At 71.6% G+C, this 57,671-nt stretch carries 49 protein-coding genes, 1 tRNA gene and 1 pseudogene; 37 read left to right on the top strand and 14 right to left on the bottom strand.

Annotated features, from left to right (window positions below):
* The first annotated feature begins 12 nt into the window (after positions 1-12).
* The 15 genes and pseudogenes from secY (at position 13) to ACZ4W9_RS01910 (ending at position 13,128) form a co-directional block, all read left to right on the top strand.
* Entirely contained in the window at positions 13-1,326 is a 1,314-nt protein-coding gene (gene secY / locus ACZ4W9_RS01980) for a preprotein translocase subunit SecY (RefSeq protein ID WP_467932533.1), read from the top strand.
* On the top strand, positions 1,326-1,988 hold the full coding sequence (locus tag ACZ4W9_RS01975) for an adenylate kinase (protein WP_467932532.1): 663 nt from the start codon (positions 1,326-1,328) through the stop codon (positions 1,986-1,988). Before secY ends, ACZ4W9_RS01975 begins: the two co-directional genes overlap by 1 nt.
* 100 nt (positions 1,989-2,088) lie before the next feature.
* On the top strand, positions 2,089-2,925 hold the full coding sequence (gene map, locus ACZ4W9_RS01970) for a type I methionyl aminopeptidase (RefSeq protein ID WP_467932763.1): 837 nt from the start codon (positions 2,089-2,091) through the stop codon (positions 2,923-2,925).
* A 104-nt stretch (positions 2,926-3,029) separates the two neighbouring features.
* Positions 3,030-3,191 (top strand): annotated as a pseudogene (locus ACZ4W9_RS01965) (type I methionyl aminopeptidase); the annotation flags it as partial.
* A 168-nt stretch (positions 3,192-3,359) separates the two neighbouring features.
* A complete protein-coding gene (gene infA, locus ACZ4W9_RS01960) occupies positions 3,360-3,581 on the top strand; it encodes a translation initiation factor IF-1 (protein ID WP_004927214.1) in 222 nt (73 codons plus the stop codon).
* 60 nt (positions 3,582-3,641) lie between these two features.
* Positions 3,642-3,755 (top strand): 50S ribosomal protein L36, encoded by a 114-nt coding sequence (gene rpmJ / locus ACZ4W9_RS01955; RefSeq protein WP_003998809.1) that lies wholly within the window; start codon positions 3,642-3,644, stop codon positions 3,753-3,755.
* Between the two features lie 192 nt (positions 3,756-3,947).
* The gene (gene rpsM / locus ACZ4W9_RS01950) at positions 3,948-4,328 is read left to right on the top strand and encodes a 30S ribosomal protein S13 (RefSeq protein ID WP_067240336.1); all 381 of its coding nucleotides are present in this window, start codon (positions 3,948-3,950) and stop codon (positions 4,326-4,328) included.
* Positions 4,329-4,393: 65 nt separating this feature from the next.
* On the top strand, positions 4,394-4,798 hold the full coding sequence (gene rpsK / locus ACZ4W9_RS01945) for a 30S ribosomal protein S11 (protein WP_003956432.1): 405 nt from the start codon (positions 4,394-4,396) through the stop codon (positions 4,796-4,798).
* Positions 4,799-4,950: 152 nt separating this feature from the next.
* A complete protein-coding gene (locus ACZ4W9_RS01940; RefSeq protein ID WP_003966937.1) occupies positions 4,951-5,973 on the top strand; it encodes a DNA-directed RNA polymerase subunit alpha in 1,023 nt (340 codons plus the stop codon).
* A gap of 115 nt (positions 5,974-6,088) precedes the next feature.
* The gene (gene rplQ, locus ACZ4W9_RS01935) at positions 6,089-6,580 is read left to right on the top strand and encodes a 50S ribosomal protein L17 (protein ID WP_467932531.1); all 492 of its coding nucleotides are present in this window, start codon (positions 6,089-6,091) and stop codon (positions 6,578-6,580) included.
* A 74-nt stretch (positions 6,581-6,654) separates the two neighbouring features.
* On the top strand, positions 6,655-7,518 hold the full coding sequence (gene truA, locus ACZ4W9_RS01930; protein ID WP_467932529.1) for a tRNA pseudouridine(38-40) synthase TruA: 864 nt from the start codon (positions 6,655-6,657) through the stop codon (positions 7,516-7,518).
* A 381-nt stretch (positions 7,519-7,899) separates the two neighbouring features.
* A complete protein-coding gene (locus tag ACZ4W9_RS01925; RefSeq protein ID WP_467932761.1) occupies positions 7,900-9,318 on the top strand; it encodes a glycosyltransferase family 2 protein in 1,419 nt (472 codons plus the stop codon).
* A 23-nt stretch (positions 9,319-9,341) separates the two neighbouring features.
* Complete coding sequence (locus tag ACZ4W9_RS01920) at positions 9,342-10,337, top strand: glycoside hydrolase family 26 protein (protein ID WP_467932527.1); 996 nt, start codon at positions 9,342-9,344, stop codon at positions 10,335-10,337.
* Complete coding sequence (locus ACZ4W9_RS01915; RefSeq protein WP_467932526.1) at positions 10,337-12,355, top strand: glycosyltransferase family 39 protein; 2,019 nt, start codon at positions 10,337-10,339, stop codon at positions 12,353-12,355. Before ACZ4W9_RS01920 ends, ACZ4W9_RS01915 begins: the two co-directional genes overlap by 1 nt.
* 29 nt (positions 12,356-12,384) lie before the next feature.
* Positions 12,385-13,128 (top strand): polyprenol monophosphomannose synthase, encoded by a 744-nt coding sequence (locus tag ACZ4W9_RS01910; RefSeq protein ID WP_467932524.1) that lies wholly within the window; start codon positions 12,385-12,387, stop codon positions 13,126-13,128.
* 13 nt (positions 13,129-13,141) lie between these two features.
* On the opposite strand, the gene ACZ4W9_RS01905 is transcribed toward ACZ4W9_RS01910, so the two are convergent.
* Positions 13,142-14,011 (bottom strand): hypothetical protein, encoded by an 870-nt coding sequence (locus ACZ4W9_RS01905; RefSeq protein WP_467932523.1) that lies wholly within the window; start codon positions 14,009-14,011, stop codon positions 13,142-13,144.
* Between the two features lie 268 nt (positions 14,012-14,279).
* On the opposite strand from ACZ4W9_RS01905, the gene rplM reads away from it, so the two are divergent.
* The 3 genes from rplM to glmM all read left to right on the top strand — a co-directional run bounded on the left by rplM (position 14,280) and on the right by glmM (position 16,854).
* Positions 14,280-14,723: a 50S ribosomal protein L13 gene (gene rplM / locus ACZ4W9_RS01900; RefSeq protein WP_014674395.1), complete on the top strand. Its 444-nt coding sequence runs from the start codon at positions 14,280-14,282 to the stop codon at positions 14,721-14,723.
* A 42-nt stretch (positions 14,724-14,765) separates the two neighbouring features.
* Positions 14,766-15,278: a 30S ribosomal protein S9 gene (gene rpsI, locus ACZ4W9_RS01895; RefSeq protein WP_003998795.1), complete on the top strand. Its 513-nt coding sequence runs from the start codon at positions 14,766-14,768 to the stop codon at positions 15,276-15,278.
* A gap of 217 nt (positions 15,279-15,495) precedes the next feature.
* Positions 15,496-16,854: a phosphoglucosamine mutase gene (gene glmM, locus ACZ4W9_RS01890; protein WP_467932522.1), complete on the top strand. Its 1,359-nt coding sequence runs from the start codon at positions 15,496-15,498 to the stop codon at positions 16,852-16,854.
* A gap of 37 nt (positions 16,855-16,891) precedes the next feature.
* Here the strand turns inward: glmM and ACZ4W9_RS01885 are convergent, their stop codons facing one another.
* The 5 genes from ACZ4W9_RS01885 to ACZ4W9_RS01865 all read right to left on the bottom strand — a co-directional run bounded on the left by ACZ4W9_RS01885 (position 16,892) and on the right by ACZ4W9_RS01865 (position 25,427).
* On the bottom strand, positions 16,892-17,821 hold the full coding sequence (locus ACZ4W9_RS01885; RefSeq protein WP_467932520.1) for a DUF389 domain-containing protein: 930 nt from the start codon (positions 17,819-17,821) through the stop codon (positions 16,892-16,894).
* A 21-nt stretch (positions 17,822-17,842) separates the two neighbouring features.
* Positions 17,843-18,811, bottom strand: a complete 969-nt coding sequence (gene coaA, locus ACZ4W9_RS01880; RefSeq protein ID WP_467932760.1) for a type I pantothenate kinase — start codon at positions 18,809-18,811, stop codon at positions 17,843-17,845.
* A gap of 161 nt (positions 18,812-18,972) precedes the next feature.
* Positions 18,973-20,319, bottom strand: coding sequence for a hypothetical protein (locus ACZ4W9_RS01875; protein ID WP_467932519.1), 1,347 nt, complete (start codon positions 20,317-20,319; stop codon positions 18,973-18,975).
* Between the two features lie 116 nt (positions 20,320-20,435).
* Positions 20,436-24,725, bottom strand: a complete 4,290-nt coding sequence (locus ACZ4W9_RS01870; RefSeq protein ID WP_467932518.1) for an RICIN domain-containing protein — start codon at positions 24,723-24,725, stop codon at positions 20,436-20,438.
* On the bottom strand, positions 24,726-25,427 hold the full coding sequence (locus ACZ4W9_RS01865) for a hypothetical protein (RefSeq protein WP_467932516.1): 702 nt from the start codon (positions 25,425-25,427) through the stop codon (positions 24,726-24,728). It abuts the gene before it with no gap.
* 557 nt (positions 25,428-25,984) lie between these two features.
* Between ACZ4W9_RS01865 and glmS the strand changes: the two genes are divergently transcribed.
* Positions 25,985-27,832, top strand: a complete 1,848-nt coding sequence (gene glmS / locus ACZ4W9_RS01860; protein WP_467932514.1) for a glutamine--fructose-6-phosphate transaminase (isomerizing) — start codon at positions 25,985-25,987, stop codon at positions 27,830-27,832.
* A gap of 78 nt (positions 27,833-27,910) precedes the next feature.
* On the opposite strand, the gene ACZ4W9_RS01855 is transcribed toward glmS, so the two are convergent.
* Positions 27,911-28,261 (bottom strand): hypothetical protein, encoded by a 351-nt coding sequence (locus ACZ4W9_RS01855; protein ID WP_467932513.1) that lies wholly within the window; start codon positions 28,259-28,261, stop codon positions 27,911-27,913.
* Between the two features lie 116 nt (positions 28,262-28,377).
* Positions 28,378-29,160: an SDR family NAD(P)-dependent oxidoreductase gene (locus tag ACZ4W9_RS01850; protein WP_467932512.1), complete on the bottom strand. Its 783-nt coding sequence runs from the start codon at positions 29,158-29,160 to the stop codon at positions 28,378-28,380.
* A gap of 64 nt (positions 29,161-29,224) precedes the next feature.
* Between ACZ4W9_RS01850 and ACZ4W9_RS01845 the strand changes: the two genes are divergently transcribed.
* The 5 genes from ACZ4W9_RS01845 (at position 29,225) to tsaE (ending at position 34,455) form a co-directional block, all read left to right on the top strand.
* The gene (locus tag ACZ4W9_RS01845) at positions 29,225-29,596 is read left to right on the top strand and encodes a holo-ACP synthase (RefSeq protein ID WP_467932510.1); all 372 of its coding nucleotides are present in this window, start codon (positions 29,225-29,227) and stop codon (positions 29,594-29,596) included.
* 53 nt (positions 29,597-29,649) lie between these two features.
* Positions 29,650-31,083, top strand: coding sequence for an NAD(P)H-hydrate dehydratase (locus tag ACZ4W9_RS01840; RefSeq protein WP_467932509.1), 1,434 nt, complete (start codon positions 29,650-29,652; stop codon positions 31,081-31,083).
* A 336-nt stretch (positions 31,084-31,419) separates the two neighbouring features.
* Positions 31,420-32,589 carry an alanine racemase gene (gene alr, locus ACZ4W9_RS01835; protein ID WP_467932508.1) on the top strand — a complete coding sequence of 390 codons (1,170 nt, stop codon included), beginning with the start codon at positions 31,420-31,422 and terminating at the stop codon, positions 32,587-32,589.
* 122 nt (positions 32,590-32,711) lie between these two features.
* A complete protein-coding gene (locus ACZ4W9_RS01830) occupies positions 32,712-33,977 on the top strand; it encodes an alpha/beta fold hydrolase (RefSeq protein ID WP_467932507.1) in 1,266 nt (421 codons plus the stop codon).
* Positions 33,937-34,455 carry a tRNA (adenosine(37)-N6)-threonylcarbamoyltransferase complex ATPase subunit type 1 TsaE gene (gene tsaE, locus ACZ4W9_RS01825; RefSeq protein ID WP_467932506.1) on the top strand — a complete coding sequence of 173 codons (519 nt, stop codon included), beginning with the start codon at positions 33,937-33,939 and terminating at the stop codon, positions 34,453-34,455. Before ACZ4W9_RS01830 ends, tsaE begins: the two co-directional genes overlap by 41 nt.
* Positions 34,456-34,532: 77 nt before the next feature.
* Here tsaE and ACZ4W9_RS01820 read toward each other — a convergent pair whose 3' ends face one another.
* Positions 34,533-35,090 (bottom strand): hypothetical protein, encoded by a 558-nt coding sequence (locus ACZ4W9_RS01820; RefSeq protein ID WP_467932504.1) that lies wholly within the window; start codon positions 35,088-35,090, stop codon positions 34,533-34,535.
* 123 nt (positions 35,091-35,213) lie between these two features.
* Here ACZ4W9_RS01820 and tsaB point away from each other — a divergent pair, with 123 nt between their 5' ends.
* From tsaB to ACZ4W9_RS01775, 9 genes are all read left to right on the top strand, one after another.
* A complete protein-coding gene (gene tsaB / locus ACZ4W9_RS01815) occupies positions 35,214-35,870 on the top strand; it encodes a tRNA (adenosine(37)-N6)-threonylcarbamoyltransferase complex dimerization subunit type 1 TsaB (RefSeq protein ID WP_467932503.1) in 657 nt (218 codons plus the stop codon).
* Between the two features lie 29 nt (positions 35,871-35,899).
* Positions 35,900-36,403 carry a ribosomal protein S18-alanine N-acetyltransferase gene (rimI, locus tag ACZ4W9_RS01810; protein ID WP_467932758.1) on the top strand — a complete coding sequence of 168 codons (504 nt, stop codon included), beginning with the start codon at positions 35,900-35,902 and terminating at the stop codon, positions 36,401-36,403.
* Positions 36,396-37,502 carry a tRNA (adenosine(37)-N6)-threonylcarbamoyltransferase complex transferase subunit TsaD gene (tsaD, locus tag ACZ4W9_RS01805; protein ID WP_467932502.1) on the top strand — a complete coding sequence of 369 codons (1,107 nt, stop codon included), beginning with the start codon at positions 36,396-36,398 and terminating at the stop codon, positions 37,500-37,502. The genes rimI and tsaD overlap by 8 nt, the downstream gene beginning before the upstream one ends.
* Positions 37,499-37,756, top strand: coding sequence for a hypothetical protein (locus tag ACZ4W9_RS01800; RefSeq protein ID WP_467932500.1), 258 nt, complete (start codon positions 37,499-37,501; stop codon positions 37,754-37,756). The genes tsaD and ACZ4W9_RS01800 overlap by 4 nt, the downstream gene beginning before the upstream one ends.
* Before the next feature lie 95 nt (positions 37,757-37,851).
* Positions 37,852-37,924 (top strand) — tRNA-Gly (locus ACZ4W9_RS01795).
* Between the two features lie 160 nt (positions 37,925-38,084).
* Positions 38,085-39,122 carry a LacI family DNA-binding transcriptional regulator gene (locus ACZ4W9_RS01790; RefSeq protein ID WP_467932499.1) on the top strand — a complete coding sequence of 346 codons (1,038 nt, stop codon included), beginning with the start codon at positions 38,085-38,087 and terminating at the stop codon, positions 39,120-39,122.
* 138 nt (positions 39,123-39,260) lie between these two features.
* Positions 39,261-40,316: an LCP family protein gene (locus ACZ4W9_RS01785; protein WP_467932498.1), complete on the top strand. Its 1,056-nt coding sequence runs from the start codon at positions 39,261-39,263 to the stop codon at positions 40,314-40,316.
* Positions 40,317-40,438: 122 nt separating this feature from the next.
* Positions 40,439-40,795: a YciI family protein gene (locus tag ACZ4W9_RS01780; RefSeq protein ID WP_467932496.1), complete on the top strand. Its 357-nt coding sequence runs from the start codon at positions 40,439-40,441 to the stop codon at positions 40,793-40,795.
* 32 nt (positions 40,796-40,827) lie between these two features.
* Positions 40,828-42,108, top strand: coding sequence for an RNA polymerase sigma factor (locus ACZ4W9_RS01775; protein WP_467932495.1), 1,281 nt, complete (start codon positions 40,828-40,830; stop codon positions 42,106-42,108).
* Here the strand turns inward: ACZ4W9_RS01775 and ACZ4W9_RS01770 are convergent.
* Positions 42,093-43,259 carry a THUMP-like domain-containing protein gene (locus ACZ4W9_RS01770; protein ID WP_467932493.1) on the bottom strand — a complete coding sequence of 389 codons (1,167 nt, stop codon included), beginning with the start codon at positions 43,257-43,259 and terminating at the stop codon, positions 42,093-42,095. The genes ACZ4W9_RS01775 and ACZ4W9_RS01770 overlap by 16 nt on opposite strands.
* Positions 43,260-43,349: 90 nt before the next feature.
* On the opposite strand from ACZ4W9_RS01770, the gene ACZ4W9_RS01765 reads away from it, so the two are divergent.
* The 4 genes from ACZ4W9_RS01765 (at position 43,350) to groL (ending at position 47,357) form a co-directional block, all read left to right on the top strand.
* Entirely contained in the window at positions 43,350-44,282 is a 933-nt protein-coding gene (locus ACZ4W9_RS01765; protein ID WP_467932492.1) for a polysaccharide deacetylase family protein, read from the top strand.
* Positions 44,279-45,058 (top strand): polysaccharide deacetylase family protein, encoded by a 780-nt coding sequence (locus ACZ4W9_RS01760; protein WP_467932491.1) that lies wholly within the window; start codon positions 44,279-44,281, stop codon positions 45,056-45,058. Before ACZ4W9_RS01765 ends, ACZ4W9_RS01760 begins: the two co-directional genes overlap by 4 nt.
* A gap of 247 nt (positions 45,059-45,305) precedes the next feature.
* Positions 45,306-45,614, top strand: coding sequence for a co-chaperone GroES (groES, locus tag ACZ4W9_RS01755; RefSeq protein WP_004955293.1), 309 nt, complete (start codon positions 45,306-45,308; stop codon positions 45,612-45,614).
* A gap of 117 nt (positions 45,615-45,731) precedes the next feature.
* Complete coding sequence (groL, locus tag ACZ4W9_RS01750) at positions 45,732-47,357, top strand: chaperonin GroEL (protein WP_467932489.1); 1,626 nt, start codon at positions 45,732-45,734, stop codon at positions 47,355-47,357.
* A 114-nt stretch (positions 47,358-47,471) separates the two neighbouring features.
* On the opposite strand, the gene ACZ4W9_RS01745 is transcribed toward groL, so the two are convergent.
* The 4 genes from ACZ4W9_RS01745 to ACZ4W9_RS01730 are packed head-to-tail and all read right to left on the bottom strand — an operon-like array spanning position 47,472 to position 57,581.
* Positions 47,472-49,616, bottom strand: coding sequence for a DEAD/DEAH box helicase (locus ACZ4W9_RS01745; RefSeq protein WP_467932488.1), 2,145 nt, complete (start codon positions 49,614-49,616; stop codon positions 47,472-47,474).
* Positions 49,613-50,962: a BREX system ATP-binding protein BrxD gene (brxD, locus tag ACZ4W9_RS01740; RefSeq protein ID WP_467932487.1), complete on the bottom strand. Its 1,350-nt coding sequence runs from the start codon at positions 50,960-50,962 to the stop codon at positions 49,613-49,615. The genes ACZ4W9_RS01745 and brxD overlap by 4 nt, the downstream gene beginning before the upstream one ends.
* Entirely contained in the window at positions 50,959-53,691 is a 2,733-nt protein-coding gene (pglZ, locus tag ACZ4W9_RS01735) for a BREX-2 system phosphatase PglZ (RefSeq protein ID WP_467932485.1), read from the bottom strand. The genes brxD and pglZ overlap by 4 nt, the downstream gene beginning before the upstream one ends.
* A complete protein-coding gene (locus ACZ4W9_RS01730) occupies positions 53,691-57,581 on the bottom strand; it encodes a BREX-2 system ATPase PglY family protein (protein ID WP_467932484.1) in 3,891 nt (1,296 codons plus the stop codon). The genes pglZ and ACZ4W9_RS01730 overlap by 1 nt, the downstream gene beginning before the upstream one ends.
* Positions 57,582-57,671: the final 90 nt, after the last annotated feature.

Genomic DNA, 57,671 nt, shown 5'->3' with positions numbered 1-57,671 from the left:
GCAGGAGGCACCGTGCTCACCGCGTTCGCCCGGGCGTTCAGGACGCCCGACCTGCGCAAGAAGCTGCTCTTCACGCTGGGCATCATCGTGGTCTACCGGGTCGGTACCCACATCCCGATCCCCAACGTCAACTACAAGGCCGTCCAGCAGTGTGTGACCGAGGCGCAGGGCAACCAGGGCCTGTTCGGCCTCGTGAACATGTTCAGTGGCGGCGCGCTGCTCCAGATCACGGTCTTCGCGCTCGGCATCATGCCGTACATCACCGCCAGCATCATCCTTCAGCTGCTGACCGTGGTGATCCCGCGTCTGGAGGCCCTGAAGAAGGAGGGCCAGGCCGGCACGGCGAAGATCACGCAGTACACCCGGTACCTCACGGTGGCCCTGGCCATCCTGCAGGGCACCGGCCTGGTCGCCACCGCCCGCAGCGGCGCCCTGTTCAACGGCTGCTCGGTCGCCACGAGCATCGTCCCCGACCAGGGCATCTTCACGACCATCACGATGGTCGTCACCATGACCGCCGGTACGGCCGTCGTCATGTGGCTCGGTGAGCTGATCACCGACCGCGGCATCGGCAACGGCATGTCGATCCTGATGTTCATCTCGATCGCCGCGACCTTCCCGTCCGCGCTGTGGGCCATCAAGAAGCAGGGCTCGCTGGCCGGCGGCTGGATCGAGTTCGGCACCGTCATCGCGGTCGGCCTGGTCATGGTCGGGCTCGTCGTCTTCGTCGAGCAGGCCCAGCGCCGCATCCCGGTGCAGTACGCGAAGCGGATGATCGGGCGCCGGTCCTACGGCGGTACGTCCACGTACATCCCGCTCAAGGTGAACCAGGCGGGTGTGATTCCCGTCATCTTCGCCTCGTCGCTGCTCTACATCCCGGCGCTCGTGGCGCAGTTCGCCGGGGGCCAGTCGGGGTGGAAGACCTGGATCGAGCAGAACCTCACCAAGGGCGACCACCCGATTTACATCACTTCGTACTTCTTGCTCATCGTTTTCTTCGCGTTCTTCTACGTCGCTATCTCCTTCAACCCCGAGGAAGTAGCCGACAACATGAAGAAGTATGGTGGCTTCATCCCGGGCATCCGGGCTGGCCGACCGACCGCTGAGTACCTGAGCTACGTTCTCAACCGGATCACCTGGCCGGGTTCGCTGTATCTGGGTCTGATCGCTCTCGTACCGACAATGGCGTTGGTGGGCTTTGGGGCAAGCCAGAACTTCCCCTTCGGCGGGACCAGCATCCTCATCATCGTGGGTGTCGGCCTCGAGACGGTGAAGCAGATCGAGAGCCAGCTCCAGCAGCGCAATTACGAAGGGTTCCTCCGCTGATGCGTATCGTCCTCGTCGGGCCGCCGGGTGCCGGTAAGGGAACGCAGGCCGTCCGGCTCGCAGAGAAGCTGGTCATCCCGCACATCTCCACGGGCGACCTGTTCCGCGCCAACATCAGCCGGCAGACGGAGCTGGGCAAGCTCGCGAAGTCCTACATGGACGCCGGCAACCTCGTCCCCGACGAGGTGACCATCGCGATGGCCAAGGACCGCATGGAGCAGCCGGACGCGGAGAAGGGCTTCCTGCTGGACGGCTTCCCGCGCAACGTCTCGCAGGCCGAGGCGCTGGACCAGCTGCTGCGCACCGAGGGCATCACGCTGGACGCCGTGCTCGACCTGGAGGTCCCCGAGGACGAGGTCGTCAAGCGCATCGCCGGCCGGCGCATCTGCCGCAACGACTCCTCGCACGTCTTCCACGTCACCTACAGCCCGCCGAAGCAGGAGGGCGTCTGCGACGTGTGCGGCGGCGAGCTGTACCAGCGCGACGACGACTCCGAGGACACCGTCCGCAAGCGGCTGGAGGTCTACCACACGCAGACCGAGCCGATCATCGACTACTACAAGGCGCAGGGGTTGGTCGTGACGATCTCCTCCCTGGGCCCGGTCGAGGAGATCACGCAGCGGGCGCTGGAGGCCCTCAAGCGCGAGAAGGCCGAGAAGTAGATCCCGGCCCTTCCGGCCGCGGTGCCCTCCCCGGGCGCCGCGGCCGTACTGTTGTACAGGTACCCCAGTCGACGTGAGTGACGGAGAGCGCAGGCCCCCCATGGTGCAGATCAAGACCCCCGAGCAGATCGCGAAGATGCGGGCGGCGGGCCTGGTCGTAGCCGCCATCCACGCGGCCACGCGCGAGGCCGCGGTGCCCGGCGCGACCACCCGGGACCTGGACGAGGTGGCCCGCAAGGTCCTCGCCGAACACGGCGCGAAGTCGAACTTCCTCGGCTACGGCGGCTTCCCGGCCACCATCTGCACCTCCGTGAACGACGTGGTCGTCCACGGCATCCCCTCCGACGACGTCGTCCTGAAGGACGGCGACATCATCTCCATCGACTGCGGCGCGATCGTCGACGGCTGGCACGGCGACGCGGCCTACACCGCCTTCGTCGGCTCCGGTCACGCCCCGGAGCTGGTCGAGCTCTCCCGGGTGACCGAGGAGTCGATGTGGGCCGGCATCGCGGCCATGAAGCAGGGCAACCGCCTGGTCGACATCTCCCGGGCGGTCGAGACGTACATCCGCCGCCAGCCCAAGCCGGGCGGCGGCCGGTACGGGATCATCGAGGACTACGGCGGCCACGGCATCGGCACCGAGATGCACATGGACCCGCACCTGCTGAACTACGTCGACCGCCGCCGCGGCAAGGGCCCCAAGCTGGTCCCCGGCTTCTGCCTGGCGATCGAGCCGATGGTCTCCCTCGGCACCCCGAAGACCGAGGTCCTCTCCGACGACTGGACGGTCATCACCACGGACGGCACCTGGTCGTCCCACTGGGAGCACTCGGTGGCGCTCACCGAGCAGGGCCCCCTGGTCCTGACGGCCGTCGACGGCGGCAAGGCCAAGCTCGCGGAGTACGGTGTGGCGGCGGCCCCGGACCCGCTGGCCTGAGGCGGGGCCGAGCCGAGACCGCCGGTCGGAGACCGGCGCAGCCGCTCGAAGCTTGTGAGGCGCGCCAGGCGCCGAGCCCGCGAGAGCGGCATCCAGAAGTGGGGTCCGAGGTCCTCTCCGACGACTGGACGGTCATCACCACGGACGGCACCTGGTCGTCCCACTGGGAGCACTCGGTGGCGCTCACCGAGCAGGGCCCCCTGGTCCTGACGGCCGTCGACGGCGGCAAGGCCAAGCTCGCGGAGTACGGCATCACCGCGTGCCCGTCCTCCCGACCCCGTGGCGTAGGGATCACTCCCATGGGGCAGAATTTCTCGATTCGCCTTTCCGGGAGCGGCGACGTAGACTGACTCGTCGGCTCTTGTGCACCCTCATGCCTGAAAACCTGAGGCTGTGACGGAGCCGATCAAGGTAGTCGATTCGAAGGGCGAAGCGTGGCCAAGAAGCAAGGTGCCATCGAGATCGAGGGCACTGTCGTCGAGTCTCTGCCGAACGCCATGTTCAGGGTCGAGCTCCAGAACGGCCACCAGGTCCTGGCACACATCAGCGGCAAGATGCGTATGCACTACATCCGCATCCTCCCTGACGACCGGGTCGTGGTGGAGCTGTCTCCGTACGACCTGACGCGTGGCCGGATCGTCTACCGGTACAAGTAGATCTTGCCCGCGCCCCGGGCCCGCCCGGTGCGATGGCACTGACCCGGAGAACCTCACCCCATGAAGGTCAAGCCGAGCGTCAAGAAGATCTGCGACAAGTGCAGGGTGATCCGCCGTCACGGCCGGGTCATGGTCATCTGCGAGAACCCGCGCCACAAGCAGCGCCAGGGCTGACGCACGACCGTATCCCTCTGCACCTCTATCGCAGAGTTTCGCGCGACGCGAGCTGAATATGTTCATACGCAGAACCCGAGCCATCCAGCTCGACACCCCCGGTTCGGAGGCCGGGGACCCGGTTCGTACCTGGTACGGCGGCCGGGAGCCGGTTCTGTGGAAGACCTCCGAAGAATCACCAGGAGCCATTGAATGGCACGCGTTTCCGGTGTCGACATCCCGCGCGAAAAGCGCGTGGAGATCGCGCTCACCTACGTGTTCGGCATCGGCCGGACCCTCTCGAAGGAGACGCTGGCTGCGACCGGCGTCGACCCGAACACCCGCGTCCGCGACCTGACGGAAGAGCAGCTCGTCGCGATCCGCGAGTACGTCGACAACAACATCAAGACCGAGGGTGACCTCCGTCGCGAGATCCAGGCCGACATCCGCCGCAAGGTCGAGATCGGTACCTACCAGGGTCTCCGTCACCGTCGCGGTCTGCCCGTCCGCGGTCAGCGCACCAGCACCAACGCCCGTACCCGCAAGGGCCCGCGTCGCGCCATCGCCGGCAAGAAGAAGCCGGGCAAGAAGTAGTCCGCAGCGGACGCCTGTCCACGGTCTTCGCTGTAGGACCGACCACCTCCCGTAGGAGTTTATAGATGCCCCCCAAGGGTCGTCAGGGCGCTGCCAAGAAGGTGCGCCGCAAGGAAAAGAAGAACGTCGCTCACGGCCACGCGCACATCAAGAGCACGTTCAACAACACGATCGTCTCGATCACGGACCCGTCCGGCAACGTGATCTCCTGGGCCTCCGCCGGCCACGTCGGCTTCAAGGGTTCCCGGAAGTCCACGCCGTTCGCCGCGCAGATGGCCGCCGAGTCGGCCGCCCGCCGCGCCCAGGAGCACGGCATGCGCAAGGTCGACGTGTTCGTGAAGGGCCCGGGTTCCGGTCGCGAGACCGCGATCCGCTCCCTCCAGGCCACCGGCCTCGAGGTCGGCTCCATCCAGGACGTCACCCCGACCCCGCACAACGGCTGCCGCCCGCCGAAGCGCCGTCGCGTCTGACGCACGGCTGCCTCGCGCAGGCTCGGGTCGCGGGCGGTACGGCTCCGCGGAGCCGTACCGCCCGTACCCTTGCAGTACCCGCGCTGCACAGGGCGCGGTTTCCGTCGGACGTCAAATAGCGGGCGTCCACGAAAGAAGGATCTGATCCACACATGCTGATCGCTCAGCGTCCCTCGTTGACCGAAGAGGTCGTCGACGAGTTCCGCTCCCGGTTCGTGATCGAGCCGCTGGAGCCGGGCTTCGGTTACACCCTCGGCAACTCCCTGCGCCGTACGCTCCTCTCCTCGATCCCGGGTGCCGCCGTCACCTCGATCCGGATCGACGGTGTCCTGCACGAGTTCACCACCGTGCCGGGCGTCAAGGAGGACGTCACCGACCTGATCCTCAACATCAAGCAGCTGGTCGTCTCCTCGGAGCACGACGAGCCGGTCGTGATGTACCTGCGCAAGCAGGGCCCGGGTCTGGTCACCGCCGCCGACATCGCGCCCCCGGCCGGTGTCGAGGTGCACAACCCCGACCTCGTCCTCGCCACGCTCAACGGCAAGGGCAAGCTGGAGATGGAGCTGACCGTCGAGCGCGGTCGCGGCTACGTCTCCGCCGTGCAGAACAAGCAGGTGGGCCAGGAGATCGGCCGGATCCCGGTCGACTCGATCTACTCGCCGGTGCTGAAGGTCACGTACAAGGTCGAGGCCACGCGTGTCGAGCAGCGCACCGACTTCGACAAGCTGATCGTCGACGTCGAGACCAAGCAGGCGATGCGTCCGCGTGACGCCATGGCCTCCGCCGGCAAGACCCTGGTCGAGCTGTTCGGTCTCGCCCGCGAGCTGAACATCGACGCCGAGGGCATCGACATGGGTCCGTCCCCGACGGACGCCGCGCTGGCCGCCGACCTGGCGCTGCCGATCGAGGAGCTGGAGCTCACCGTTCGGTCGTACAACTGCCTCAAGCGCGAGGGCATCCACTCCGTGGGTGAGCTCGTGGCGCGTTCCGAGGCCGACCTGCTCGACATCCGCAACTTCGGTGCGAAGTCGATCGACGAGGTCAAGGCGAAGCTGGCCGGCATGGGCCTGGCCCTCAAGGACAGCCCGCCCGGATTCGACCCCACGGCCGCCGCGGACGCCTTCGGCGCCGACGACGACGCGGACGCGGGTTTCGTGGAGACCGAGCAGTACTGAGTCTCCGCTTCCGGGGTCCGTGTCAGCGGACCCCGGATCTCCGACAGGCGACCGCCTGCTCGGATACTGACCCCGGTACCTGATACGGCCGGGGCAGACACCTAGGAGAAGAACCATGCCGAAGCCCACCAAGGGTGCCCGTCTGGGCGGCAGTGCCGCGCACGAGAAGCTGCTCCTCGCGAACCTGGCGAAGAGCCTCTTCGAGCACGGCCGCATCACCACCACCGAGGCGAAGGCCCGCCGCCTGCGCCCGTACGCCGAGCGTCTGATCACCAAGGCGAAGAAGGGTGACCTTCACAACCGCCGTCAGGTGCTCCAGGTCATCACGGACAAGAGCATCGTCCACACGCTCTTCACCGAGATCGGCCCGCGCTACGAGAACCGTCCGGGTGGTTACACCCGCATCACCAAGATCGGTAACCGCCGTGGCGACAACGCGCCCATGGCCGTCATCGAGCTGGTCGAGGCGCTGACGGTGCAGCAGAACGCCGTGGGCGAGGCCGAGGCCGCGACCAAGCGCGCGGTCAAGGAGTCCGAGGAGGCCAAGGCCGAGGAGACCAAGGCCGAGGAGACCGAGGCTCCGGCCGAGGAGTCCAAGGACGCCTGAGGCTCTGCCTGAACGCGGGAAGCGGGTCCGCCCTGAGGGGCGGGCCCGCTCCTGTGTTTTGAGAGGATTCCCACGTGAGTGACGAAGTGCAGCCCGGTTACGTCCGTGTCCGTCTCGATCTGTCGTACGACGGCACCGCCTTCCACGGCTGGGCCAAGCAGGCCGGCGGCCGGCGGACCGTACAGGGGGAGATCGAGGACGCCCTGCGGACGGTCACGCGGTCGAAGGAGACGTACGAGCTGACCGTGGCCGGGCGGACCGACGCCGGCGTGCACGCCCGGGGCCAGGTGGCGCACGTCGACCTGCCCGGGGAGCTGTGGCGCGAGCACCACCAGAAGCTGCTCAAGCGGCTGGCCGGCCGGCTGCCGAAGGACGTCCGGGTGTGGGCGCTGCGCGAGGCGCCGAGCGGGTTCAACGCGCGGTTCTCGGCGGTGTGGCGGCGGTACGCCTACCGGGTCACCGACAACCCCGGGGGAGTGGACCCCCTGCTGCGGGGCCACGTGCTGTGGCACGACTGGCCGCTCGACGTGGACGCCATGAACGAGGCCGCCCGGGCGCTGCTCGGGGAGCACGACTTCGCCGCCTACTGCAAGAAGCGCGAGGGCGCGACCACGATCCGGACGCTCCAGGAGCTGAGCCTGGTCCGGGGCGAGGACGGGATCATCACCGCGACCGTGCGGGCGGACGCCTTCTGCCACAACATGGTGCGCTCGCTGATCGGCGCGCTGCTGTTCGTCGGCGACGGGCACCGGGGGCCCGAGTGGCCGGGGAAGGTGCTGGCCGCGGGCGTGCGGGACTCCGCCGTGCACGTCGTACGGCCGCACGGGCTGACGCTGGAGGAGGTCGGCTACCCGGCCGACGAGCTGCTGGCGGCCCGCAGCAGGGAGGCCCGGAACAAGCGGTCGCTGCCCGGACTTCCGGGATGCGAAACCTGTTAGCTACGTTGCATTTCGCGTCACTTACCCCTCATGTCCGGACTTAACGGTCATAACTGCCCGTAATGACTCTTACGCGTTTCATACCTCTCGGATACAGTTGCGCGTCTCGGCCAGAAGTTCGATGGGGAACCGGGGTTGGCCGGGGGGTCGACGGGTCGCCTGGGCCCGGGGTTGGACAACGGAATGACTTCAGTGGGTCCCGTGCGGGCCGGGGGGCGACGCGCGGTACGGCAGAGCGGAGGGCGGCGACGGGCCGGGCGGGGCGGGAACGCCGCGCTGGGACTGCTGCCGCTCCCGCCGACGGACAAGGAGAAGTACTCCTACGCGCGCCGGCGCCTGTGGATCCTGACGATCAGCTCGCTGGTCAGCTTCTGCTGCCTGGTGCTGAGCCAGTTCAAGCTGGCGGCGTCCACCCCGGTGCTGTGGATCTACACACCGCTGCTCGCGTTCACGGTGATCTACTACCTCGTGTCGTTGCGGGTGAACGGCTTCACCCGGGACTTCGACATCGCCCACCACCGGCGGCTGGTGCAGAACTGGCGGCCCGAGGCGTATCCGGCCGTGGACGTGTTCCTGCCGGTGTGCGGTGAGCCCATCGAGGTGCTGCACAACACCTGGCGGCACGTGCGGGCGATGGCCGACCGCTACCCCGGGGTCTGTGTGCCGTTCGTGCTCGACGACGGCGCGAGCCCCGAGCTGGCGGCCATGGCCCGGGACTTCGGCTTCCGCTACGGCACCCGGGAGAACCGGGGCTGGTTCAAGAAGGCCGGCAATCTGCACTTCGGCTTCGCCCAGTCCGACGGCGAGTACATCCTCATCCTGGACGCCGACTTCACCCCGCGCGCCGATCTGCTGGAGGAACTGCTGCCGTACCTGGACGACGACCCGCGGATCGGTATCGTCCAGTCCCCGCAGTACTTCCGGGTGCTCGACTCGCAGAACTGGATCGAGCGCGGCGCGGGCGCGGTGCAGGAGCTGTTCTACCGCTCCGTACAGGTGTCCCGGCAGGGCAGCGACGGCGCCATCTGCGTCGGTTCCTGCGCGATCTACCGGCGGGCGGCGCTGGAGACCAACGGCGGCACCACGCTGATCGAGCACTCCGAGGACGTGCACACCGGGTTCGATCTGCGCGGGCTCGGCTGGGACCTGAGGTACGTCCCGGTCGCGGTGTCCACCGGGGTCTGCCCGGACAGCGCCGGCGCCTTCTTCAACCAGCAGTACCGCTGGTGCTCGGGCTCGATGAGCCTGCTCGGCAGCCGCAAGTTCTGGCAGGCGAGGATCAGGCTCTCCAGCCGGCTGTGCTACATGTCCGGGTTCTTCTACTACATCCACACCGCGCTGTTCACTTTCGCGGCCCCGGTCATCCCCATCGTGCTGCTGCTGGTGATGCCGGACAAGCTGAAGGTCGAGCACCTGCTGCTGGTGCTGCCCAGCATCCTCTACACCACGATCGTCTTCCCGATGTGGCACAGGGCGCCGTACCGGCTGGAGGCATGGGCGGCCCGGATGATGTACGGCTGGGCGCACGTCTTCGCCATCTGGGACATCCTGCGCAAGAACCGCATGGGCTGGCAGCCGACCGGCTCCTCCGGAGCCAAGAAGAACAAGACCCGGCGGTTCTGGATCGGCATGTGGGCGTGGAGCGGCGGCACGGCGCTGGTGTGGGTCACCGCCGCGGTGTACCGGACGTTCACCATGAACGCCCCGGACTTCGCCCTGATCCTGTCCTCCGGGCTGTTCTACGCGCTGGTCGTCGGCCGTGTGCTGGTGCAGCCGCGGTCGGGGGCGGAGGCCGTCTGATGCCACAGAAGGAACGATTCCGCATGGCCCGGGGGGCCCTGGCCTGTGCCGTGGCCGGCGTCCTCGCGCTCGGCGGCTGCTCGCTGTTCCGCGACGACTCCGACGACTCGGCGCGCTCCGGGGGCACGGCGGCCCCGCACTCCTCGGCGAGCCCCCGGGACATCCCCTACGACGTCACCCCGCTGATCAAACCGGCGAAGAAGTACCTCGGGGTGGCCGTGGCGGGCGCGCCGACCTCCATGAAGAGCGTCCACGCGTACACGGAGAAGACCGGCAAGCAGCCGAACCTGGTCGAGTACTACGCGGCCTGGGGGGACGGCTTCGACGCCACCGGCGTGCGCAACGCCTGGGCCGAGGGCGCCCTGACGCTGATGTCCTGGGAGCCCTTCGACACCCCGCTCGCCGACATCGCGGCAGGCAGGTCGGACGCGTACATCAAGGAGTACGCGGCCGCGGTACGCAGGCTGAACCTGCCCGTGGTGATGGACTTCGCCGACGAGTTCAACGGCCACTGGGAGAAGTGGGGCACGGACGACGTGACCCCGGCCCAGTACGTGGCCGCCTGGCGCCACATCCACCAGACCTTCGCCGGCGCCGGCGCCACCAACGTCATCTGGGCGTGGGCGCCCAACATCGTCAACCCGGTCAAGAACGTGGATCTGCGGCAGTACTACCCGGGCGACGCCTACGTGGACTGGATCGGTCTGATCGGCTACTTCACGCTCGGCGACGACAACGCCTTCGACAGCGTCTTCGGGCCGACCCGCGACCGGATCCGCTCCTTCACCAAGAAGCCGATGCTGCTGCTGGAGACCGCGGCCATGCCCGGCGAGCGGCGGCGGGCCGACGTCCGCAACCTGTTCGCGGGCGTCGCGGCCGACGACGACATGCTCGGTTTCGTCTGGTTCAACTACAAAAAGCGCGCCGACTGGCGGCTGGAGGCGAGCCCGCTGGCGCTGACGGAGTTCAAGCGCCTGGCCGCCGACGACCGTTTCGGCTTCGACGTACGGAAGCCGTGATGACCTCTCGACCCGAGTACTACACCCCGCAGCCCTTCGACCCGTACGCGGAGGAGGAGCAGCAGGGGGGCTGGTTCAACTCCGACGGCTACGTCCCGCGCCAGCCGCACGGCTACGACCTCGCGCAGGGCTACGCGGTCCCGCAGGGGTACGACACCCCGCAGGGCCACGAGGTACCCCACGGGTACGACACTCCCCAGGGATATGACGTCCCGCAGGGGTACGACGTCCCGCAGGGGTACGACGTCCCGCAGGGGTACGACGTCCCGCAGGGGTATGACGTCCCGCAGGGGTACGACGTCCCCCAGGGGTACGACACCTCGCAGGGGTACGACGTCCCCCAGGGCTACGACGCCCCGCAGGCGTACGGCCACGACCCCGGGGTCCACGCGTACCAGCAGCCGGCCGGTCAGCCGGCGTACGCCCCGCAGCCGGTGGAGGAGGAGGAGCCGGCCGCGCCGGACGCCCCGGCCGGGCCCGCGTACCACGTGCCCGAGACGGCCGAGGTCGGCTGGGACATGGCCGCCAGCCGGCGGCGCGCCTGGGTCAGCCGGGCCGTGCTGCTGTGCGTGCTGGCCGTCCAGGCGGTGCTCTCGCTGCGCCTGGCCAACACCGCGTTCCAGGACGAGGCCCTCTACCTCGCGGCCGGCCACGCCGAGCTCCAGCACCTGCTGCACGGCACCCCGCTGCCCGTCGACTACGCGGCCTACTTCTCGGGCTCGCCGCAGCTGTACCCGGTGCTCGCCGCCGCCGTGGACGACGTCTTCGGACTGACCGGGGCGCGCCTGCTGAGCCTGGCGTTCATGCTGGGCACCACCGGGCTGCTGTACTCCTTCACCCGGCGGCTGTTCAACGAGCGGGCCGCGCTGGCCGGCGCCGCGCTGTTCGCCGTGGTGCAGTCCACGGTCGTCATGGGCTACTTCGCCACCTACGACGCCGCCGCGCTGTTCCTGCTGGCCCTGGCCACCTGGATCGTCGTCCGCACCGACCGGGCACCGGTGGCCGCCGTGCTGCTCGCCGCGCCCGTCGCCGTCCTCGCCGTCGGCGTGAAGTACGCGGCCGGCCTGTACCTGCCGACCATCGTCGTGCTCGCGCTGCTCACCGGCTGGCCGCACCGGGGCCGCAAGGCGTTCGGCCGGATGCTGCTGCTCGCGCTCGGCATCGGTGCCCTGGTGGTGGTGGGCATGTACACCACCGACCTGATGGACGGTGTCCGGCAGACCACGACCGACCGGGACCACGGCTCCGACAGCACCGCCTTCCTGTTCCAGCGCTCGGCGCAGTGGGGCGGGCTGATGTTCCTCACCGCCGTCGGCGGCGCGGTCTCCTATGTGCGGCGCAGCCGCATGAACGAGTCCCCGGCCGCCCAGCGGCTCGGCACCCCCGGCCGGCGCTGGCGGGCCCTGCTCGGCCTGGTGCTGTGCGGCACCGCGCTGCTCGCACCCGCCTACCAGATCCACCTGGGCACCGTGGTGTCGCTGTTCAAGCACATCGGGTTCGGCCTGCTCTTCGCCGCGCCGATGGCCGGGGTGGGCGTGACCCGGCTGATCGGCGCCCACTTCCGCTATCCCCAGCTCGGCATCATGCTGTGGACCGCGACGCTCTGCCTCGGCATCTCGCAGGCGGACTGGCGCTTCGGCGTCTGGCCCGACTCCTCGAGAATGGTCCAGGTCATCGGCTCCCACGTGGACCGCAAGGGGCACTACCTCGCCTCCACCCCCGAGGTGCCCGTCTACTACCTGCGCGACAAGACCACCCACCGGCAGTGGCAGGGCGTCTTCGCGCTGGAGTACACGGACAGGAAGGGCACGTACCACTCCGGTGACGAGGCCTACCGGGCGGCACTGCGCGACGGCGAGTTCGACCTGATCGTCCTGGACGGTCTCACCAACCCGCGGGTGGACGCCGTCGTCGCGGACGCGGTCAAGGGCAACCCGCACTACCGGCTCCTGGCCGACCTGCCCTTCCGCAACTCCAGCGGCACCGGTCACTACCGCATCTGGACCAAGACCTCCTGAAGCGGGCCCGAGCGAGAAGAGGGACAGCGATGGCGCAGGACGAGGCGCGGGTCACCGTGGTGATGCCGACGTACAACGAGGCGGCGAACCTGCCCGGCATGGCCGAGGCCGTGCTCGCGCTGCCGCTGGACGGGCTGCATCTGAAGGTCGTCGACGACTCCAGCCCGGACGGCACCGGACGGATCGCCGAGGAACTGGCCGGGGCGTACAACGGCGCCGGCCGGGCCCGGATGAGCGTGCTGCACCGCGCCGAGAAGGACGGGCTGGGCCGGGCGTACACCGCCGGGATGTCCGCCGCGCTGGAGGAGGGCGCCGAGTACGTCGTCCAGATGGACGCCGACGGCAGCCATCCCGTGGAGGCGGTGCCCCGCATGCTCCGGGCGGCCCGGGCCTCGGGCGCCGGGCTGGTGGTCGGCAGCCGGTACGTCGAGGGCGGCTCGCTGGACGAGGAGTGGGGCGCCCACCGGGTGCTGCTGTCCCGGTTCGCCAACCGGTACGCGCGCGCCGTCCTCGGCACCGAGATCAAGGACATCACGGCCGGTTTCAACCTGTGGTCGGCGCGGACCCTCGGGGACGTGGGCCTGACGTCCGTCGACAGCGCCGGTTACAGCTTCCAGGTGGAGCTGAAGTACCGGGCCGTCCGGGCCGGGCACACGGCCGTGGAGATCCCCATCCGGTTCGCCGAGCGCGCCGAGGGCGAGTCCAAGATGACGCTGCGCACCCAGCTGGAGTCGGCGGTGCTGCCCCTGAGGCTGCGGCTGAAGCGGTACTGACGGCCGGCGCGGGCTACCGGGCGGCGGCCTGGGCCTGGGCCTGGCCGCGGCGGTGGATCTGGTTCACGGTGAACTGGGCCAGGTCGTTGCCGGCGCCGAAGACGTCGGTGTCCTTCTTGGTGACGTCCTTGCCGGTGGTGAAGCCGGAGATCGTGAAGTAGGCGTAGCGGCCGTAGGCGTTGCGCGTGGAGCGGCAGAAGGCGCCGTCGCAGAACGGCTTGACGCCGCCCTTGCCGAACAAGGAGCGGACGATGGACCGGTCGTCGGTCTGCGCCTTGGCCTTGGCGGCCCGCGCCGCGTCGTCGAAGACGGCGACGCCGACGGTGACCGCGATGTCACCGTGCGTGTAGGTGGCGCGCATCAGGCGGGTGCAGCCGTTGGCCGTGAGGATGCCCGGCAGGGTGCCGCCGGCCACGGAGGCGCAGCCCGACGTGTCGTCCGTGGTCCCCTTCTCGTACACGGTGCCGCCGACGGTGAGCCGCTTGCCGGGGAAGAGCGTGCCGGGGCCGAGCGGGGCGGTGTCCTTCTCGGCGCTGGAGATGAAATCCCCGGGATTCAGCGGCGGCGGGGCGCTGGTCGGCGCGAAGGACGGCGTCGCGGAGCCGGACCGGGAGGCGCCGGTGGGCAGGGTGCCGGGGCGGGCCTCGGGATCACCGCCGTCCGCGGAGACCACGGCCACGGCGACCGCGGCGCCTATCGCGAGGGTGGCCAGCACCCCGCCGGCCGCGAACAGCAGCTTGCGGCGCTTGTTCCGTGTCTCGGAGGCCTCGGCGAGCGCGGCCCAGTCGGGCGTCCCGTCGTCGTCTCCGCTGTTCCGCGGCTGCTGGGAATGCGGTTTCCAGGGATCCCACTGAGACTGGGGTCCCCCCTGCCCGTAACTCATGGGGCGCATCTTAGACGGGGGGCCGGGGACACGGGGGCCGTGCGGCGACCCGCCTCGTTTTGACCCGCCCGGGTGCCGCCCGGTAACCTACTTCTTCGTTGTGTATTGGCTTGCTCATTCTCACGGGACGGGCCCTTACACCGGTCCACCGGGCCGATGACCAGCGACCCCACACACGCGGTTTGCGTCGCCGCCGTGGGTCTAGGCTGTCGTGATCGTTTCGGTGACCTTGTTTAGGACCATTCACTCGAAGCGAAGGCTACGAACCGTGCGTACGTACAGCCCCAAGCCCGGCGATGTGACGCGCCAGTGGCACGTCATCGACGCTCAGGACGTTGTCCTGGGTCGTCTCGCCACCACTGCTGCGACCCTCCTCCGGGGCAAGCACAAGCCGATCTACGCGCCGCACGTCGACGCTGGTGACTTCGTCATCATCATCAACGCGGACAAGGTGCACCTGTCCGGCAACAAGCGGACCCAGAAGATGGCCTACCGCCACTCCGGCTACCCGGGTGGTCTGCGCTCCGTCCGCTACGACGAGCTGCTGGACAAGAACCCGGAGAAGGCCATCGAGAAGGCCGTCAAGGGCATGCTCCCCAAGAACTCCCTGGGCCGTCAGATGCTCTCGAAGCTGAAGGTCTACAAGGGTGACCAGCACCCGCACGCTGCCCAGCAGCCGGTGCCGTTCGAGATCACCCAGGTCGCGCAGTAAGTCCGGCCACCCCCTAAGACTGAACAGAATCTGAGGAGAATCGTGGCCGAGACCACTGCCGAGCAGCCGCTCGAAGAGCTTGACATCGACAGCTACACCACCGAGTCCGAGGTTCCCGTCGAGGGCGAGTACACCTCGGAGTCCCTGGCCTCCCGCTTCGGCGAGCCGCAGCCGGCCGCCGGCCTGGGCCGCCGCAAGAACGCCATCGCCCGCGTCCGGATCGTCCCGGGCACCGGCAAGTGGAAGATCAACGGTCGCACCCTCGAGGACTACTTCCCGAACAAGGTGCACCAGCAGGAAGTCAACGAGCCGTTCAAGGTCCTGGAGCTCGAGGGCCGTTACGACGTCATCGCCCGCATTGCCGGTGGCGGTGTCTCCGGCCAGGCCGGCGCGCTGCGTCTCGGTGTCGCCCGTGCGCTGAACGAGGCCGACGTCGACAACAACCGCGGCCCGCTGAAGAAGGCCGGCTTCCTGCGCCGCGACGACCGCGCGGTCGAGCGGAAGAAGGCCGGTCTGAAGAAGGCCCGCAAGGCTCCGCAGTACAGCAAGCGCTAAGCTTCGCTGCCTGCTCGTACGTGGTACGGGCTTCGGCCCCGCGTACTCCGAACGCCCCGGCGGCACGCCACATGTGCCTCCGGGGCGTTCGCTTATCCCAGCCAAGGGCGTATAACGGCACAAGACGCTCAAAGGCTTGTGTGATCGGATGCCGGGCGCCTGCCACCCCGACGCGGCGCGGTCCGCTTCCGACATCGACGCTTCCTCAGGAGGACAAGTGGGACGACTCTTCGGCACGGACGGCGTGCGCGGTGTCGCCAACGCGGATCTCACGGCCGAGATGGCGCTCGGCCTCTCCGTCGCCGCGGCGCACGTACTGGCCGAGGCGGGCACCTTCGAGGGCCACAAGCCGACGGCGGTGGTCGGACGGGACCCGCGCGCGTCCGGGGAGTTCCTGGAGGCGGCGGTGGTGGCCGGTCTGGCCAGCGCGGGCGTGGACGTCCTGCGGGTCGGCGTGCTGCCGACGCCCGCGGTGGCGCACCTGACCGGCGCGCTCGGCGCCGATCTCGGCGTGATGCTCTCCGCCAGCCACAACGCCATGCCGGACAACGGCATCAAGTTCTTCGCCCGCGGCGGCCACAAACTCGCCGACGAGCTGGAGGACCGGATCGAGGCGGTCTACGACTCCCACCGGCACGGCGAGCCCTGGCAGCGGCCGACGGGGGCGGGCGTGGGCCGCGTACGGTCGTACGACGAGGGCTTCGAGCAGTACGTCGCCCACCTGCTGGCGGTGCTGCCCAACCGGCTCGACGGCCTGAAGATCGTCCTGGACGAAGCGCACGGCGCGGCCTCGGGGGTCTCGCCGGAGGCGTTCGCCCGGGCCGGCGCCCAGGTCGTCACGATCGGCGCCGACCCCGACGGGCTCAACATCAACGAGGGCTGCGGCTCGACCCACCTGGACCTGCTCAAGGCCGCGGTCGTCGAGCACGGCGCGGACCTCGGCATCGCGCACGACGGAGACGCCGACCGCTGCCTGGCCGTGGACCACACCGGCGAGGAGGTCGACGGCGACCAGATCCTCGCGGTGCTCGCGCTGGGGCTGCGGGAGCGGTCCGCGCTGCCGTCCGACACCGTGGTGGCCACCGTGATGTCCAACCTCGGCTTCAAGCTGGCGATGGAACGCGCGGGCATCCGGCTGGTGCAGACGGCCGTGGGCGACCGGTACGTCCTGGAGGAGATGAAGGAGCACGGCTACGCCCTCGGCGGCGAGCAGTCCGGGCACGTCATCATCCTCGACCACGCGACCACCGGCGACGGCACGCTGACCGGCCTGCTGCTGGCGGCACGGGTCGCGCAGACCGGCCGTACGCTGCGGGAGCTGGCCTCCGTCATGGAGCGGCTGCCGCAGGTCCTGATCAACGTCCCGGACGTCGACAAGTCGCGGGTGCGCACGTCCGCGGACCTCGCCGCCGCGGTCACCGAGGCGGAGCGCGAACTCGGCGAGACCGGGCGGGTGCTGCTGCGTCCGTCGGGGACGGAACCGCTGGTGCGGGTGATGGTCGAGGCCGCGGACATCGAGCAGGCCCGGGCGGTCGCCGGACGGCTGGCCGACGCCGTCAAGTCGGCGCTGGGCTAGTTCCGGGCCGTCGGGGCGGGGGCAGAGCCCGCGCCCCTCACGGGCGCTGCCGCCGGTACCTCCAGAAGTATTTCTGGGCGAGCAGCGTGACGGTCCCCGCCAGGACGATGCCCAGCAGGTTCAGCAGGAGCTGCACGGTCGAACCGCTGGTCTGTGACATGTCGCCGTAGGCCAGCGCCACCGCCGCGTTGGCCGCGGCCGGGACCGTGGTCACCGAGATGGCCACGCCCACCAGCGCCCCCGACTTCGCGGAGGTCAGCGAGAGGGTGCCGGCGACGCCGGCCAGGACCGCCACGATGAACGAGAAGGCGTCGGGGGCGTACACGAACGCGGTGTTGGGCCGGTCGCCCTCCAGGGCGGACCGGTGGAAGAGGCCGAGGACGTCCATGAGCACCGTGAAGCCGACCGTCACCGCCATCGCCCCGGCGAAGCCCACCAGCAGAGCGGTCAGCGACCGCAGCGCCAGCCGCGGCCGGCGCCGTACCAGCGCCGTGCTGATGCCGGCCAGCGGGCCGAACTCCGGCCCCACCGCCATCGCGCCCACGATCAGGATCGCGTTGTCCAGGACGACACCGCAGGCGGCGATCATCGTGGCCAGGGTGATGAAGGCGAGGTAGGTGACCGTCAGGGTCGACTCCTCGTGGGTGGCCTCGGTCAGGCCCTCCCACAGCACCGCGTCCGCGCCCTCGCCGGGCGCCGCCTCCTCGGCCTCCTCGGCCCGCCGGGACAGCGACAGGCCGATGTCGTCCACGGCGATGGAACCGGTGTCCTCCAGGCCGAGGCGCCGCAGCCCGGCGATGAGTTCGTCACCCGCCTCGCGGGCCACGTCGCACAGCACGAGGTCGCCGGCCGGGTCGCGGGCGGCGCCGGGCAGGACGACGAGGTGGGTGGTGCCGACCGTCCGCTCGATCAGGCCCACCACCTCCCGCGTCGTCCCGGCCGGGGTGATCAGACGCAGATGCAGCATGCGCCCATCCAACCGGACCGGCTACAGCTTGCGCAGCCGCAGCCGCTGCACCGTGTGGTCCGGGCCCTTGCGCAGGATGAGGCCGGCCCGGCCGCGGGTCGGCGCGATGTTCTCCACCAGGTTCGGCTTGTTGATGGTCCGCCAGAGCATGCGCGCGTACTCCAGGGCCTCCTCCTCGGAGACCTGGGTGTACTTGCGGAAGTACGACGACGGGTCCTGGAAGGCCGTCCGGCGCAGCTTGCGGAAGCGGTTCAGGTACCAGCGCTCGATGTCCTCGGCGCTCGCGTCGACGTACACGCTGAAGTCGAAGTAGTCGGCGAGACCGACGCGGGTACGGCCGTCCTTGCCGGGCAGGGCGGGCTGGAGGACGTTCAGGCCCTCCACGATGAGGATGTCGGGGCGGCGCACGACGAGCCGTTCGTCCGGCACGATGTCGTAGATGAGGTGGGAGTAGACCGGCGCGGACACCTCGGCCTTGCCGGCCTTGATGTCGGCGACGAACCGGGTCAGGGCCCGGCGGTCGTAGGACTCGGGGAACCCCTTCCGCGACATCAGGCCGCGGGCCTCCAGCTCCCGGGTGGGCAGCAGGAAGCCGTCCGTCGTCACCAGCTCCACGCGGGGATGCTCGGGCCAGCGGGACAGCAGGGCCTGGAGCAGCCGGGCGACGGTGGACTTGCCGACGGCCACGGAGCCGGCGACGCCTATCACGAACGGGGTGCCGGACTGGGAGCCCTTTTCCCCGAGGAAGGTGTTCAGCGCGCCGCGCAGGCCGTCCGTGGCGCCGACGTAGAGGTTGAGGAGCCGGGAGAGCGGGAGGTAGATGTCCCGCACCTCGTCCAGGTCGATGACGTCACCGAGCCCGCGGAGCTTCTCCACCTCCTCGGCGGTGAGCGGCAACGGCGTCTTGTCGCGCAGCGCGCTCCACTCGGCGCGGGTGAGATCGACGTAGGGAGTCGCCTCCGGCCTGTGCCGGTGGGCGCTCCGGGGCATCGAGGAGACCGGTGAGATCACAGTCCATTGTTAACGGAGTTTGAACGGGGTGGCGGGGTGGGGTGCGTCACGTGACCTTGCGGGCCTGCCTCGGGGTGCGGGGGAGCGACTGGTCCCATGCCCGGGACGGCCGGTGCCGTCCGTTCTCCACGCCGTCGGCGTCATCCTCTTCCTGCGGGAAGGACGTCGAGCTGTCCCAGTACGTCGGTGACGTGGTCCTCGCCGTAACCGAGCCGCCTGGCGAGTTGCTGGTAGCGGCTGTACTGCTCTTGGCCGAGGGGCGGGGCGGTCATGTGGAGCACCCGCAGCAACAGCCGGAAGCCGAGGTCGGCGTCCGCACCGGTGACGACCTCCTCGACAGCGGCCAGTGCGCTCGCGCCGGGAATCGGCTCCCAGTGCGGGCTGATGTTCACATCCGTCAGGAGCGGTGCCGCTTCGCGCACCTCCCACAGCACGGCGTCCCGCATACCGGTCCGGACGGGCGGTGCGGCAGGGCGGTACCCGGGAGCGATTTCCACCAGGCGTTCCTCACACACCTCTTCGATCAGTCGGAGCCATTCCCTCGCGTCGAGTCCGAGCCGGTCGATGTTGTAGCCCCGGCCTGAGGCGGACAGCCACAGGATTTCGATCGTCTCGGTGGGCAAGGAGGAGTCGACCAGTCGGCGTGCGTCCGCGAGCAGCAGTGCCGCTGCCGAGCCCGGGGTCTGGGCGCTGTCGTCGGCGGCCGCGGCTCGCTGCACACGTTCGCGTGCCGTGCCCTCCCGCCAGTCTCCTTCGAACCACGCCGTGAGCGCCGAGAGGCCGAAATCCCCCGAGGCGTCGCGGCGCGCGGGGTCGATGGGAGGCCAGAGCACGTGGAGACCGGCGTACACCAGCGGCCCGGGGAAGCCGAGTGCGGTGTCCAGCGCCATGAGACGGTCGTACTGTTCCTTGCCGACGGGTACGTCGTACTCCTTCAACACGCGCAGGAACAGCCGCAGTGCGAGGTCGCCGTCGCCCTGCCGGGCGACCGCAGCCAGCGACTCGGCGACGGCCCCGGAAGGCAGCGTGACATGGGCACTGCCGGCGATGCCTTGGTCGAGCGCGTCGGACGACGCGCGGATCTCCGCGGCGACGGCTGTGCGTAGTTCCTCCTCGGCGATGCCGGGCCGGGTGAGCCAGTCCGCGGGGGCCCGCCCGCGTTCGGTCCCCGGCCAGCGTTCGGCGAGTCGGAGCAGCCAGCCCCGGACTCCCCTCTCGCACTGTGCCGGATCGAAGCGCCCGTGCGTGGCGGCGAGCCATGCAGTGCGGATGATGTCGTCAGACAACGGTGAGTCCAGGAGGCAGCGCACGTCGACTCCCAGCTCGACCGCGCCCTCGCCCTCGGCGACAGCGGCGACTTCGGAGGCGAGGTGCAGCGATTCCTCCTCTTCGCGGCGTCCATCCGTCAGTGCCAGTCTTTCCGCGAGCGCACTGAGGCCGAAGTCGCCCTCGTAGAGAATGCCGTATTGCTCACGCTGTCTCGCCATGATGGACCGCTCCGCCTTCGGAGGACGTTGTCAGGTGGGCCCGTCCGTTGCCGGGCGGGCCCGCCACGGGTCGATGTCAGCCGTTCACGCCATGTGTCCCGGTGCCCGTCGCACGTCTACCTCTTGGGCAACGGATACGACGTGTACACGATGAAGCCGTCATGCCCCCTCTTGCCCGGAATCCTCTTGAGGACTACTCGAACCTCGTTCCCCGCGGCCTCCGGGGGACCGCTCGCCTTGTACACGGTGCCCAGCGATTCGTATCTGTCCCATTTACCCGTGATCGGAAACTCGGCTTCTTCCGCCCACCTTCCCCGCTTGGCCAGGAAGTTGTCCAGCGCTGCGCGTCTGGCGGCATTCTTCTTGCCGTTGGGGAAGAAGTACTGGGCGAGGACCCGGTCGACGGCCTGCTGGGCGGTATCGGCGTTGGTCCACACCGTGCTGATCGGGGCCCGGCCCCTGCGCAGGTTTTCCGCGGCGTCGCCTTCGGCCTGGCTGGGAGAGCGGTTGACGTGCTTCGAAAGGGTGTGCGCACCTGTCTCTGGGTAGAGAGCCTCGTCGCTGAGGTTCGTGCAGTTGTGGACCAGCAGGTCCTTCGCGTGCCGCCCCCTAGAACGTACGTAAAACGTGTGCAGGTCGTCGACGGTCAGATCGTAGACCTGCTGGGAAATCAGCCCGGTAAGGTCACGCAGAGCGATTACGGGCTGCAGAAGTCCATCGGCTGTACGCAGCCGTTCCCCGACGCGTAGGTCGGAAACGCGCACCCAGCCGCGCTCGGCCACGTACACGCGGTGTCCGGTCGTGCTCCTCAGAGTGCTGCCATTGGTCAGGGTGATGTCGACCAGATGGTCCGCGCTGTGCCGGAAGGTGTCGGTGACCGGCTCCGGCCGCGCCTGACCGGAGGCCGGGTCGGTGGCCAGCACCAGATCCCCGACCCGGACGTCCTTGATCGATTGCCGGGTACCGTCAGCCATCAGCACCTGGGTGCTGCCCGGGAAGCTGTTCCGGTTGCACGAGGTCACGAGCTCCTCGTAAAGCTCGACCTCCCTCTCGATCGCCGCGACCGCTGTCGCGTCCACGCCTTCGAGTGCCTTGAGGGTCTTGAACGCGTCCCGGACGCCGACGCCGGTGACGAAGGCGGCGTCCACGGCGCGCAGTGCCTCCGCGATGGGCCGGATGATCTTGCCCGCGGACAGGGAGATGGTGTCCAGGGCCGCCCAGGCGCAGCCGCCCAGGCTTCCGCTCTCACCGCCGGGGACGATCTTCTCGGCGCAGTCGATCCAGCTGCCGAAGAGGATGTCGACCGGGTCGATGTTCTCCTGGTACTCCTCGATCGTGATGTTGTGCGAGACCGTCTGGGACAGGTCCTTGACCGTGACCTGGCCCAGGTAGCTCGTCGCATCGGTCGGGCAGGTGTACTGCTGCGGGCTCGGGGCCTCGTCGGCGCAGAGGTACAGGTCGAGGGTCGCCGTGAACCGGATCCGCGAGGTGATCGTGCAGTCGCCCGTGTAGTAGAGCTTGCTGATCCAGCTGTCGCAGCTCTTCGTCTTGCTCACGACCTCCGGGCCGCCGGCCTTTTCGATTTGGTCGACGACGTAGTACACGTTGCCGATGGGGCCGTGTTCGTCGGCCACGGTACCGGTGTCGATCTTCTTGGCCTTTTCGGCCTTTTCGGCCCTGTCGGCAGCCTCCTGGGCCTCCTTGGCGTACTTGTCGGCGTCCTTCGCCGCCTGTTCGGCCTCGGTCGCGGCGGTGTCGGCGCGGTCGGCCGCGGCCCGGGCGTCCTTCGCGTCCTGTTCGGCCTGGACGGCGGCGGAGCGGGCGGCTTCGGCGTCGAGCTCGGCGGCGTCGGCGGAGGTGCGGGCGTCCTTGGCATGGCTCTCGGCCTTGCCCGCGGCCTTGTCAGCGGCCTCGGCGTCCTCGGTGGCCTGTTCGTCGTACTCGACGGTGCGGGCCAGGGACGAAGCGGCGGCCGAGGCGGCCTTGGCGGCGTCGGCCGCGTAACCGAGGGCCTCCTTGGTGTAGGTGCGGGCGTCGGAGGCGTACCGGGCGGCGCCGGCCGCGTGCTGATAGGCCTCCTTGGCGTCTCCCTTGGCCTGGTCGGCCAGGTCCGTGGCGGCCTGTGCCTCGGCCGCGGCCTTCTTGGCGTGTGCGTCGGCGACGGCCTGCTGCTGTTCGGCGATCGACTTCGACGCCTGCCCGGTCAGTACGACGAGCCCTGCGGCCGAGTCGGTGCCGGCATAGGCGGAACCGAGCTGGATCGCGTCGTTGGCGGGAGCGGCGACCTGCCTGGCCGCTGTATGGGCGTCCGCGGCTGCCTGGGCGGTGACATGGGCGAAACCGGCGGCCTTCGCCGCGGCGGCCACCGCCTTGCCGGCCTCCTGGTTGGCGGTGTCCGCCTGTGTCTTGGCGTCCTTGGCGTGTTTGTCGGCCTCGTCGGCGAGCTTGACGGCCGTCCTGGCCTCGGCTGCGGCGTTCTGGGACGCCTTGACAGCTCCCGCGGCGGCGCTGGTGGCGGTCCTGACTGCCGCGTCCGCCTTCAGCTTGTCGGCCTGGGCGGCGTCCGCGTCGGAGCGGGCTCGTTTGGCCGCCGCCTCGGCACGGGTGGCCGCGGCATCGGCGTCGGCGGCAGCCTGGGTGGCGGCATCGGCTTCCGAGCGGGCACGTTTCGCCGCGGCCTCGGAATCGTCGGCGGCCTTGTCCGCCTCGTTCGCAGCAGTGCGGGCCGCTTCGGCGGCGTCACCGGAGTCGAGCGAGTCGGCGTATGCCTCCTCGGCGTAGGCCTTGGCACGGGCCGCCTCGGCCTTCTGCTCGGCATCCCAGGCGTCGTTGCGCATCTCCTGAGCGTGGTCGCGCGCCTTGACCGCGTCGTCCCGCCTGCTCTTGGCCGACTTCTCCGCGGTCTCGGCCTTGTCCTTGGCGTCCTTCGCCTCCGTCGCCTCCGACTCGGCGTTCTTCTTGTGGTCGGCGGCCTCGGCCCGCTTGGCCGCGGCCTTCTCCTTCTCCGCCTGGGCCGTTTTCTCCTCGGCCTCGGCCGCGAGCCGCTTGGCGTGCGCGTCGGCGGCAGCCGCCCTGGCATCGCCCTCGGCCTTGAGCGCGTCGGCGAGCCTGGCCTCCGCGGTTTCCTTGTCCTTCTTGGCGTTGTCCCGGTGGATCCTGGCCGCGTCCGCGGCCGTCTTGGCCTGCCACTCGGCCGCCTTCGCGGCCTCCTTGCGGAACTCCGCCTTCGCCTGCGCCGCCTGCGCCAGCGCACGCTGGGCGATGGTCGCGCTGTCCCCGGCGGCGGCACGGGTCGCGGCGTCGGCCGTCTCACCGGCCTTCTCCAGCGCCTCCAGAGCAGCCACCACTCCCTTGGTGACCTGGTCCTTCTGCTGGCCCACCAGGAGCCCGCGGCCTCGAGGCGCGCCATTGGCGTCAGCGATGTCGTACGCGGCCTGAACCGCCGAGTCCGACAAGGCCGCGGCCTGCCGTGCGGCCGCGAGCTGGGTCCTGATCACGGCACGCTGCGGCCGGACGCTCAGCTGGGCGGCGGCGATCCCGAGTCTTGCCTTGTCGAACTGGGCCTTGTCCGGGTAGTCCGTCCTGTCGGTTCCGTTGTGGTCCAACGGCGTGATGTCGAACTTCTGCGCGTCGGTGCCGTTGCAGGTGTACAGCTGGGCGTCGTTGCCGTTGTCGAACGTGTGCAGGTCCAGGCACTTTCCCGTACCGGTGTTCTGCAGACTGGTGGCACCGCGCACGGTGGACTGCCAGGTCTGGGCCGGGGAGTTGTTGCACGACCAGACCTGGATCTTCGTGCCGTTCGACGGGGCGTTCCCGTCGACGTCAAGGCACTTGAGGGCCTTCAGGTTCTGCAGGTGGAGGCTGTCGTCGCTGCCGTAGAGCTCCCACTTCTGCGCGTCGGTGCCGTTGCACGTGTAGACCTGGACCGGCGTTCCGTTGTCCGTCTTGCCGCCCTGGACGTCGAGGCATTTGCCTTGTGCGGCGTGCACCTCGATGACGGTCGGAGCACTGCCGATCCAGCCGAGGCCGCCCGGCATCCAGTAGGCCTGCCAACGCGCGAGGCGGTCCGCGGCCCAGGAGTTGCCCAGCATGTCACCGAGGGCCTTCGCCCCCTTGGCGAGGGCGCCGACGGCCGTCTTGTTGGCGTCGAGGATCTGATTGCGCTGGGCGGCCTGGGAAGTGATCTCCTGCTGCCACTCGCCGGCAGCGGCGGAGGTGATGTCACCCAGTACGTTGTCCGGGTCCAGCGGGTCACGCCAGCCGCACGCGGCGAAGCGCGACTTCATGTCCTCCACGGCGATACGGAACTCCGGCGTTCCCGGCTGGGGTGCGGTACGCGGGAAACCACCGGCGGAGAGGAAGACACGGGCATCGTCAGCGCCCGCGTGGTCGCCCGAGTCGAGCATTCATTCGAAGGCTTTGTGCTCGTCGTACGCGCGTTTCCATTCGGGCCAGTGACCCGGGACCAGATCGGGGTCCTTCGCGTACAACGGATTGCCGAGCCCCTCGACAGCCTTGCGGGTCTTGTCGTCGGCCTTCGGAGTGGCGTCCTCGTAGAAGTCGGCGCCGGTTTTCCAGAACCGGTCGGCGACCCAGGCGGTCAGACCCGTTTGGTTGTAGAACCCCTTCTCGCCGTCGGGCGGCGTGGAGAAGTCGTAATAGGTGAACCCGGCGGGCGCCGAGAGGCCGTCGAGGGGTTTCGCCCAGCCCTCCCGTAGGGCGGCGAGATCGCCCAGCTCCTTGTCGGCTGTGACCCGGTCCTTCTTGAACGCGTCAGCGAGCGGGGTCTGCTCCCAATGCTGCCGGTCGGCAAGGACATGCAGCTTGTCGGCGGGCTGGTTCAGTCCGTCCTGCGCGATCGCGGCCATCGACGCGCCGCCCAGCCGCAGGACTTCGCCCATCAGGCACTGGTCTTGCCGCAGCTGCTCCGCGGCAGTGTCCTCGTACCAGGGGTAGGAGTCGGAGACCGGCTCGGTGGACAGCCGGACCGCACCGGGTTGTGCCGCGGTACCGGCCACAACGGCCAGTGCGGCAACGGAGGTGACCGCGAAGGTCAGACCGCGTAATCTCCGCTTTCCGGGCAGGCGTAAGTACGGATTGATGCGCACAGAACGTTTCCTTCTCGATGCGTCGGTGGTGCGGACCGGAGAACGGCCGCAGGGCGCCGAGGAGTGACGGATGCGGGAAGCGCCTCAAATGCGTCCGGTCCCACAGGCGTCGGCGCCTGCGGACAGCCGGTACGACGGCATGACGATGCGCTCCCTCCCCCGTGAGCGACACCGTTCCCCCGGCCGCTCGGTGGTGCGCGTGGGACGGAGGGGTCGGTCTTCGTCGACGCGCGGCGATACCTTAGGCAGGCGCCCGCCGGTTCGGACAGGCGTTCACATCTCGGCCCTAGACCGACTGGCGTGAAGTCGCGTGAGTAGGGTCCGGGATCGCCGCGGCAGAAGTGCTTGCCGACCAGCTCTTACGGGCGTGCGGATGCTGTGTGCTTCATGTTCGAATTCTGTGTGGTCGACGTGGCGGTTTCCTGATGTTGGCCTGCTTTCGTCTCCCGTCGGTTCGGGATGTGAGTCGCCCTCAGGCTTCGTACGACGGTGGGAATTTCCGATTCCGGGCAGGCTTCGGCCGTTTCTGATCGGCTGTGGCGCTTAGGCTGCCGCTCATGTGCGGAATCGTGGGATACGTAGGGTCACAGTCGGCACTGGACGTCGTGATGGCCGGGCTGAAGCGGCTGGAGTACCGGGGGTACGACTCGGCGGGTGTCGCCGTGCTCGCGGACGGGGGGCTGGCCGCCGCGAAGAAGGCCGGGAAGCTGGTCAATCTGGAGAAGGAGCTGGCCGAACGGCCACTGCCGGCCGGCTCCACCGGCATCGGGCACACCCGCTGGGCCACCCACGGCGGCCCCACGGACGCCAACGCCCACCCGCACCTGGACAACGCCGGCCGGGTCGCCGTCGTGCACAACGGCATCATCGAGAACTTCGCGCTGCTGCGCGCCGAACTCGCGGAGCGCGGGCACGCGTTGACGTCCGAGACGGACACCGAGGTCGTCGCCCACCTGCTCGCGGAGGAGTTCTCCGCCACCGCCGACCTCGCCGAGGCCATGCGGCTGGTGTGCCGCCGGCTGGAAGGCGCGTTCACGCTGGTCGCCGTGCACGCCGACGAACCGGACGTGGTGGTCGGCGCCCGCCGCAACTCCCCGCTGGTGGTGGGCGTCGGCGACGGCGAGGCGTTCCTGGCCTCCGACGTCGCCGCGTTCATCGCCCACACCCGCTCCGCGATCGAGCTGGGCCAGGACCAGGTGGTGGAGCTGCGCCGGGACGGCGTCACGGTGACCGGCTTCGACGGCCGCCCCGCCGACGTCCGCTCCTACCACGTCGACTGGGACGCCTCGGCCGCCGAGAAGGGCGGCTACGACTACTTCATGCTCAAGGAGATCGCCGAGCAGCCCAAGGCGGTCGCCGACACCCTGCTCGGCCGCATCGACCCGTCCGGCTCGCTGACCCTGGACGAGGTGCGGATCAGCCCCTCCGAGCTGCGCGAGGTCGACAAGGTCGTCATCGTCGCCTGCGGCACGGCCTTCCACGCCGGTCTGATCGCCAAGTACGCCATCGAGCACTGGACCCGCATCCCCTGCGAGGTCGAGCTGGCCAGCGAGTTCCGCTACCGGGACCCGATCCTGGACGGCCGCTCCCTGGTGATCGCCATCTCCCAGTCCGGCGAGACCATGGACACCCTGATGGCGCTGCGGCACGCCCGCGAGCAGGGCTCCAAGGTGCTGGCGATCTGCAACACCAACGGCTCCACCATCCCCCGCGAGTCCGACGCCGTGCTGTACACGCACGCCGGCCCCGAGGTCGCCGTCGCCTCGACCAAGGCGTTCCTGACCCAGCTCGTCGCCTGCTACCTGGTCGCCCTGTACCTTGGCCAGGTGCGCGGCACCAAGTGGGGCGACGAGGTCCACGCGGTCATCAAGGACCTGTCCCGGATCTCGGACGAGGTGGAACGGGTGCTGGAGACCATGGAGCCGGTCCGGGCGCTGGCCCGCACCCTGGCGACGAAGAACACCGTCCTCTTCCTCGGCCGCCACGTCGGCTACCCGGTGGCCCTGGAGGGCGCGCTGAAGCTGAAGGAACTGGCCTACATGCACGCCGAGGGCTTCGCCGCCGGCGAGCTGAAGCACGGGCCCATCGCGCTGATCGAGGAGGACCTGCCGGTCGTGGTCGTCGTCCCCTCACCGCGCGGCCGGTCCCTCCTGCACGACAAGATCGTCTCCAACATCCAGGAGATCCGCGCACGAGGCGCCCGCACCATCGTCATCGCGGAGGAGGGCGACGAGACGGTCGTCCCCTACGCCGACCACCTGATCCGCGTCCCGGCCACGCCGACGCTCCTCCAGCCGCTGGTGGCCACCGTGCCGTTGCAGGTCTTCGCCTGCGAGCTGGCGACGGCCCGGGGCAACGAGGTCGACCAGCCCCGCAACCTGGCGAAGTCCGTCACGGTGGAGTGAGCCGGCCGGAACGGGACGGGGCGGACGGCCGATCGCCGTCCGCCCCGGACGCCCCGCTCGGCCCCAAGGGGCCGGCGGTCACCAGTTGATGCAGGTCTTCGGCACCCAGCCGGTCTTCTTGTCGCCGCCGTAGAACCACAGGTTGCTCTTCTTGCCGCAGGCCGTGTACGAGCCGCCCTTGTAGGCCTTGCCGTCGTTGCAGAGCGCGCCCTTGCGGCCCTTGCCCCAGATGCCGACGGCCGTGGCGGACGTCTTCGGCGAGGTGCGGACGTTGACGGTCTGCTTGGCCTTGACGTTGACGATCGCCTTGCTGCAGTCCTTCGGCGGGGTCGCCGCGGAGGCGGTACCGGCGCCGGCGACGGTACCGGTGAGGGCCGCGCCGACGAGTGCGGCGGTGGTGAGCGCGCTGCCCAGGAACCTCGACTTCAAGATCTTGTCCTCCCGTTGGGTGCGGGCGCCGCGCTGGAACGTGCGCGACGCCGGTCATCCGGAAGGCTACTGGGCACCCGCCCGGCCGTGATCTTGAGGGCGTTGTACGCGGGTGCTCAGTGGACGGACAGGCCGCCGTCCACGTGGACCGACTGGCCGGTGACATAGGCGGAGGCGCGGCTCGCCAGGAACACGGCCGCGCCCGCGAAGTCCTCGGCCAGGCCGTTGCGGCCGGTCATCGTGCGCGCGGCCAGGGCCGCCACCCGCTCCGGGTCGGCCGACAGCCGCGCGTTGAGCGGGGTCATCACGAAGCCCGGCACCAGGGTGTTGCTGGTGACCCCGTACGGCGACCACGCCTCGGCCTGCGAGCGGGCCAGCGACTCCAGCGCGCCCTTCGACACGCCGTACGCCCCGCTCTGCACGAACGCCCGGTGCGCCTGCTGGGAGCTGACGTGGATGATCCGGCCGAAGCCCCGCTCGGCCATCCCCGGCCCGAACCGCTGCCCCAGCAGGAACGGCGCCTCCAGGTTCACCGCCATGGTGGCGTCCCACACGTCCTCGCCCAGCTCTCCCAGCGGCGGACGCAGGTTGATCCCGGCGGAGTTGACGAGGATGTCGGGCTCCCCGAACACGGCCGCCGCGTCCTCGGCGGCCCGGCGCACCCCGTCCCGGCTGCCCAGATCGCCGCTCACCCACGCCGCCCGGCAGCCGTCGGCGGCCAACTCCGCGACGGTCTCGGCCAGTTCCGCCTCGCGCCGGGCCACGATCACCACCCGTGCCCCGGCCCGCGCCAGCGCCCCCGCGATGGCCCGCCCGATGCCCGAGCTGCCCCCGGTCACCAGCGCGACACGGCCGTCCAGCGAGAACAGGCCGGAGAGATAAGCGTTCGATGAGGTCATGCCCGCAGCGTAGGCGACGTGGTGTCGCCGGGACGCCGTCGGCCGGGGTCGTAGGGTGCTGGCCATGAGCATCATCGGGGTGGGCATCGACGTCGCCGAGATCGACCGGTTCCGGGCGTCCCTGGAGCGGACGCCGGGGCTGGCGGCCCGGTTGTTCGTGGAGCGCGAGCTGCTGCTGCCCAGCGGGGAACGGCGCGGCATCGCCTCGCTGGCGGCCCGGTTCGCCGCCAAGGAGGCGCTGGCCAAGGCGCTGGGGGCGCCGCCGGGACTGCACTGGACCGACGCCGAGGTGTACGTGGAGGAGAGCGGGCAGCCGCGGCTGCGGGTGAAGGGCACGGTGGCCGCGTGTGCGGCGGACCTGGGCGTCCGGGCCTGGCACGTCTCGCTCAGCCACGACGCCGGTGTCGCCTCGGCCGTGGTGATCGCCGAGGGCTGACCGCGCCGGCGCGCGGGTGTGGACGGCGGGGGATCGGGGGCAGACTCGGTGCCATGCGTACTGCGTACAGCGTGGAGACGGTAAGGGCGGCCGAACGGGCCCTGATGGCGCGGCTCCCGGAGGGAGCGCTGATGCAGCGGGCCGCCGCCGGGCTGGCCGCCGCCTGCGCCGGACTGCTCGGGCGGGTGTCCGGCAGCCGGGTGGTGCTGCTGGTCGGCAGCGGGGACAACGGCGGGGACGCCCTGTACGCGGGGGCCCGGCTGGCCCGGCGCGGCGCCGGGGTGACCGCCGTCCTGCTGGCGCCCGAACGGACCCACGCGGGCGGGCTCGCCGCGCTGCGCCGGGCGGGCGGCCGGGCCGTCACGGCGGACCGCGCCGGGGCGGCGATCGCCCGGGCCCGTCTGGTCGTGGACGGGATCGTCGGCATCGGCGGCAAGGGCGGGCTGCGGCCGGACGCCGCCCGGCTCGCCGAGGCGGTGGCGCGCTCCGGGGCCGCCGTCGTCGCCGTGGACCTGCCCAGCGGCGTCGACGCGGACACCGGCGAGGTGCGGGGGGCCGCGCTGCGCGCCGACCTGACCGTCACCTTCGGCGCGTACAAGCCCGGACTGCTGGTGGATCCCGCGCGGGAGTACGCCGGGGTGGTCCGGTTCGTCGGCATCGGCATCGAGCCGCCGCCCGCCGACGCCGTGCTCCAGGCCCTGCAACACGCCGACGTGGCACGGCTGTTGCCGACGCCGGAGGCGGAGAGCGACAAGTACCGGCGCGGGGTCGTCGGGATCGCGGCGGGCTCGGCGCGGTACCCGGGCGCGGCCGTGCTGGCCGTGTCCGGGGCGCTGCGCGGCGGGGCCGGGGCCGTACGGTACGTCGGCCCGGCCGGGGACGCGGTCCTCGCGCGCTTCCCGGAGACCCTCGTCTCCGACGCCGGACCCGCCGGGGCCGGGCGGGTGCAGGCGTGGGTGACCGGGCCGGGCGCCGGGGACGACGCGGCGACCGTGGCCGAGGTGCTGGCGACCGACGTGCCCGTGCTGCTCGACGCGGACGGGCTGCGGCTGGCCGGCCGGGACGCGGTACGGCGGCGTACGGCGCCGACGCTGATGACCCCGCACGCGGGGGAGGCCGCCGCGCTGCTGGGGGTGCGGCGCGAGGAGGTCGAGGCCGGCCGGCTGGCCGCGGTGCGCGAACTGGCCGCGGCGTACCGGGCGACGGTCCTGCTCAAGGGCTCCACGACCCTGGTCGCCGCCCCCGGGGGCGGACCGGTACGGGTCAACCCCACCGGCACGCCCTGGCTGGCCACGGCCGGCAGCGGCGACGTGCTCTCCGGCCTCGCCGGCTCCCTGCTGGCGGCCGGACTGGACGCGCTGGACGCCGGCAGCGTGGCCGCCTACCTGCACGGACTGGCGGGCCGTTTCGCCGCGGACGGCGCCCCGGCCGGGGCACACGACGTGGCGGCCCACATCCCGCAGGCGTGGCGGAACGTACGGGACTGAGGCGCCGGATGCCGGCGGCCGGCCCCGGGCGCTGCCCTTCCCGGTTTGCCCGGGTGCTGCCGGCTGTCGGCCCGCGTGGGTTCGAGGCGCCGGGTTTCCGGGTCTGCCCGGACCTCCGGGTGGCCGCCGGGCCGTGTGGGTCCGGGGCGCCGGGCTCCTGTGGCCCGGCCTGCCCTGGCCGGTGTCGGTGGCGCTGCGCGTCCCGCCGGTCGGGGTGGTGCCCTTGCCCGGGCGGCGGCGGGGGGGGGCGGGCCGTGCGGGTTCGGGGGGCCGTCGCTCTCGGGGCGGGCCGGTGGCGCCGGGGGCCGTCGGCGGGCTCTGAGAGACTGGGGCGCGATGACTGAGACAGCAGCTGAGCCGACCGCCGCCCTGCGCGCCCGCGCCGAGATCGATCTGGGCGCCCTGCGCGCCAACGTGCGCGCCCTGCGCGCCCGGGCGAAGAGCGCCGCCGTGATGGCCGTCGTCAAGTCCGACGGTTACGGACACGGCGCGGTGCCGTGCGCCCGTGCCGCGCTCGCGGCCGGCGCCACCTGGCTCGGCACGGCCACCGCCGAGGAGGCCCTCGCGCTGCGCGCCGCCGGGCTGTCCGGCCGCGTGCTGTGCTGGCTGTGGGCGCCGGGCGGCCCCTGGCGGCAGGCCGTCGAGGCCGACATCGACGTGTCGCTCAGCGGCATGTGGGCGCTGCGCGAGGTCACCGCCGCCGCCCGCGCGGCGGGCCGGCCCGCGCGCGTGCAGCTCAAGGCCGACACCGGGCTCGGCCGCAACGGCTGCCAGCCCGGCGCCGACTGGGCCGAACTGGTCGGCGCCGCCCTGCGCGCCGAGGCCGAGGGCTTGGTCCGCGTCACCGGACTGTGGTCCCACTTCGCGTGCGCCGACGAACCGGGCCACCCCTCCATCGCCGCCCAGCTCACCCGCTTCCGGGAGATGGTGGCGTACGCCGAGGAGCGCGGCGTACGCCCCGAGGTGCGGCACATCGCCAACTCGCCGGCCACCCTCACCCTGCCCGAGACCCACTTCGACCTGGTCCGCACGGGCATCGCGATGTACGGCGTCTCGCCCAGCCCGGAGCTGGGCACCCCGGCGGACTTCGGGCTGCGCCCGGTGATGACGCTCAGCGCCTCGCTGGCCCTCGTCAAGCGCGTCCCGGGCGGCCACGGCGTCAGCTACGGCCACCATTACGTCACCCCCGGCGAGACCACCCTCGGCCTCGTGCCGGTCGGCTACGCGGACGGCGTCCCGCGGCACGCCTCGGGCACCGGTCCGGTGCTGGTCGACGGCAAGTGGCGGACGGTGGCCGGACGGGTCGCCATGGACCAGTTCGTGGTGGACCTCGGCGGCGACGAGCCCCCGGTGGGCACCGAGGCGGTGCTCTTCGGACCGGGCGACCGGGGCGAGCCCACCGCCGAGGACTGGGCGCAGGCCTGCGGCACGATCGCGTACGAGATCGTCACCCGCATCGGCACCCGGGTCCCCCGCGTCCATGTGAACGAGCGGGAAGCCGGGTAACCCGTCCCGGCGGCGGCCCGCACTTCCGGCCCCACCGGCGGTGCCTGGTCCCACCCGCACCCCGGCGGCACCGTCCGTTTCACCCACCCAGGCGAAGTCCAGCAGGCGAAGAGGAGCGGTACGTGAGCGAGAGCAGCGCGGAGGCCGTGGCGGACGTCGTCGCCTCGGCCGCCGCCGTCTCCGCCGCGCGGGCGGCCGGGAGCTGGCGCAGGGCGACCGGCATCGCCGGTGCCGCGCTGGGCGTCCTCGCCGCGGGCGCGGCGGCCGGTGTCGCCGTGGAGCGGATGACGGTGGGGCGCGGGATGCGCCGCAAGGCCCGGCTGGCGCTGGACGCGACGGGCCCGTACGGCACCCTGCGCGGCACCCCCGGCACGGCGCACGCCGACGACGGGACCGAGCTGTACTACGAGGTCGACGAGACGGAGTCCGACCGGGAACCGGAGGTCTCCCCGCGCCGGCGCCGGCTGTTCGGCCGCAAGGCGCCCGCCCCGGTCACCGTGGTCTTCTGCCACGGCTACTGCCTCAGCCAGGACTCCTGGCACTTCCAGCGGGCCGCCCTGCGCGGGGTGGTCCGGACCGTGCACTGGGACCAGCGCAGCCACGGCCGGTCCGCGCGGGGCGTGGCGCAGACCCGGGACGGGGAGCCCGTCACCATCGACCAGCTCGGCCGGGACCTGAAGGCCGTGCTCGACGCCGCCGTGCCCGACGGCCCGGTGGTGCTGGTCGGCCACTCCATGGGCGGGATGACGGTGATGGCGCTGGCCGCCCAGTACCCCGAGCTGATCCGGGACCGGGTGGTCGCCGCCGCCTTCGTGGGCTCGTCGTCCGGAAGGCTCGGCGAGGTCAACTTCGGGCTCCCGGTGGCCGGCGTCAACGCGGTGCGCCGGGTCCTGCCCGGGGTGCTCCGGGCCCTCGGCCGGCAGGCGGAGCTGGTGGAGAAGGGGCGCCGGGCCACCGCCGACCTGTTCGCCGGGATCATCAAGCGGTACTCGTTCGCGGGCCGGGACGTCGACCCGGCGGTGGAACGGTTCGCCGAGCGGATGATCGAGTCCACCCCGATCGACGTCGTCGCCGAGTTCTACCCGGCGTTCGCCGACCACGACAAGACGGAGGCGCTCGCCCGCTTCCGGGACGTGCCGGTGCTGGTGCTGGCCGGCGTGCGGGACCTGGTCACGCCCAGCGAGCACAGCGAGGCCATGGCCGGCCTGCTGCCGGACGCCGAGCTGGTGCTCGTGCCGGACGCCGGGCACCTGGTGATGCTGGAGCACCCGGAAGCGGTCACCGACCGGCTCGCCGACCTGCTCACCCGCGCGGGCGCCGTGCCCGCAGGGGCTACCGTAAGAGGCTATGGAACGACCAGCAGCACCAGCAGCGCACGAGGCCGCTGAGATCCGCCTGACGATCACCTCCCCCGAGCAGATGCGGGAGCTGGGCCGACGGCTGGCCAAGCTGCTGCGCGCGGGCGACCTGGTGATGCTCAGCGGGGAACTCGGCGCGGGCAAGACGACCCTGACCCGCGGGCTCGGCGAGGGCCTCGGCGTACGCGGCGCGGTGACCTCGCCGACCTTCGTGATCGCCCGGGTCCACCCGTCCCTCGGCGACGGCCCGCCCCTCGTGCACGTCGACGCCTACCGCCTGGCCGGCGGCCTGGACGAGATGGAGGATCTGGACCTCGACGTCTCGCTGCCCGACTCGGTGATCGTCGTGGAGTGGGGCGAGGGCAAGGTCGAGGAACTGACCGAGGACCGCCTCCAGGTCACCATCCACCGCGCGGTCGGCGACACGACGGACGAGGTCCGGCACGTGACCCTGACCGGGCTGGGGGAGCGCTGGTCCGAGGCGGACCTGGCGACGCTGACGGGCTGAGCATCCGCGCACCGGGGGCGGCCGGGCGAGGGACGCGCGGCCGGCCGGCGGCGCCGCCCCCGACGGGCGACGCGGCCTCAGCGGATCACCACGACCGGCACCCCGATGGTGGCGAACCGCCACATCGCGTCGCCGTCCCCGCGGTTCTCCCGGATCCCGCCCGTCTTCACGCTCGGCTCGGCCGGCAGCTCCGAGCCGCTGTGCACCGCCGCGCTGAACCCGATCACCACCCCGTCCACGCTGGTGAACCGCACCACGTGCTCGACGGGCAGCCCGTCCGTGCCGGTGGCCGTGTGGGAGCGGGAGGTGACCCAGTACGTGCCCGGTGCCGGGTCCACACTGCCCGGCCGCACCGTGAAGGTGCGCTGCACCCGGTCGCCGGGGGCGACCAGCCAGACCCGGGCGTCGTCCACCGAGTACACCACCCGTTCACCCGATCCGGAGCCGCCCGGCAGGGCGGTCGGGTGGTGCCGGTCCCGTGGCGCCTTCGCCTTCGCCGCGGCGGACGCGCTCGCCGCCGGCCCGTCGCGCAGCGCGGCCGGCACGGTCGCCTGGGCGCGGAACGCCAGGAAACCGACCGTTCCCAGGGCCGCCGCGGTGAGGCCGGCCACGATCGCCGAGCTGGTCCCTGCCACCTGCGCCCACCTCTGCTTCGAGTCCGTTTCGGGTTATATGCCCTATTCGTCCAGACCGTAGCAGTCGGTGGCCGTCCGTCCCCGGCGGCCGTGCGCGAGCCGCGGGCGCCGTAGGCTGTTCGCGTGCTCTTGCTCGCTCTGGATACCGCAACACCCGCCGTCACCGTCGCGCTGCACGACGGCACGGACGTCATCGCCTCGTCGAGCCAGGTGGACGCGCGCCGGCACGGAGAGCTGCTGCTGCCGGCCGTCGACCGGGTCCTCACCGAGGCCGGACTGAAGCTGGAGGCCGTCACCGGCGTCGTCGTCGGCACCGGCCCCGGCCCCTACACCGGACTGCGCGTCGGCCTGATGACCGCCGACACCTTCGGCCTGGCGCTCGGCGTCCCGGTGCACGGCGTGTGCACGCTGGACGGCCTCGCCTACGCCGCCGACATCGAGACGGGCCCCTTCGTCGTGGCGACCGACGCCCGGCGCAAGGAGGTCTACTGGGCGACGTACGCCGACTCCCGCACCCGGTTGACCGACCCGGCCGTGGACCGCCCCGCCGACATCGCCGAGCGCGTCGCGGGCCTCCCTGCCGTCGGCGCGGGCGCGCTGCTCTACCCGGACACGTTCCCGAGCGCCCACGAGCCCGAGCACGTGTCCGCCGCCGCGCTCGCCTCGCTCGCGGCGGAGCGGCTGGCCGCGGGCGGCGAACTGCCCGCGCCCCGGCCGCTGTACCTGCGCCGCCCGGACGCCCAGGTCCCCAAGAACTACAAGGTGGTCACCCCCAAGTGACACAGCCGGCACCTCCCCGACTGCGCGAGATGCGCTGGTGGGACATCGACCCGGTCCTGGGGCTGGAACGGGACCTGTTCCCCGAGGACGCCTGGTCCCGGGGGATGTTCTGGTCCGAGCTGGCCCACGCCCGGGGCCCCGAGGCCACCCGGTGCTATCTCGTCGCCGAGGCCGTACCCGACGGCCGGATCGTCGGGTACGGCGGCCTGGCCGCGGCCGGTGACGTGGCCGACGTCCAGACCATCGCCGTCGCCCGTGACCACCAGGGCACCGGCCTCGGCGGCCGCCTGCTGGCGGAACTGCTGCGCGCGGCGACCGCGTTCGAGTGCCCCGAGGTGATGCTCGAGTGCCGGGTCGACAACGTCCGCGCCCAGAAGCTCTACGAACGCTTCGGCTTCGTCCCCGTCGGCTTCCGGCGCGGCTACTACCAGCCCGGCAACGTGGACGCCCTGGTGATGCGCCTGACCACGGGATCCGACAGCGGCCCCGCCGCCGGATCCGCCCCCGTACAAGGAACCGAGAGCAATGACTGACTCACGCGACGAGCCTCTCGTACTCGGCATCGAGACCTCCTGCGACGAGACCGGCGTCGGCATCGTCCGCGGCACCACCCTGCTGGCGGACGCCGTCGCCTCCAGCGTCGACGAGCACGCCCGCTTCGGCGGTGTCGTACCGGAGGTGGCCTCCCGCGCCCACCTGGAGGCGATGGTCCCCACCATCGACCGCGCGCTGAAGGAGGCGGGGGTCGGCGCCAAGGACCTGGACGGCATCGCGGTCACCGCGGGCCCCGGCCTCGCGGGCGCCCTGCTCGTCGGCGTCTCGGCCGCCAAGGCGTACGCCTACGCCCTCGGCAAGCCCCTGTACGGCGTCAACCACCTCGCCTCCCACATCTGCGTGGACCAGCTGGAGCACGGTCCGCTGCCCGAGCCGACGATGGCCCTGCTGGTCTCCGGCGGCCACTCCTCCCTGCTGCTGTCCACGGACATCACCTCCGACGTGCGCCCGATGGGCGCGACCATCGACGACGCGGCCGGGGAGGCCTTCGACAAGATCGCCCGGGTGCTGAACCTGGGCTTCCCCGGCGGCCCGGTCATCGACCGCTACGCCAAGGAGGGCGACCCGGAGGCGATCGCCTTCCCGCGCGGCCTGACCGGCCCCCGCGACCCGGCGTACGACTTCTCCTTCTCCGGTCTGAAGACCGCCGTGGCCCGCTGGATCGAGGCCAGGCGCGCGGCCGGCGAGGAGGTCCCGGTCCGCGACGTGGCCGCCTCCTTCCAGGAGGCCGTGGTCGACGTGCTGACCCGCAAGGCCGTCCGCGCCTGCAAGGACGAGGGCGTGGATCACCTCATGATCGGCGGCGGGGTCGCGGCCAACTCCCGGCTGCGCGCCCTCGCCCAGGAGCGCTGCGAGGCGGCCGGCATCCGGCTGCGCGTGCCGCGCCCCAAGCTGTGCACGGACAACGGCGCGATGGTGGCCGCGCTGGGCGCCGAGATGGTCGCCCGCAACCGGGCCGCCTCCGACTGGGACCTGTCGGCGGACTCCTCCCTGCCGGTGACCGACCCGCACGTCCCCGGGCGTGGCCACGACCACGACCATGTGCACGAGGTCAGCAAGGAGAACCTGTACTCGTGACCGTCGCCCTGATGTGGGAGGCGCGGGCGGCCGACGGGCGGGGCGCCGACCTGCTCGCCTGGGCCCGCGCCCAGCGCCTTGCCGAGGAGCCGCTGCGCCGGGAGACCTTCCGCGCGCCGCGGGACCGGGTACTGGTCGTCACCTGGTGGGACGCGCCGTACGACGCCCCGCTCCCGGAACTGCCCGAGCCGGACCCGGAGTTGGTGACCCGGACCGTGCACCGGTGGCGGTTCGAGTCGGTGGGGGACGACTGAGACCGCGCACGGGGCAACCGAGGTTGCGGAGGCACCCCCTTCCTGCGCTATGATCATCACACAGCGAACGGCCGGAACACCGGCCCGGAGCACGTGCGTTGGTGGTCCAAGGAAAGACGCCCCGCTTCCTGCGGGGAGATGCAGGTGCAAGGCCTGCCCGGCGCTCCACTCGAACACCCCGCCCCCGGGACACCGGAGGCGGGGTGTTCGCGTTGTGGCGTCAAGGCGGGCCTTCGTCGAATGTTTCGATAGTCGAGCCGAATGTTCCGAAGCCCCGTGCGGGGCACACTTCTTCGTCCCGCGTCTCCGCGCGGATACGATCGCTCGCATGAAGCCTCCGAAGCCCGCAGAAACACAGACGGCGACCCTCGCCGAGATCGCCCGGGAGGCCGGGGTCTCTGCTCCGACTGTTTCGAAGGTCCTCAACGGCCGTGCCGACGTCGCCCCGGCGACCCGCGCCCGGGTCGAGGAGCTGCTGCGCGCCTACGGCTACCGGCGCCGACGTGCCGAGGCGTCCCGTTCGCCGCTGATCGACCTCGTCTTCCACGAGCTGGAGAGCGCCTGGGCGCTGGAGGTCATCCGGGGCGTGGAGAACGTGGCCAGGGACGCCGGACTGAGCGTGGTGCTCTCCGAGTCGGCGGGCCGGCTCACCCCCGGCCGCACCTGGGCCGACCAGGTCGCCGCCCGCCGCCCGCACGGCGTGGTGCTGGTGCTGTCCGACCTCGACGAGTCCCAGCGGGCCCTGCTGACCAGCCGCTCCATCCCGTTCGTGGTGATGGACCCGGCCGGCGACCCGGGACCGGACGTGCCCTCCATCGGCGCCACCAACTGGCAGGGCGGGCTCGCCGCCACCCGGCACCTGGTGGAACTCGGCCACACCCGGATCGGCGCGATCAGCGGCCCCTCCCGGATGATGTGCAGCCGGGCCCGGATCGACGGCTACCGGGCGGCCCTGGAGACGGCCGGGCTGCCCGCGGACCCCTCGCTGGTCCTCGCCGGCGACTTCCACCACGACGCCGGCTACCGGCTGGGCCTGGAGCTGCTGCGCCGCCCGGACCGGCCCACCGCCGTCTTCGCGGGCAATGACCTCCAGGCCCTCGGTCTGTACGAGGCCGCCCGCGAACTGGGGCTGCGCGTCCCGGAGGACCTCAGCGTGGTCGGCTTCGACGATCTGCCGGTGGCCCGCTGGGTGGGCCCGCCGCTGACGACCGTACGGCAGCCGCTGACCGAGATGGCCGAGGCCGCGGCCCGGCTGGTGCTGGAGCTGGGGCGGGCCGAGGACGAGCGGACGACGACCCGGGTGGAGCTGGCGACGAGCCTGGTCGTGCGCTCCAGCACGGCGGCTCCCGCGGCGGCCGGAGGCTGACGCCCCGACGGGCGGGGCACGCGCCGACGGTGACGCCGAGGTGAGCGGTCGGTGTCGTCGGATGAGAATTTCACAAGAAAACCGGCTCGCGCCGAAACGGCCGACTATCCGTTCATCATTCGGACTTATGTTCCTGTCGTGACGCGACACGAGGAGCAAGGCGACACGGGCAGACGCGTGGGCCGGCGGCCGAAAGCGCTCAAAATCGCCGGCCTGACCCTGACGGGCGCCCTGGTGCTGGCCGCCGCGACGGCGGGCTGGGCGTACTGGCACCTGAACGGCAACATCACCAGCGTCGACATCGACAGCGCGCTCGGCGACGACCGGCCCGCCCGCGCGGTGCTCACCCCCGCCCCGGCCGCCTCCGCCGACGCCTCCCCGGTGGACGCCGGCTCGCTGAACATCCTGGTCCTCGGCTCGGACTCGCGCAGCGGCGCGGCCAACCGGGAACTGGGCGGCGGGGACAGCGAGGGCGCCCGGTCCGACACGGCGATGGTCGTGCACCTCGACGCGGGCCGGACGGCGGCGACCGTGGTCAGCATCCCGCGCGACACGCTCGTCACCCGCCCGTCCTGCCCGCTGGACTCGGGCGGCACCTCGGCACCGGCGTACGGCGCGATGTTCAACAGCGCCTACGCGGTGGGCGGTCCGGTCTGCGCGGTGAAGACCGTGGAGACCCTCACCGGCGTCCGCATGGACCACTACCTCGAAATCGACTTCTCCGGTTTCGCCCGGCTGGTCGACGCGCTCGGCGGGGTGGACGTCACCACCGAGCAGGACATCGACGACGACCAGAGCCACCTCCACCTGAAGGCCGGCACCCACCATCTGGACGGCACGCGGGCGCTGGCCCTCGCCCGCACCCGGCACGGCATCGGCGACGGCAGCGACCTGGGCCGCATAGGACTCCAGCAGACGCTGGTGAAGGCCCTGCTGGAGCAGGTCTCCGGTGCCGGGCTGCTGACCGACCCGGCGCGGCTCTACCAGGTCGCCGACGCCGTCACCGCCGGCCTCACCACCGACACCGGCCTGGACTCCCTGGGCGAGCTGATGAGCCTCGGCCGCAGCCTGGAGGACCTGACCGCCGACCGGGTGAGGACCGTGACGATGCCGGTCGTGACGGCCCCCTCCGACCCCAACCGGGTGATCCCCGAGGAACCCCGGGCGGGCGAACTCTGGGCATCCCTGCGCTGAGGTCCGGGGCGCGGAAGAATTCCCGCGACTTTTTTCCGGCCGGGTGTCGATCCGGGCGTCTCCCGTTCGACGTACAGGTGAGCGGCGGGGAACGGCCCCGCCGCCCGACCCAGGGAGACACCATGCCCCGCTACCTCTCGATCGTGCGCCTCGACGAGTCCGCCGCGCCCGCCGAGGGCCCCGGCCCGGAGCTGATGCAGCGGATGGGCGAGCTGATCGAGGAGATGACCAAGGCCGGCGTCCTGCTCGACACCGCCGGGCTGACCCCCGCCGCGCAGGCCGTCCGGGTGGACTGGGACGGCGAGCGGACCTCCGTCACCGACGGGCCGTACACCGAGGCCAAGGAGGTCGTCGGCGGCTACGCGCTCATGCAGTGCAAGGACCGCGCCGAGGCCGTGGAGTGGACCCGCCGCTTCCTCGGCATCCACGGCCCGGACTGGACCATCGCCTGCGAGCTGCGGGAGATCGCCGAGGGCTGAGCCGTTTGGCCCGGGGGCCCGGACGGTGTTGCATGTGGGCTGTGCGATCACAGCCCACGGCAGCCGAGCCGACCCCCGCCCACGCCATCGAGACCGTCTTCCGGCTCGAGTCGCCGCGCGTGATCGCCGGTGTCGCGCGGATCGTGCGGGACGTCGGCATCGCCGAGGAACTGGCGCAGGACGCGCTGGTCGCCGCGCTGGAACAGTGGCCCCGGGACGGGGTGCCGGACAACCCCGGCGCCTGGCTGATGGCCACCGCCCGGCACCGGGCCGTCGACCTGGTCCGGCGCCGCGAGACCTACGCCCGCAAACTCGCCGAGGTCGGCCGGGACCTGGAGACCACGGCGCCGCCCGAGGAGCCCGCGGACCCGGACGGCATCGACGACGACCTGCTCCGGCTGGTCTTCACCGCCTGCCACCCAGTGCTGTCCCCGCAGGCCCGCACCGCGCTCACGCTGCGCCTGCTGGGCGGCCTGACCACGGCCGAGATCGCCCGCGCCTTCCTGGTGCCGGAGGCGACGGTCGCCCAGCGCATCGTCCGCGCCAAACGCACCCTCGCGGCCGGGAACGTGGCCTTCGAGGTGCCGTACGGACCCGACCGCGCGGCCCGCCTGGGCTCCGTCCTGGACGTCATCTACCTGATCTTCAACGAGGGGTACGCGGCCACCGCCGGCGACGACTGGCTGCGCCCCGGGCTGTGCGAGGACGCGCTGCGGCTGGCCCGGGTGCTGTCCGCGCTGATGCCCCGGGAGCCCGAGGCGCACGGCCTGACCGCGCTGCTGGAGTTCCAGGCGTCCCGCACCGCCGCCCGCACCGCCCCCGACGGCACACCGGTGCTGCTGGAGGACCAGGACCGCCGCCGCTGGAACCGCATGCTCATCGCGCGCGGCGTGCGCGCCCTGGAGCGCGCCGGAGCCACGGCGGCGGGCCCGCCCGGCCCCTACGCCCTCCAGGCGGCCATCGCCGCCTGCCACGCCCGCGCGCACACCTACGAGGAGACCGACTGGCGGGCCATCACCACCCTGTACGGCCTGCTGGCCGCCCGCGCGCCGTCCCCCGTGGTCGAGCTGAACCGCGCGGTCGCCGTGTCGATGGCCGAGGGCCCGGAGCGGGGGCTGGCGCTGGTGGACGCCCTGGCCGCCGAGCCCGCGCTGCGCGGGTACCACCTGCTGCCCAGCGTCCGCGGCGACCTGCTGTCCCGGCTCGGGCGGGCCGCGGAGGCCCGCGAGGAGTTCCTGCGGGCCGCGGAGCTGGCCCGCAACGAGCGCGAACGCGCCCTGCTGCTGCGCCGGGCGGATCAGCCCAGTGGATGACCGATCAGCATCGTCGGCGCCCCCGCCACCCGGGTGAGGAAGACGGTGGCCGCGTTCGGTCCCTGCGGGCGGACCTTGCGGCGCAGTTCCTCCGGCTCGACGGCCGAGCCGCGCTTCTTCACGGTCAGCGTGCCGACCTCCCGCTCGCGCAGCAGGGCCTTCAGCCGCTTGACGTTGAAGGGCAGCCGGTCGGTGATCTCGTAGCCGGTGGCGTACGGCGTGGGCCGCGGCTCGTCGGCGGTGACGTAGGCGATGGTCGGGTCCAGCAGCCCGCCGTCCAGTTCCCCGGCCACCTCCGCGACCAGGTGCGCGCGGATGACCGCGCCGTCCGGCTCGTACAGATACCGCCCCACCGGCCGCACCGCCGGGTCGGGCAGGCCCCGGCCGAGCAGCGTGCGCGGCCCCGGCAGCAGCGTGGCCCGCACGGCGCCCGGCGCCCCGGTCCCGAACCACAGCACCGCCTCCTTCACGTCACCGCCGTCCGAGATCCACTCCGCCTCGGCCTCGGCCGGGACGATCTCGTGCGGGATACCGGGGGCGATCTTCAGCGCCGCCCGGGGCGCCCGGCGGGCCGTCTCGACCGCCCAGGACAGCGGCGGCGAGTACGCCTCCGGGTCGAACACCCTGCCGCGCCCGCCCCGCCGGGCCGGGTCCGCGAACACCGCGTCGTACCCGGCGGTGTCCACCTCCGTGACGTCGGCCTCGCGCACCTCGATCAGGTCCGCCAGGCCCAGCGCCTCGGCGTTGGCGCGGGCCGCCGCGGCGGCCCGCGGGTCGCGGTCCACGGCCAGCACCCGGATCCCGGCCCGGGCCAGCGCGATCGCGTCCCCGCCGATGCCGCAGCACAGGTCGGCCACGGAGGTCACGCCCAGCTCGGTCAGCCGCCGCGCCCGGTACGCCGCCACGCTCGCCCGGGTGGACTGCTCGACCCCGTTGGGGGTGAAGAACATCCGTCCGGCGTCCTCGGCCCCGAACTTCGCCGCCGCCCGCTGCCGCAGCCGGGCCTGGCCCAGCGCGGCCGAGACCAGTTCGGCGGGGTGGTCGCGGCGCAGCCGGGTGGCCACCGCCAGTTCCCGCGCGGGCTCGGTGTCGCGCACCTCGTCGAGGAGGGCGCGGCCTTCGGGGGTGAGGAGCAGAGCGAGGTCGTTCACCGGCTCATTGTGGGCCAGTCGGTGGATGGCGCGCTCCCGGCGGCGGTGTCGGCCCGGGGCGCGGGCCGGGGCCTGGGAGGATCCGGCACCATGCGAGTAGTAGTACAAAATGACAAAAGTCGGGCACCGGTCGCGCGGGCGGACGCCGGAAGCCGGGCCGGGGCCGCGAGGACGGCCGCGGCCACCACCGCCCTCGCACTGGCCGCCCTCCTGTCCGGCTGCGCCGGCGACCCCGCCCCGGCCCCGGCCCACGGTGGCCCCGCCCGCCCCCTGGACCCGCGCGCCCGCCAGGCCGCCGAACACGCCCGGCTGGCCGCCGCCGCCCGGCGCTGGGGCCTGGCCCGGGCCCCGCTCACCCCGCCGGCCCCGCCCGCCGACAAACCCCGGATCACCCCCCGGGACGGCTTCGAGGTGGACGGCCAGGAGGAGGAGAACCTCCCGCCGGTCTTCACCACCGTCCCCACCCGGCAGAAGGTCGTCTTCCTCACCATCGACGACGGCGCCGAGAAGGACCCGGCGTTCCTGCGCATGATGAGCGAGCTGAAGGTTCCGTACACCGCGTTCCTCAGCAACTACGTCATCGAGGACGACTACGGCTACTTCCGCCGGATGCAGGCCCAGGGCGTCACCCTCAACAACCACACCCTCACCCACCCCTACCTGCCCGGCCTGTCCTACGAGGAGCAGCGGGACGAGATCTGCGGCATGCAGACCGTCATGAAGAAGCAGTTCGGCAAGGCGCCCACCGTCTTCCGGCCGCCCTACGGCAACTACAACGGCGACACCCTGCGCGCCGCCAGGGACTGCGGCATCGAGTACGCGCCCATCTGGGACGAGGAGGTCTTCGTCGACCACTGGGAGTACCGCGACTGGGACCGCCGCCTGCACCCCGGCGACATCGTCCTCACCCACTTCCGCGGCCGGGACGACTGGAACGGCACCATGGTGGACGACATGCGGCGCTTCCTGGACAAGGTCACCCGCGAGGGCTACGCCGTCGCCCGGCTGGAGGACTACCTGTGAGGCGCCCGCGGGGCCCGGCCGCGGCCCTCGCCGCGGCCCTGCTCCTCGCAGGCTGCGCCCAGTCCGTCGACCCCATCGAACGCCTCGGCAGGAAGGCCGCCGCGGGGGTGCGCCCGCACACCACCGCCGACGGCCGGAACCACCGGCACCGGGGCCTGGCCCGCCCCCTCGCCCGCTCCCCGGTCCACCCGGCCCGCCCGCCGGCCGCGTACCGGGGAGCCGCCCTGCCTCCCGTCGTGGACCACGTCCCCACCCGCGACCCGGTGGTCTTCCTCACCTACGACGACGGCGCCGAAGACGACCCCCGCTTCGCCGACATGGTCCGCGAACTGCGGCTCCCGATCACCCTGTTCCTCGCCGGCGCCGCCGCCCCCGGTGACCGCCGCGTCACCCGCCTGCGCGCCCTCGGCGCCGGCATCGGGAACCACGGCACGGGCCACCGGGCCCCGGCCGGACCGCCGTACGCCGGCCGGCGCGCCGAGATCTGCGGCCGGCAGGACCGCCTCCGCGCCCGCCCCCGCCTGTTCCGCCCGTCCTACGGCGCCCACGACCCCGCCACCCGGCGCGCCGCGGCCGACTGCGGCATCTCCGCGATCGTCCTGTGGCGCACGGCCCTCACCCCGGCCGGCCTCACCCGCCCCCTCGGCCCGGGCGACATCGTCCGTGTGGGCCCCGGCGAGCCGGCGGGCGTCCCCCTGCGCGAAGGCACGGCACGGGTCCTCAGAGCGGCGCGGGAGCGGGGCCTGACGGTGGCCCGTCTCGAGGACTACCTCTGACTCTTTTTCCGTACGGGACGGCCCGCCGGTCAACGCCGGGACGGCCGATTCACCGCCGCCGCGCCGCGCGGCATTGGCACTCCGCTTGACCGAGTGCTAACCACGGTCATAGTCTCGGCTCTGGCACTCCGCAGGTGAGAGTGCCAACAAACGCGACGGGCAGGTCCGGCACCCGCGACGACGGATCGACCTGGTCGCCACCTCAGACAGTTAACCCCGTGAGATCTCCGAAGGGGGAGGTCGGATCGTGACGACCGCCAGCTCCAAGGTTGCCATCAAGCCGCTCGAGGACCGCATCGTGGTCCAGCCGCTGGACGCCGAGCAGACCACGGCCTCTGGCCTGGTCATCCCGGACACCGCGAAGGAGAAGCCCCAGGAGGGCGCCGTCCTCGCCGTGGGCCCGGGCCGGTTCGAGAACGGCGAGCGGCTTCCGCTCGACGTCAAGGTCGGCGACGTCGTCCTCTACAGCAAGTACGGCGGCACCGAGGTGAAGTACAACGGCGACGAGTACCTCGTCCTCTCGGCTCGCGACGTGCTCGCGATCATCGAGAAGTAATCACCTCAAGCAACTCTCCGCTTGAGCTGCGCCCCTGGCCCCCGCGATCGAACAGAAGCCGGGCGCCCGGGGCGCGGCGTTTTTCACCTACAGATTTCCGAGAGGGCTCCCGCTGTCATGGCGAAGATCCTGAAGTTCGACGAGGACGCCCGTCGCGCCCTTGAGCGCGGCGTCAACAAGCTTGCCGACACCGTCAAGGTGACGATCGGCCCCCGCGGCCGCAACGTCGTCATCGACAAGAAGTTCGGCGCCCCCACCATCACCAACGACGGTGTCACGATCGCCCGCGAGGTGGAGATCGAGGACCCGTACGAGAACCTCGGTGCCCAGCTGGTGAAGGAGGTGGCGACCAAGACCAACGACATCGCGGGTGACGGCACCACCACCGCCACCGTGCTCGCCCAGGCGCTCGTCCGCGAGGGCCTGAAGAACGTCGCCGCCGGTGCCTCCCCGGCCGCCCTGAAGAAGGGCATCGACGCCGCGGTCAAGGCCGTCTCCGACGAGCTGCTCGCCACCGCGCGCCCGATCGACGAGAAGTCCGACATCGCCGCCGTCGCCGCGCTGTCCGCCCAGGACCAGCAGGTCGGCGAGCTGATCGCCGAGGCGATGGACAAGGTCGGCAAGGACGGTGTCATCACCGTCGAGGAGTCCAACACCTTCGGTCTGGAGCTGGACTTCACCGAGGGCATGGCCTTCGACAAGGGCTACCTGTCGCCGTACTTCGTGACGGACCAGGAGCGCATGGAGGCCGTCCTCGACGAGCCGTACATCCTCCTCACGCAGGGCAAGATCTCCGCCATCACGGACCTCCTGCCGCTGCTGGAGAAGGTCATCCAGGCCGGCTCCTCCAAGCCGCTGCTGATCGTCGCCGAGGACGTCGAGGGCGAGGCCCTGTCGACCCTGGTCGTCAACAAGATCCGCGGCACCTTCAACGCCGTCGCGGTGAAGGCCCCCGGCTTCGGCGACCGCCGTAAGGCGATGCTCCAGGACATGGCCGTCCTCACCGGCGCCACCGTCATCTCCGAGGAGGTCGGCCTCAAGCTCGACCAGGTCGGCCTCGACGTGCTCGGCTCCGCCCGCCGCATCACCGTCACCAAGGACGACACCACGATCGTCGACGGCGCCGGCAAGTCCGAGGACGTGCAGGGCCGCGTCGCCCAGATCAAGGCCGAGATCGAGAACACCGACTCCGACTGGGACCGCGAGAAGCTCCAGGAGCGCCTCGCGAAGCTGGCCGGCGGCGTGTGCGTGATCAAGGTCGGCGCCGCCACCGAGGTGGAGCTGAAGGAGAAGAAGCACCGTCTGGAGGACGCCATCTCCGCGACCCGCGCCGCGGTCGAGGAGGGCATCGTCTCCGGTGGTGGCTCCGCTCTGGTCCACGCCTCCAAGGTCCTCGAGGGCAACCTCGACAAGACCGGCGACGAGGCCACCGGTGTCGCCGTGGTCCGCAACGCCGTGGTGGAGCCGCTGCGCTGGATCGGCGAGAACGCCGGCCAGGAGGGCTACGTCATCGTGTCCAAGGTCAAGGACCTGGACAAGGGCCAGGGCTACAACGCCGCCACCGGCGAGTACGGCGACCTGATCAAGGCCGGCGTCATCGACCCGGTCAAGGTCACCCGCTCCGCCCTGGAGAACGCCGCCTCCATCGCCTCCCTGCTGCTCACGACCGAGACCCTGGTCGTCGAGAAGAAGGAAGAGGAAGAGCCGGCCGCGGCGGGCCACAGCCACGGCCACGCCCACTGAGGCCAACGCTGATCTGAGCTGAGCCTACGGTGCCCAGTGCCCTGCGAGGGCGCTGGGCACCGTTCGTTGTGCCGACCGGGCGGCTCCGCGCACTCTGCGCCACCCCGCGAGCCCCTACAGGGACTTGACGAACCGTACGGGTTCTGTGAGCGCGGCTCTGGCCCCCTCCTCGTCCGCCAGACGGGCCGCGAGCGTGGCCTCCGCAAGCCGCTGGGGCAGAGCCTCCGCGAACTTGAGGCCCCGGACCGCGCGGGTGTCCACCTCGGGAAGGGTCAGGCCCGACGAGGTGTCTGCAACCGCCGTTCGCCAGGCCTCGCGCGCCACGTCGTCGCGCAAGCGGACAAAGCGGTCGTCGACGAAGCGGTGGCGCAGAACGACGGACGGCAGCGACGCGGCCAGCGTGGCATTCGCCCGGTGCCCCGCCCACGTCCACCAGCGCACGTCGTCGGCACCGCGGCGGGTGATGACGGTCCCTGCCGGGTGCACCACGTCGAGGTGCGCCTCCCGGGCCTCGGCGAGCTTCGCCTCGCCCCGGCGGGTGAGCCGCACCGGGGGATCGGCACCGAGCAGGACCTCGCGGGCGGCGCGGGTCAGCTCGAAGGAGCGGACGCGGTCCGGGCCGAAGCCGCTCCACTTGGCACGTCCACCCTCGTCCACGGGTTCGACGAAACAGCGCCTGCGTCGCCAGTCGATGTACGTCACCAGCCAGCTGCGGCCCGCCAGCAGCAGTTTCCGGGGTCCGTCGACGTCCTCGGTGAGCAGGTCCGGGTCCGTGCGGCCGATCTCCGTCCGTCCGCTGAGCACGGTGAATTCGGGCGGTGCGGTGAACGAGGCCGTCAGGTTCATGAAGTGCCGGTGGCCGAAGCGGCGTTCCGCCTCAGGCCCGATGAACAGCATGCCGCCGTCGCGTTCCAGGTAGCCCTGTTCGACGAGGTGCCGTACGACGGGTTCGGCCCCCGCCGCGAACGGGCTGAGACCGCCCCACCACTCTTGCCACAGGTTTTCCCCGACCCGATGCTCCTGGAGGCACAGTGCAAGGAGCTGCTGCGCGACCAGGTGCCGTGGGGCGGGAGGCGCGGTCACCGGTTCCACCCAGCCGCGGGACCAGGCCAGCAGCAAGGCTGCTGCGGAGAGGAAACCGGCATCGGTCACGGCGAGGAACAGGCAGTTGCGGGTGGTCCCCGGGCGGCGTCCCGTACGGCCCAGCCGTTGCATGAACGAGGCCACCGTGGCCGGAGCCTCCAGTTGGATCACCCGGTCCAGGTCGCCCACGTCGATGCCGAGTTCCAGTGTGCTGGTCGAGACGATCACGCAGTCCCGCGCCTCGGCGAAGGCCTCCTCCGCTCTTCGGCGTTCGTCGGTGGAGAGCGAGGCGTGCGAGAGGAAGGTGGTGACACCGCGAAGCCGGAGTTGCTCGCCCAGCTCCTCGACGGTGCGCCGGGCCTCGCAGAACACGAGGCGTTTCTCCCCGCGGTGCAGGGCTGCGATGACGGTCGCCGCGTTGGCGACCGAGCCGACGAAGTCCAGCTCGATGTCACCCGGCGGCACGCTGGCGGACACCGCGGCGGGCAGGCCCCCGGTGCCCGGGAGCGTTACTCCGGGAGCGATGACCTGTCCCGTACGGCGTCCCTTGCCGGACCCCTGGAGCCAGTCCAGCAGTTCGTGCGGATTACCGACGGTGGCGGACAGACCGACCCGCTGCACCGGCCGCTCCACGATTCTCTGAAGCCGCTCCAGTACGGCGAGCAGGTGCCACCCCCGGTCGTCTCCGGCGAAGGCGTGTACCTCGTCGACCACCACGCTGTGCAGCCCGGAGAAGAAGGCCCGATGGTCCACGTGCGTGCTGACCAGCATCGCCTCCAGCGACTCGGGAGTGGTCAGCAGCAAATCCGGACGCTGGTTCAGGATGCGGCGGCGCCGGGTGGAAGCGACGTCACCGTGCCACAGTTCGGCCGTCCTGCCCACCCAGCCGGCATACGTCTCCAGACGAGGATGCAGGTTGTTGAGAAGGGCCTTCAGCGGGGTGACGTACAGGATGCCTGTGCCCTTCCAGCCGTGCCGCTGCGCACGGGTGAGCAGGGGAAAGGAGGCTGCCTCGGTCTTGCCGCCGGCGGTCGGCGCGAGCAGTACGGCATCGTTTCCGGCCAGGAGCGGGCCGATCGCCTGTTCCTGGAGAGGCCGCAGCGAGCGCCAGCCGAGCGAGTTGACGATGTGATGGGTGAGAATCGGGTCCAGCAGATCCAGCGCGTCGGCGCTCACGGAAGTTCCAGTTCCACGTCACCGGCGTTCGCGGCGGCGTTCCGTTCGGTCTCGTCCAGTTCCGACGCCTTCACGGTGAGCGTGTAGTGGGTGCGGGGATCGAAGTCATCAAAGGTATCGATCCGGTCCAGGACGTCAGCGACCAGCTTTCGCAGGTACAGTCGCGGCGCGATCCCGGCCTTGCCGCCCAGCGACCCGGTGACGGCACACGCCAACTCGTCCAGGTAGTCATCGTCCGCACGGGCCGTGATGCGCTCGGGGTGACGGGCCGTGGCTTCGTACACGCTCCGCACATTCCGGCCGAGCCGGCCGAGAGAGGCCAGGTCGAAGCCGGGAAGGCGCAACTGCACCGCTCGCGGGGAGTCGAAGCGCGGATCGGTCGTGAAGTCGGTGGCCAAGCGCTGGGCGAGCGGTGCCAGGCGCTGCACTCCTTGCTGCCCGTCGAAGAAGGCGGGCGTACCGGTGATGACGAGGAAGAGGCCGGGGAACCGTCCGGCGTCGATCTCGTCGAGGAGCTGACGCAGGGCGTTCAGCGACTTCTCCCGGACGTCACCGCGTACCCGCTGGAGTGTCTCGACCTCGTCCAGTACCAGCAGCAGACCGGGATGCCCGCAGTCTCGCAGCACCGTCAGCAGCCCTTGGAGGAATCCGAGCGCCGCGAAGTGGTCGAGGTCGCCACGGACCCCGGCGGCTCGCTTGGCGGAGGCCGCCACCGACTTCTGCCCTCCGAGCCAGGCGATGAGCGCCTCCGCGCGGGCTCCGTCACCGGCGGCCACGGCATCCCGGTACCCGCGCAGCGCGGCGGAGAAGGCCGGCGTCGTGCGGGCCACGTCCGCCAGCCGTCGTTCAAGGAGCTCGTCCACGGCCCGGGCGAGCCCAGCCTCGTCGTTCTCGTCGGCGTCCCCGGCGTCGAGGACCTCTTCCTCCAGCGCGTAGAACCAGGAGTCGACCACGGCCCGCAGCGCGGACGGCGCATGGGTGGCGGTCGTCAGCCGTTCGGTGAGCCGACGGTAGACGGTCTCCAGCCGGTGCAGGGGGGTCTCCGTTTCGGAGATCTGCACCTCGCTGACGGCCAGGCCGCGTCGTTTGGCGCGTTCGGCGAGCCACCGGGCGAAGAAGGTCTTGCCCGAGCCGTACTCGCCGCGCAGTGCGTGGAAGGCGGACCCGCCGCGAGCGACGGTGGCCAGGTCGTCGTCGAGAGCGTCCGCGAATCGGTCCAGTCCGACGGCGAACAGTCCGAGCCCCTGCTGCGGCACGGTGCCACGGCGCAGCGCGTCGACGACGTCCCGGGCGCGTGCGGCGCTGACCGGGGGAGCGCCCGCCGGATTCGGGGTCGGGGTACTCACAGTGGGGTGCCTTCCGGGAACTGCTGGCGCAGCAGCTCTCTGTCGAGGTGGACGGTGCGTCCGGACTCGACCAGCTGGAGCACGGGGTAGCCGTCGATGTTGAGCAGCCGTTCGAGCATGGTGACGAACCGCTGGGGATTGCGTTCGGATTTCCCGGTGGCGGCTTGGGCGGCCGCCGCGACGGCGGCCGGGGACAGTTTGCCTCCTGCTTCCAGGAGCGCGTCGAGAGCCGCGGCCACGGCCGTGTTGGTGGGCGCGTTGCGCACGAACTCACGCTGGCTTTCGAATGGCTTGCTGCGCACCGTCTGCTCACCGGGTGTGGTGTGGCCCGGCTGCGGGAAGAGCCCTTCGGACTGGTGCTGCTGCTTGCGCGTCCCCCTGGCGCGGGGCGCCGGCGCCGGCTCCTGCGGTTCCGTCGGATCCGAACCGCCCAGCCACCACTCGGGGGCCGTACGCTCGGCGGGCAGTGCCGTCCAGCCGGCGGGGATCTCGCTGCCGGACGGCACGAAGGCCAGGACAGGCACGGTGACCTCGGCGAGCGACGCCCCGCCGTGGTACCCGGCCTGTCGGGCGGTGTAGCGCAGGTCGTCCCGCCACGCGGCGGTGATCCGGCCGCCTCCGGCCCGTACCCGCGGCCCGGACAGCTCCACCTCGCCGGGCCCGGCCGGGCCCGTGCGCCAACGGGCGCCCTGCACCCCGTCGACCACCGTGGGACCGGTGTCACGGGGGCTGCGGTCCAGGACATGGCCGTGGTCGGAGACGAGGAGAACGGGACGGCCCGCGCCGAGAGCTGCGCCGAGCAGGTCGGACAGCTTGGCGATGTCCCCTATCCGCCATCGGGCGCGTCCATTCTCACGACCGTCGGCGAGTGCGTCGTCGATGGTGTTGACGACCACTCCGACGACCTTCTTCTCGTCCGCCAGGGCGCCGAGCAGTTCGGGCGCCAGGCGGTGCCCTGCCGTCCCCTCGTAACCGCCCTTGTGGAAGAGGACGGCCTCACGGCGCCGCTTCTTCCAGAAGGCGGTGAACCCGGCGCGCTCCACCTCCTGCCCGCCCTCGACGGGCGTACCGCTCAGCAGCGATGCCCTGCTGATCTTGGTGAGGGTGGGCAGCATGGCTACGGCGGCGAGCCGACCGGCACGACGGTCCGCCGTCCCGGTGGGCACGATCTCGGTCCAGGCCCGCCGGTCCAGCCCGGCGGCGAGTTCGACGGCCACGTCGGCGCTCATGCCGTCCAGGACGAGGACGAGCGGCCGCCCGCCCTCACGGGCGAGTGGTGCGGCGGCCTCCGCCAGGACGTCCTCGATCAGGAGCGCCCCGTGCGGTGCTTGCGGCGAGGCCCTTTCCGCCCAGACGGCCAGAGCCGCCGCGAACTGTTCGTCGAGCTGCTGACGCCGGTCCCGGACCCGGCCGATCAGCCGGTGGTAGGCCTCGCCGACCTCGCTGTCGCGCGAGGCGTCGCCTTCGGCGAGGATCCCCGTCGCAAGGTCCACCCAGCCCGTCGACTCCAAGTGGTGACGCACGCTGCTGCCGACCGCGTCCAGCGCGGGCTGCGGGGCGTCGAGCCAGCGCAGCAGGCGTACGGCTGTCCGGGCGCGCTCGGTGGAGTCGGAATGCAGGAGGGCGAGCTGGTGGTCGGCGAGGTCCCGCAGTGCGGTCTGCGCGGCTTCGGGACGTCCGTCGAGTGCGGCGGCGAGTGCGCGCAGGCGGGTCCGGTAGCCGGAGGGCAGCAGCCGGTTCCCGGCCAGCAGACTCGTCAGGTGGGCGGTCTCGGCGAGTTGATCGGCGCGCTCCAGCACCGTCAGGACGCGGGCCCGGGCGTCTGCGCCCGCGCTGCCGCCGGCCTCCGCCTGGGCGATCCACCGGCTGAGGACGCCGGTGGCTGCCGTCGCGTACGGGGTGAGCGCGTCGAACGAGCCGAGAGCCCGGCCGAAGAGTGTGCCGAGCGCGAATCCGGCGTCGGCGGCGGACTGGCAGGTCAGCGCGGTGGCGGCGAGCGCACCCAGGGGAAGCGCGTCCGATCCGCGACCGTCCGCGGCGAGCGCGAGCAGCGTGGGCGCGGCGGGGCCGGTCACCTCTTCCAGCCAGGAGGCCAGGCCGGCACGCTCCTGTTCGGGCAGTTCGGCGTAGCGCCGGGGCCCGGCCGGGGCCCTGGTCCAGTCGAACAGCGTGTCGGCGTCGAGATCCAGGGAGTCGTCACGCGTGTCGCCGAGGCCGACGCGGGCGGCGAGCAGCGCTCGCACGGCCCTGTCACGGGTGAGTACGGAGCCCACCCTGGGCCAGCCGCCGGGCGGTTCGGCCTCCAGCAGCGCATCCAGGAGCCAGGTCTCGCGCACCATCCGGGTGTCCAGGTCACCGGCGCCGAACAGCTGCTTGACGATGTCTGCCCGCTCCACGGCCAGTGGCCGGCGCCGCACCGCGTGGCCTCGCAGGTCCCAGCCGAGCTGGTCGGCGGGGACCTTGCCGGTGACCACCAGGACGCTGTCCCCGGCGCGGTCGGTGTCGGTGGTGTGCCGCCGCCAGGCCTCGGCGATCCCGAGCGGCGAGTCCTGGTCGGTGACGTGCACGCGCCGGGCGGTGCCGCCCACCTTCACGGTGAACTCGCGCTCCTCCTCACCGCCCGCCCACACGGCGTCGACCAGCACGAGCCGACGCCCCTCGGCGCGGGGCAGCTCCGCTTCGAGCAGTACCTCGATGGCGCGTCGCCCGGCGGCGGGCCGGGCCGCCATCAGTGCGCCTCCTCGGTGTCCTGCCCAGAGTCGGCGGACTCGACCGGCTGCCAGCTCACCGCCACGGTGGCGCCCGGATGGGCGGCCAGGAAGGCCCGGATGTCGTCACGGACGCCGGCGAGCTCACCGGCGAGCCGCTCCTCCAGCGGGGTGGTCCCGACCGCGGCGATGAGCCGTCGGCCGGATCCCGGAGTGCGGGCCGTCATGTCTGTTTCCCCGCTGGGGACGGTTTCCGGCTGGGGAGGGACGGCGGCGGGTGTCGGCTGCGGATGGTGGGTGGCCACCTCCGGCTCGTTCACCCTGACGTCCTGCGCGCCCGGAGCGGCTTCCTGCCGCGGTGCGAACACGTTCTCCACCTGGAGCGCGGCATTGATGATCGCGTTCGCCTTGTCGCCGGCCTGGCCGAGCACCGGGACCAGCGACCGTTCGAACTCGGAGGCACGGGCGGCCTGGGCGATCTCGTCGAAGAGCCGCCGGGCCCGGTCTCCCACGCCGTCCTCGCGGCCGGTCAGGCCCCGTACGTTGGTCAGGACCGGCCACGCGGCGTCGTCCAGCGCCCGCAGCACCTCTCCGGCGCTGCCCATCGCGGTGTTCAGGTCCCGTTCGCCTGCGGAGTACGAGGCTCCGGCCAGCTCGCGGACGAGCGCCGTGGCGTCGCTTCCGTGCCGGGTCAGCCGGGCGAGCAGACCGGCGGCCTCACGCAGGATGGCAACCCGGGGGGCAGCCTGGTCCGGAGCATCGAGACCGAGCAGGGCGGCATGCCGGTCCAGTGAGGCCCGTACCCCGGCGACCTCCCTTTCCCAGGTTTCGGCCTTGGTGCGGATGTCCTCGGCGAGCCGGTTGACGTTGCGGGCATACACGTTCGGCTTGGCGGACACGCCGAACAGGCGGGCTGCCCGGTCCCGGGCCGCCGCGTACTCCTCCTCACTGGGCAGCGGCTGCGCACGCAGCGACCAGCCGGGGCCGATCTCCTGGAGCGTGGGCGCCTCGCGTTCCGGCCCGCCCTGGAAGGCCCAGGCCCGGTCGTCGAGCAGCGCGTAGGAGGCGATGATCAGGTTGCCGGTGAGCTTGTCGAGCCCGGTGTAACCGAGGTCCTTGGTGATCCAGGTACGGATGTCCTCGACGCCGAGGTCGCCGCGCTGCTTGTGCGCCGCGGCGGCCTGGTTGATCCGGGAGCGCCAGTCCTGTCGCATGACGAGGGGACCGTCGTGCACCGTGCCCAGTTCAAGCGGCTCAACGACCCGCTTGACGGTCTTCAGGTGGTGGCTGTCGACGTTCTGGGCGCGCCCGCCCTCGTCCATCGCCCGGGTGATCCACTCCAGGGCGGTGCGCAGCTCGGCGGCCGTGACGGGCTTGCGCTGTCCCTTGCTGTCGAGCCCGAAGTCGGGGTGCTTGGGGTACAGAGCGGAGAACATCCCGTCGGCCAGGTGCTGCACGTTCGCTTCGAAACCCTTGCCGCCTTCCTCACGGGGCTGTGAGAACTCCGGCTGGAGCGAGAGCACGTGGCGGCCGTCGGGCACCTCTGGGCCCGGGTTGGAGTCCGTCGGCCGGGCCAGCCCGTACACCTCGGCGAGAGCGCCGGTGAGCTGGTCGGTGAGCGTGTCACGGGCCACTTCCAGTTGCCGCCGGACCTTGGCCCGGTCGTCGGGCGGGAAGTTCCCGGTGTAGTCGGTGAGCCGGTCGCGCTCCAGCAGGAAGTTGATGCGCATGAGCCGGCCGAGCTGGGCCCTGCGCTGGTCCGAGAAGAAGTCGGTGAGCCACACCAGGGTCGGCGCGGTCAGTCCGTCCTTCCTGAGCTGCTCGACGCGGTGGAAGTCGTCGCTCGGGAAGTGGTCGCCGTCGTCGAAGGGGTAGTCCACGACGAACCGCACGTTGCCCGCGGTCGAGGGGGTGAACTGCTCGTCCGGCAGGTCGGCGCGGTCCCGTACGTTGCCGAAGACGAACTCGGCGATGCGCCGGGTGCCGCGCCAGATGATCTCCTTCTCCGCGACGAACTGCCCGTCCCGGACGCCCACGGCTTCCCACAGCCGGTCCCGCAGCCAGACCCGGCGCACGCCCGCCTTGTCCTCCTCGGCGACGGCGTCGAGGAGCGGTTCGATGTCCAGCTCGGACAGGTGCAGCGAGAAGACCGGGTCGGCCTCGCCGTCCGAGCGCACCTCGGACGGGAACGCGGCCTGGAGGTCACGCATCCGGCGTACGACCACGTCACCTGCGGGCACGGTCCGGGAACGCACCGAGCCGTGGTTGAGAGCCGCCAGCCGCGCCCCGGTCAGTCGTCGCAGCGCGGGCACGTCCGGTGCCAGCGCCCCGAGCAGCAGGGTCTTGACGAACCGGTCGTCGGCCAGGAAGTCGGCGTGCGTGTCCGAGCCGTACTTCTCCAGCAGGTGGGCGCGTGCCTTGGCGTAGAACTTCACGGCCGCCTCGGACTCGCGCTTCAGCTTGTCGGTGAAGGCGGCACCGGTGCCGTCGACCAGGACGTCCCACAGGTCGCCCAGCGGGATCAGCTGTCCGACGGCGGCGTCGGCGTTCTTCTGCAGCAGCTGCTGGACCAGCTTGAGACCGGTGCGCTCGCGCTGGAGGGCGCCGGAGAGGGCGACCAGGACGTTGAGCAGCGCGGGGGAGAGGGGGTAGACGGCGCGGAAGTCCTCCCAGCCGGCATGGGTGGCGCCCCCGCCGTCGAGCAGGATGTCCTTGACCTGCTGGTTGGACCGGTCGACTCCGCCGAAGGCGTTCTCCAGCACCGTCTCCTTGCCGGGCAGCGGTTTCAGTACCCGCTCCTTGATGATTTCCGGCAGGTTGCGGTCCTCCAGATCGACGGTGTCGAACCGCTCGTTGAGGTATTCGAGCGCTTGTTCCATCGCCTTGACGTCGGCGCCGAGGACGTCGGTACCGACGAGCTGCGAGAGGTCGCGCTGGCGCGAGATGAACGACACGATCGGCACGGGCCGGTCGGCGTCCCCCGACTCGATCAGCTTCACCAGCTTCTGGATCTCGCTGTTGACGAAGGTGCGCTCTTTCATGTGGGCCTGGAGCCACAGCACCAGTTCGTCGAGGAAGAGCACGACTCCGTCGTAGCCCAGCACGCGGGCGTGCCGGCTGATCGCGGCGAGCCCGTTCTCCAGCGGCACGTACTTCGCGGCATCACCGCGCGCACTCTCCGCGTACGACCGCATCGGCCCCGTGAGCAGCGCGGACACCAGACGCTCACGGCGCGGGTCCCCGGCGGGAGCGGAGAAGGCGTCGTCCAGCTCACCGGACGTCCACGCCCCACCGGCGCCGATCACCTGGAGCTCGTCATCGTCGTCGTCACCGGCCGCGGCACCGCCCTCGGCGGGCAGCAGCCGCACGAACGCATCGTCCCCGAGCTGCTCACGCATCCGCCGGGCGTCGGCCAGCATCGCGTCGGAGCGGAACACGGTCGGCGTGGAGGCCTCCGGGTGCTGCTCGCGCACGGCCCGCACGTACCCGCCGAGCAGCGCCTCGTCCAGGTTGGCCGCGCCGACCAGGTGGTACGGCACCATCAGGAATTTCTTCCCGCGCAGCCACTCGTCGTGCTCGGCGATGACCTCCCGCAGCCGCGGCTTGGCCCGGGCGGCCGGCTCCCCGTTGAGGACGGCGTGCAGGACGGTCAGGAAGTGGCTCTTACCGGCGCCGAAGGAGCCGTGGAGGTAGGCCGCGTACGAGGCATTCTTGCGCACGGCGCCGCGCACGAGCTTCAGGGCCTTGTCGAACTCCCCCCGGAGCTGAGGGGTGACGACGTACTCCTCGACCCGTCCGGCCGAGTTCCCCGCGAACCCCTGGGACAGCTCTACCTTGAAATCGCCGGCGTACACGTCCTCCTTGATGTCGAGGACGTCCCTCAGTACGACAGTGTCGCCGCCTCTGGCCATCAGCTGCTCCCCGCTCCCCACGGCATTCCTCACACGTCTCCCTTATCCTGCCAGGTCGCCACCAGGGTCTGGAGGGAAAGGGGCGCCTCG

This window comes from Streptomyces sp. NPDC029296 (genome assembly GCF_055569255.1).
Note: the sequence above shows the minus strand (reverse complement) of the source record. Positions and strands in the feature narration are given on the sequence as shown.

Bases quoted from the DNA above. Each gene is read 5' to 3' on its own strand.
- ACZ4W9_RS01790 (WP_467932499.1), top strand. From the start codon at position 38,085: ATGAAGCCTCCGAAGCCCGCAGAAACACAGACGGCGACCCTCGCCGAG.
- ACZ4W9_RS01870 (WP_467932518.1), bottom strand. From the start codon at position 24,725: ATGCTCGACTCGGGCGACCACGCGGGCGCTGACGATGCCCGTGTCTTC.
- tsaE (WP_467932506.1), top strand. From the start codon at position 33,937: ATGGAACGACCAGCAGCACCAGCAGCGCACGAGGCCGCTGAGATCCGC.
- ACZ4W9_RS01940 (WP_003966937.1), top strand. From the start codon at position 4,951: ATGCTGATCGCTCAGCGTCCCTCGTTGACCGAAGAGGTCGTCGACGAG.
- ACZ4W9_RS01765 (WP_467932492.1), top strand. From the start codon at position 43,350: ATGCGAGTAGTAGTACAAAATGACAAAAGTCGGGCACCGGTCGCGCGG.
- ACZ4W9_RS01775 (WP_467932495.1), top strand. From the start codon at position 40,828: ATGTGGGCTGTGCGATCACAGCCCACGGCAGCCGAGCCGACCCCCGCC.
- map (WP_467932763.1), top strand. From the start codon at position 2,089: ATGGTGCAGATCAAGACCCCCGAGCAGATCGCGAAGATGCGGGCGGCG.
- rimI (WP_467932758.1), top strand. From the start codon at position 35,900: ATGCGCTGGTGGGACATCGACCCGGTCCTGGGGCTGGAACGGGACCTG.
- coaA (WP_467932760.1), bottom strand. From the start codon at position 18,811: ATGCCCCGGAGCGCCCACCGGCACAGGCCGGAGGCGACTCCCTACGTC.
- ACZ4W9_RS01905 (WP_467932523.1), bottom strand. From the start codon at position 14,011: ATGAGTTACGGGCAGGGGGGACCCCAGTCTCAGTGGGATCCCTGGAAA.
- ACZ4W9_RS01975 (WP_467932532.1), top strand. From the start codon at position 1,326: ATGCGTATCGTCCTCGTCGGGCCGCCGGGTGCCGGTAAGGGAACGCAG.
- pglZ (WP_467932485.1), bottom strand. From the start codon at position 53,691: ATGGCGGCCCGGCCCGCCGCCGGGCGACGCGCCATCGAGGTACTGCTC.
- rpmJ (WP_003998809.1), top strand. From the start codon at position 3,642: ATGAAGGTCAAGCCGAGCGTCAAGAAGATCTGCGACAAGTGCAGGGTG.
- ACZ4W9_RS01910 (WP_467932524.1), top strand. From the start codon at position 12,385: ATGGCGCAGGACGAGGCGCGGGTCACCGTGGTGATGCCGACGTACAAC.
- ACZ4W9_RS01845 (WP_467932510.1), top strand. From the start codon at position 29,225: ATGAGCATCATCGGGGTGGGCATCGACGTCGCCGAGATCGACCGGTTC.
- ACZ4W9_RS01875 (WP_467932519.1), bottom strand. From the start codon at position 20,319: ATGGCGAGACAGCGTGAGCAATACGGCATTCTCTACGAGGGCGACTTC.
- ACZ4W9_RS01730 (WP_467932484.1), bottom strand. From the start codon at position 57,581: ATGGCCAGAGGCGGCGACACTGTCGTACTGAGGGACGTCCTCGACATC.
- ACZ4W9_RS01915 (WP_467932526.1), top strand. From the start codon at position 10,337: ATGACCTCTCGACCCGAGTACTACACCCCGCAGCCCTTCGACCCGTAC.
- groL (WP_467932489.1), top strand. From the start codon at position 45,732: ATGGCGAAGATCCTGAAGTTCGACGAGGACGCCCGTCGCGCCCTTGAG.
- ACZ4W9_RS01885 (WP_467932520.1), bottom strand. From the start codon at position 17,821: ATGCTGCATCTGCGTCTGATCACCCCGGCCGGGACGACGCGGGAGGTG.
- alr (WP_467932508.1), top strand. From the start codon at position 31,420: ATGACTGAGACAGCAGCTGAGCCGACCGCCGCCCTGCGCGCCCGCGCC.
- rplQ (WP_467932531.1), top strand. From the start codon at position 6,089: ATGCCGAAGCCCACCAAGGGTGCCCGTCTGGGCGGCAGTGCCGCGCAC.
- ACZ4W9_RS01850 (WP_467932512.1), bottom strand. From the start codon at position 29,160: ATGACCTCATCGAACGCTTATCTCTCCGGCCTGTTCTCGCTGGACGGC.
- ACZ4W9_RS01780 (WP_467932496.1), top strand. From the start codon at position 40,439: ATGCCCCGCTACCTCTCGATCGTGCGCCTCGACGAGTCCGCCGCGCCC.
- rpsM (WP_067240336.1), top strand. From the start codon at position 3,948: ATGGCACGCGTTTCCGGTGTCGACATCCCGCGCGAAAAGCGCGTGGAG.
- ACZ4W9_RS01920 (WP_467932527.1), top strand. From the start codon at position 9,342: ATGGCCCGGGGGGCCCTGGCCTGTGCCGTGGCCGGCGTCCTCGCGCTC.
- rpsK (WP_003956432.1), top strand. From the start codon at position 4,394: ATGCCCCCCAAGGGTCGTCAGGGCGCTGCCAAGAAGGTGCGCCGCAAG.
- ACZ4W9_RS01840 (WP_467932509.1), top strand. From the start codon at position 29,650: ATGCGTACTGCGTACAGCGTGGAGACGGTAAGGGCGGCCGAACGGGCC.
- tsaD (WP_467932502.1), top strand. From the start codon at position 36,396: ATGACTGACTCACGCGACGAGCCTCTCGTACTCGGCATCGAGACCTCC.
- glmS (WP_467932514.1), top strand. From the start codon at position 25,985: ATGTGCGGAATCGTGGGATACGTAGGGTCACAGTCGGCACTGGACGTC.